Here is a 54,811-nt window from a genome sequence, read left to right as displayed (position 1 = left end):
CTGGCGAGTAGTTCGACACGCCGAAGTGCTTGACCTTGCCCGCCGCGCGCAAGTGCTCGAAGGCCTCGGCCACCTCGTCGGCCTCCAGCAGCGGGTCGGGGCGATGCAGCAGCAGGAGGTCCAGGTGATCGGTGCGCAGGGCCTTCAGCGAATGCTCCACGCTCGCCACGATGTGGCCGCGCGAGCTGTCGTAGGCCTTCACGCGGTGCTGCGGGCGCTGCGGCGACACGAGCTGGATGCCGCACTTGCTCACCAGTTGCAGGCGCGCGCGCAGGTGCGGCGCCAGTGCCAGGGCCTCGCCGAACAAGGCTTCGACGGTGTAGCTGCCGTAGATGTCGGCATGGTCGAAGCTGGTCACGCCCAGGTCCAGGCACTGCTCGATCCAGCGCAGGCGTTCCTGCGGCGTCCAGCCCCACTGGTGCAGGCGCCAGCAACCGGCCACGATGGGTGAGAGCAGGGTGGGGTGGGCAGGTTTCATGGCGGTTACCTCGGCTGGAAACGAACGAGGCGCCCGCAAGGGGCGCCTCGTCCAGTGGAGTGATGAGGGCTCAGACGTTGAACAGGAAGTGCATCACATCGCCGTCCTTGACGATGTAGTCCTTGCCCTCGGCGCGCATCTTGCCGGCATCCTTGGCGCCTTGCTCGCCCCGGTAGGCGATGAAGTCGTCGTAGGCGATGGTCTGGGCGCGGATGAAGCCGCGCTCGAAGTCGGTGTGGATCACGCCGGCGGCCTGGGGGGCCGTGGCGCCGATGGGCACGGTCCAGGCGCGCACTTCCTTCTCGCCGGCGGTGAAGTAGGTCTGCAGGCCCAGCAGCTTGAAGGCGGCGCGGATGAGGCGGTTCAGGCCGGGTTCGTCCTGGCCCATCTCTTGCAGGAACATCAGCCGGTCTTCGTCGCTCATGTCGGCCAGCTCGGCCTCGGTCTTGGCGCAGATGGCCACCACCGGAGCGTTTTGCTGCGCGGCGTAGGCCTTCAGGCGGTCCAGCAGGGGGTTGTTCTCGAAGCCGTCCTCGGCCACATTGCCCACGAACATCGCCGGCTTGGCGGTGATCAGGCACAGCGGCTTGAGCACGATCCGCTCTTCCTTGCTGAAGTCGATGGTGCGCACCGGCTGGCCCTCGTTCAGCGCGGCCTCGCATTTCTTCAGCACGTCCACCAGGCGCTGGGCCTCCTTGTCGCCGCCGGCCCGGGCCACCTTGGCGTAGCGCTGCAGGCTCTTTTCCACCGTGGCCAGGTCGGCCAGACACAGTTCAGTCTGGATGACCTCGATGTCGGCGATGGGGTCGACACGACCGGCCACGTGGACCACGTTGTCGTCCTCGAAGCAGCGCACCACATTGACGATGGCGTCTGTCTCGCGGATGTGGCTGAGGAACTGGTTGCCCAGGCCCTCGCCCTTGGATGCGCCCGCCACCAAGCCAGCGATGTCCACGAACTCGACGATGGCCGGCACCACCCGCTCGGGCTTGACGATCTCGGCGAGCTTGTGCAGGCGCGGGTCCGGCAGTTCCACGATGCCCACATTGGGCTCGATGGTGCAGAAGGGGTAGTTCTCGGCGGCGATGCCGGCCTTGGTGAGGGCGTTGAAGAGCGTGGACTTGCCCACGTTGGGCAGGCCCACGATGCCGCATTTCAGGCTCATGGCGGGCGTCTTTCGGGCAGGGGGAAACTTGCAATTTTAGCGGCGCGCCTCCAAGGCCCTAGAAGCGCAGGTTGGCCGTGCCTGCGGCGCCTACACGCAGCAGGCGCTCCACGCCCTCCAGCACGATGGCATTCATGCCGAAGGTCAGGCCGCCGTCCATGCGGGCGTCGGCCCGGTAGCCCGCCAACGCGTCGCCCACGGCATGGCCCGTCTCGGCCGTGGCCGGGTCCACGTCGGGGATGGAGCAGCGCACGCAAGGCTTCACGAGCTTCAGGCGCACGGGGCCCTCGTCGGTGGGGATGCTCAGCTCGTCGAGGTGATCCTCCCCATGGGCCACCAGCGTGTCGTCCACCGCCTCGAGCACGAGGTTGGGACGGAAGCGTTCCATCGTCACCGCTGGCTGTCCCCGGGCGGTCAGGCGCGTGTTGAGCTCGTCCAGCGCCGAACGGGTGACGACCAGCAGCGGGAAGCCGTCGGCGAACTGGTTTTCGGCTTCGAGGCCGCCGGTCCACTTCAGGCTGGACAGGCGTTTGTGCTCGGGATCGAAGCGCACCAGACGCACAGGCCGGCCCAGGAAGTCGCTGAACCATTGGGCGGCCAGGTCGCCCATGTCGTAGGCGGGCACGGTGTCGTTCCAGACCGTCACGCGCGTAGGGGCCTCCACGGTGTCGTAGGCGATGTGCAGGGCCAGCATGCCCGGGGCGCGCAGCACCATGTCGGCCGCGCGCAGGGTCGGTCGGATCAGGGCCATGCGCGGCAGTTCGCGCTGGCTGAGGAAGTCGCCGCGCTCATCGACCACCATCCAGGCGCGGTCGAACTCCAGGCCGGTCTCGACCACCAGGGCTTCGTGGACCGGCACGGCGGCACAGGACTTGATCGGGTGCACGTACAGCGCCCCCACGCGGAAGTTCACGTCGCTCACTTGAAAAGTCCTTTCAGCTTCTCTTTCAGTTGGTCCTTCGCCACGTCTTCCAAGCTGCGCGGGGCCGCTGGCTCGGACGCCGCAGCGTCGGCAGGCGCAGCCCGCCCGCCCAGTCGGCCCTTGAGCTCGTCCTCCAGTCGGCTGCGCAGGCGGGAGGTGGCGGCCTGGGCGGCCACGGCCGACCAGCGCACGTTCCACTCGATGGCCTCCAGCGGTCCGGTCAGCCGCACCGGCACGATCAGGCCGCGCAGGGCGTCCCGCTCGGGGCCGCCTTGCCCCTGGGCCGTGGAGGTGACGGCGGCGCGCACGGTGTAGTCGATGCGGTTGCGGCCGATGTCGATCAGCCCCTCACCTGCCACGCGCAGGAAGGGGCTCTTCATGTCGAGATCGTCGCTGCGCGCCACGCCCTCGGCGATCTGGAAGCTCACGCTCATCTCCGAGAAATCCGTCTGCTCGGTGGCACGGGCTTGCTGGAGCGCATCGCGGTTGAGCGTGAGGGCGGCCCGGGCTCCGCGCAGTGCACGGGCCAGGTTGAAGCCCTTGACCGCGCCGTCACGCACCTGCAGCGCAGCCTGGCCAGCCAGGGCCGAGCGCAGCGCCTCCACGGTGGGGCCCTGGGTGCTCACATCCACCTGCAGGTCGCCGCGTCCGGCGATCAGATCCTTGCCGGCCACATCGCGTACCGCAGCGCCCACGTCGATGCCCCGGGCCAGGCCGCGCAGGGCGAGCCGGCGGCTGCCGGCCTGCGCGCGCGCGCTGCCATCGATGCGGCCCCCCCAGAGGCGGCCGGCCAGGGTGGGCACGACCAGGGTGCCGTCCTGCACCTCGGCCTGCAGGTGCACGTCAGCCAGGCGGTAGTGCCGGTAGGCGAGTTCGCCGGCCTGCAATTCCAAGCGGCCCTGCACGGCCTGCAGGACGGACAGATCCACCGCCCTGGGGCCTGCGGGGGCGCTGGCAGGCTGTGGGGCGGGTGCGGCCGAGGGGGCCAGCACCTCGTTGAAGTCGAGCCGGTCGAAGCGGGCCTGGGCCTGCACCGTCGGCACGGCGGTGGACAGATCCAGGCGGCCGGACGTGGTGAAACGGTTGTTGCCGAGCCGGCCCTCGAGCTGCCATGGCGACGGCCCGGCCGAGCCCTGCGCCTGTCCCTGGAACTGCAGGGTCTGCGGTTGCAAGCCCGGGGTCTCCACGCGTGCGCTGCCGCGCAGGTGGAGCAAGGCGACCTGCAAAGGCTGGGGCTGCACCGTCAGCAGGGCCTGGGCCTGGCCGTCGAGCACATGAGCGCCGCTGCGGCCCTTCAAGCGCAGCAGCAGGTCGGGCAGCTCGACGCGGTCGAAGCGGCCGCGGGGCGCCGCGCAACGGAACTCGGCCTGCACGGTGGTGGGGCCGGAGGCCGCCATCCGACCCTGCAGCGGCCCTCCCTTGATCGCATCGCCGGCCACCTCCAGCGAGGGCCAGTCGAGATCGAGGGCCAGGGTCTGGGCGTCCATCCGGGCCTTCAGGCGCAGAGCCAGGGCATCGACGACGAGTGACCTGCGCTCGGGCTCGAAGCCGAAGCGGGTGATGCTCAGGCTGCTGTCGTGCCACTGCATCGCACCGCGGGTGGCGCTCCAGGCCAGGTGCAGGCCTTCGGCCTGCACCGCGTGCTGCGGGCCGTCATAGGCCAGCATGCCTTCGAGCCGTGCTGTGACGTCGGTCCAGCCCAAGGCCTGCCCCTGCACGCTCAGGGCCATCTCGCGCAGCGCCAGCGACGTGGTGTCGAGGTCGAACTGCACGCGCGCACGACCCTGGACATCCACCTGGGCGGCCGGTTCGTCCATGCGGGCTTGCAGATCGAATTCGATGTCGGTGGGCACCTGGTGGGCCAGGCGGCCGGCGCGCAGGCGGCGCCACAACACCTCGCCGCGCACGGCCGCGGGCCGGTCGTCGAGGTGCACCCGCAGGTTCTCGACCAGGACGCCCTGCACGTCCAAGCGCAGCGAGCCGGTGGCGGCCGACGGTGCCGCGGGCGCCGGGTTGTCCAGGGGCGGACGGGGCTGGAGCAGGTCGTCGATGTTGCGTCGGCCTTCGCTGTCGCGCGTGAGGCGGACGCTGGCATTGCGCAGTTCGACCCGGTCGACTTCCAGCGCACCGCGCAGCAACGGCCACAGGGCCACCGACAGCGAGGCCTGCTCGACGCTGGCAAACGTCTCGGGCCGCTGGCGTTCGCTCAGCGAGGCCCGCTCGATGCGCACGGCCAGCCGCGGCAGCAGACGCAGGCTCACCGGCCCTTCGAGCTTCAGTTCACGCTGGTGGTGTTCACGCACCCAATCGACCGCCAGGCCCTTGTAGCGTTCGGCGTCGAACTGCAGGACCAGCCAGGCGGCCGCGATCATGGCCAGGGTCGCCAGACCGGCGGCCAGCCATGCCGCACGTCGGGGCCACGGGGACGAGAAGGGGGGCATGGACAGGATCATAGAGCCCCGGCCCCTACAATGAGCCTTCATGACCCGTTACGACGTTTCCATCCTGGGCCACGGCATCGTCGGCAAGACGCTGGCGCTGGCCCTGGCGCGCGAAGGCCTGCGCGTGGCGATCAGCGCACCGCCGTCGGCGACACCCGTCGAAGACGTGCGCGCCTACGCGCTCAACGCCAGATCGGTGGCCCTGCTCGAAGGACTGAAGGTCTGGCCCCATCTGCCTGCAGGGGCGGCCACGCCCGTCTACGACATGCGTGTGGAGGGCGATGCCCCGGGCGCCGCGCTGGAGTTCTCGGCCTGGCAACAGGGGGTGCGCGAGCTGGCGTGGATCGTCGATGCGGCGGCCCTCGAGCAGGAACTCGCGCGGGCACTGCAGTTCCAACCGCATGTGACGGTGGTCGATCGGCCGGTCCAGGCCGAGCTCGAGGCCATCTGTGAAGGCCGCTACTCCGCGCGCCGCACGGCGCTGGGGGTGCAATGGACGCGGCACGACTATGGTCAGACGGCGCTGGCGGCCCGGCTGGTGGCCGATGCCCCGCACCGGGGCGTGGCTCGACAGTGGTTCCGCAGCCCCGATGTGCTGGCCCTGCTGCCTTTCGATCGTCCGCAGGCCGACTGCTCCTACGCCCTGGTGTGGTCGTTGCCCCAGGCCCAGGCGCAGGCCTGGCTGGAGGCGCCGCCGGGCGCACTGGACCGGGTCTTGAACGAGGCCACGGGCGGCGTGGTCGGCCGGCTCCAACTGCACGGCGCCTGCGTGGGCTGGCCGCTGGCGCTCGCCCGGGCCGACCGCGTGTGCGGCCCGGGCTGGGTGCTGCTGGGCGATGCAGCCCATGTGGTGCATCCGCTGGCCGGACAGGGGCTCAATCTGGGCCTGGCCGACGTGCAGGCCCTGGCCGGGGTGCTGGGCGCGCGCGAGTCCTGGCGTCGCCTGGGCGACGAGCGACTGCTGCGCCGCTATGCGCGAGAGCGCAGTGCCCCCACCTGGGCCATGGGGCAACTCACCGATGGCCTGCTGCACCTGTTCGCAGCCTCGTCCCCACCGGTGAAGGAACTCCGCAACCGTGGCCTGGGTCTGGTCAATGCCCTGTCTCCCCTGAAGCGCTGGCTCACAGCCCGTGCGCTCGATGCCTGAAGGAATCCGTGATGTCTTTGCGCTCCACCCTGGCCGCGCTGCTGCTGGCAGCCCTGGCCCTGCCCGCCGGGTCCAACGAGGCGGTGATCCGCAAGAAGTTCGAGGCCCGCGTGCCGCCGGATGCAAAGCTGGAGATCCTGCCCACGCCGGTGCCCGGCCTGTTCGAGTTGCAGGTCGGCCATGAGGTCTACTACACCGATGCCCAGGGCAACTATCTGATCCGCGGCGAGCTGATCGACCTGGAGGCGCAGCGCAACCTCACCCAGGAGCGCGTGGCCCGGCTTACGGCCATCGATTTCGCCAGCCTGCCGCTCAAGGACGCCATCGTGATGAAGAACGGCTCCGGCAAGCGCAGGATCGCCGTCTTCGCCGACCCGAACTGTGGCTACTGCAAGCGCTTCGAGCGCGACGTCCAGCAGGTCAAGGACGTGACCGTCTACACCTTCCTCTACCCGGTGCCCATCGGCCCCGATTCGCAAGCCAAGTCGCGCGACGTGTGGTGCGCCAAGGACCGCCTCAAGGCCTGGCAGGATCTGATGCTGCGCGGCATCGCTCCGCCGCCGGCGCCGGCCGGCTGCGATTGGAAAGCCGTGGAACGCTCCACCGAGCTGGCGCGCAAGCACCGCATCAATGGCACGCCGGCCCTGATCTTCGAGGACGGCACGCGCATCCCCGGCGCGCTCAACACCGCCCAGATCGAGCAGCAGCTCGCCCAGGTCAAGGCCCGCTGAGCGCATCGGATGATCCACTACCGCATCGAACCGCACAGCCTGCAGGCCCACCTCTACCGCGTGGTGCTGCGCATCGCCCGTCCCGAGGCCGATACCTCGGTGTCGCTGCCCGTGTGGATCCCCGGCAGCTATCTGGTGCGCGAGTTTGCCCGCCACCTCCAGCACCTCACGGCTCGGCAAGGGGCGCGCACCGTGCCGCTGGAGCAGCTCGACAAGTGCACTTGGCGGGCCCGCTGCACCGGCACGGCCGCGCTCGAGATCGAATACCAGGTCTACGCCTTCGACACCTCAGTGCGCGCTGCCTACCTCGACGCCCACCGCGGCTTCTTCAACGGCACAGGGGTCTTCCTGCGCGTGCATGGCCGCGAGGATGAGCCCCATCGTGTCGAGCTGCGTGGCCTGCCCTACGGCTGGCAGGCGGCCACGGCCTTGCCGGCGGTGCGCACCGATGCGCGGGGGCAGGGCGTGTACGAGGCGGCCGACTATGACGAACTGGTCGACCACCCGGTGGAACTGGGGCGTTTCTGGCGCGGGTGCTTCAAGGCCCAGGGTGTGGAACACGAGTTCGTCGTGGCCGGGGCGGCCCCGAGCTTCGACGGCGAGCGCCTGCTGCGCGATACCCAGCGCATCTGTGAGACGGCCATTGCTTTCTGGCATGGTCGGCGTAAGCCGCCCTTTGCGCGCTATGTCTTTCTGCTTAATGTTGTCGACGACGGCTACGGCGGCCTGGAACACCGCGCCAGCACTGCGCTGATCTGCAGCCGGCGCGACCTGCCGCGCCTGGGCGACGAGGGCCTGTCCGACGGCTACGTCACGCTGCTGGGCCTGATCAGCCACGAGTATTTCCACGCCTGGAACGTCAAGCGCCTGCGGCCGGCGGAATTCGCGCGCTACGACTACAGCCGCGAGAACTACACGCGGCTGCTGTGGTTCTTCGAAGGCTTCACGTCCTACTATGATGACCTGCTGCTGTGCCGCGCCGGCCTGATCGACGAGGCCCGCTACCTCAAGCTGCTGGCGCGCACGATCACCAACACCATCACGCTGCCGGGTCGCCAGGTGCAAAGTGTGGCCCAGGCCAGCTTCGATGCCTGGGTGAAGTACTACCGCCCCGACGAGAACACCGTCAACGCCACGATCAGCTACTACACCAAGGGCGCACTCGTCGCGCTGGCCCTGGATCTGCGGCTGCGCCTGGAAGGGCAGGGGACACTGGACGAGGTGATGGCCTGGCTGTGGCGCCACACCGATGGCGGCCCGATGGACGAGGCTCTGTTCGCACAGGCGCTGCAGGCCGTGAGCGGGCGCAGCTACCGCCGGGAGATCCAGTCCTGGGTGCACGGCACCCAGGATCTGCCTCTGGAAGAGCTGTTGCGTGCCCATGCGGTGCGCTGGCAGCGCGAGGCGCCGAGTTGGGCCCAGCGTCTGGGGGTGCGTGCGGGCGAGAACGGTGCGGTGACGGTGAAGACGGTGCTGCGTGGCAGCGCCGCCGAGCGCGCCGGGCTGGCCGCAGGCGACGAGCTGTTGGCCGTGGACGGTTGGCGCCTGCGCAAGCTCGACGATCTCTCGGTTTACCTGGCGCATGCCGGCAGGCCCGGCAAGGCGCTCCTGCTCGTCAGCCGCGACCAGCGCGTGCTCGAGCTGGCGGTGCAGTTCCCTGCGGGGCTCGGGTCCGTGGCGCTGGTGCCGGCCGATCCGGCCGAAGCCGCCGCACTGGAACGCCGGCGTGCCTGGTTGAAGGCCCGCTGACGAGGGCCCTGCCCCACGTGGGGCCCAAGCGGCTCAATACGGGTCGATGAAGCGGATACGGAAGGCCTCGGCCGTCGTCGGACCGCGGTTGTCCTGCAGCACCCGCTGGGCCATGGTCAGCACCGGCTTCATGTCCGCCCAGGCCTTGGACTTCTCCAAGCGCACGGCCAGGTCGTCGCCCATGGGCCCGAGCTGCTCGGAGACGAAGCGGGCGGCCTGTTGGCGCAAGGTGACGAATTCCGAGCCCGTGGGGCCCTGGCTGAAACCCGATTCGGCCGGCGCAGGCACGCTGTCGGGAGCTTTTGCCCCGTTCGACGCCGACCGCTGGGCGGTGACGGCGATCACCTCGATGTAACCCTGATCGCGCAACTGCTGGAGCAGGTCATGACCATCGCCGGGGATCATGCGCAGCAGCTCCTCGTCCGTGCGCTTGCCATCCACCATGATCAGCGCCGAACGCAGTTTCATCGCCAGCTGGTTCTGGCGGGTGGCGATCTCGGCCTGCCCTTTTTCTGTTTTGCGGTACACCGTAGCCATCGGTCACCCTGGTTGCGCGCGATGAACACAGCTTAGCGCGCCACGGGGCGCCACGCCACCAGGAAAGCACCGCCCCGGGGGCCGCGCCGGGGCTGCGGCCCGGTCGGATTTCACGCCGCGGGCGGGGCCGTATAGTGAGGGGCTTCGAAAGGAGAACCCCGTGAGCGAACCCCTCATCCTGACCCAGGTGCGCGGCCAGGCCGCGCTGAAGGTGGGTGTCATCACCCTGAACCGGCCCAAGCAGCTCAACGCCCTCAACGATGCGCTGATGGATCAGCTGGGCGAGGCCCTGCTGGCCTTCGATGCTGACGAGTCCATCGGCTGCATGGTCATCACCGGCAGCGAGAAGGCCTTTGCGGCCGGGGCCGACATCTCGGCCATGGCGAAGTGGACCTACATGGAGGTCTACAAATCCGACTTCATCACCCGCAACTGGGAAACCCTCAAGCGCGTGCGCAAGCCGGTGATCGCCGCGGTCTCCGGCTTCGCGCTGGGTGGGGGCTGCGAGTTGGCGATGATGTGCGACCTCATCATCGCCGCAGACACCGCGAAGTTCGGCCAGCCCGAGATCAAGCTGGGCATCATCCCCGGTGCGGGCGGCACGCAGCGCCTGCCGCGCGCGGTGGGCAAGGCCAAGGCGATGGACCTGACGCTCACCGGGCGCATGATGGATGCGGCCGAGGCCGAACGCGCCGGCCTGGTGTCGCGCGTGGTGCCGGCCGACAAGCTGCTGGACGAGGCCTTTGCTGCGGCTGATGCGATGTGCAGCTACTCGCTGCCCAGCCTGATTGCGGCCAAGGAGTGCGTCAACCGGGCCTATGAGGCGCCACTCAACGAAGGCTTGCTCTTCGAGCGCCGTGCTTTCCACGCCCTCTTTGCCACCGAGGACCAGAAGGAGGGCATGGAGGCTTTCCTGGCCAAGCGCCCCCCGGTGTTCAAGCACCGTTGACCCGTGCACGGCGGCTCAGCGCGCCGCCAGTGCCTCCAGCAGGCGGCCATGCAGGCCGCCGAAGCTGCCGTTGCTCATGCACAGCACGTGGTCGCCCGGGCGGGCTGCCGCCAGCACCTGCGCGATCACTGCGTCGATGCTGTCGGCCACCTGGGCTTTGGCGCCCATCGGGGCCAGGGCCTGGGCGGCGTCCCAGCCTAGACCGCCGCTGTGACAGAAGGCGAGATCGGCCTGCTCCAGCGACCACGGCAGTTGCGCCTTCATCGTACCCAGTTTCATCGTGTTCGAGCGCGGTTCGAAGACGGCCAGAATGCGCGCCGTCCCCACGCGCCGGCGCAGGCCGTCGATCGTGGTGCGGATGGCCGTGGGATGGTGGGCGAAGTCGTCATAGACCGTCACGCCGCCGGCCCGCCCGCGCACTTCGAGCCGCCGGCGCACGTTGCGGAAGGAGCCCAGGGCCTCGGTCGCCGCCTGCGGGGCCACCCCCAGGTGCTCGGCCGCGGCGATCGCAGCCAGCGCGTTCAACTGGTTGTGCTCGCCCAGCAGATCCCAGCGTACCCGGCCCACCGCCCGACCGTCGCGGCGCACCTCGAAGTCGTGCGGCTCCCCCAGGGCCTCGAAGCCCCCGGACCCGCCGAAGCGCACCACCTCGCTCCAGCAGCCCTTGTCGAGCACTCGCTGCAGGCTGGTCTCGCGGGCATTGACCACGAGGCGGCCGCTTGAGGGCACGGTGCGCACGAGGTGGTGGAACTGGCGTTCGATCGCCGCCAGGTCGTCGAAGATGTCGGCGTGGTCGAACTCCAGGTTGTTCAGCACGGCGGTGCGCGGCCGGTAGTGCACGAACTTGCTGCGCTTGTCGAAGAAGGCAGTGTCGTACTCGTCGGCCTCGATCACGAAGGCGGGCCCCGACCCCAGGCGGGCCGACACCCCGAAGTTGTGCGGCACGCCACCGACCAGGAAGCCCGGCTGATGTCCGGCGGCCTCCAGGATCCAGGCCAGCATGGACGTGGTGGTCGTCTTGCCGTGCGTGCCGGCCACGGCCAGCACATGGCGGCCGTGCAGGACGTTCTCGGCCAGCCACTGCGGGCCGCTGGTGTAGCGCAGGCCCGCATCGAGCACGGCCTCCATCAGCGGGTTGCCGCGGCTCACCACGTTACCCACCACCCAGACGTCGGGCCGCAGCGCGAGCTGGTCGGCGCCGTAGCCCTCGATCAGCTCGATGCCCAGCTCGCGCAACTGGTCGCTCATGGGCGGATAGACCCCGGCATCGCAGCCGGTGACGCGGTGGCCCGCCTCGCGGGCCAGGGCGGCCAGCCCGCCCATGAAGGTGCCGCAGATGCCGAGGATGTGAAGGTGCATGCGTGAAGCCCGGCGCGGACCGGGAATCAGGGAATCAGGCGGCGAAGGCGGCGCGGGCGGCCTCGACGGTGGCGGTGATGTCCTCGGCCGTGTGGGCGGCGCTGACGAAGCCGGCTTCGTACAAGGCGGGGGCGAGGTAGACCCCGCGCTCGAGCATGCCGTGGAAAAAGCGGTTGAAGGCGTCTTTGTCGGTGGCCATCACCTGCCCGTAATGCTGAGGCAGCTCGCGCGCCAGGAAGAAGCCGAACATGCCGCCTTCGCAGTCGACGGCGAGATCGACGCCGGCCTCACGCGCCGCGCCCTGCAGGCCGTCCACCAGCGAGCGGGTGCGCGCCGACAAGGCCTCGAAGAAACCGGGCCGGGCGATCTCGCGCAGCGTGGCCAGGCCGCAGGCGGTGGCCACCGGGTTGCCTGACAGGGTGCCGGCCTGGTAGACCGGACCCGTGGGCGAGAGGTGCTCCATGATGGCGCGCGGGCCGCCGAAGGCCGCCAGCGGCATGCCCCCGCCGATCACCTTGCCGAAGACGCTGAGGTCCGGCTGGAAGCCCGGGATGAGCCGGCCGTACAACCCCTGCGCGCCGTGCAGGCCCACGCGGAAGCCGGTCATGACCTCGTCGAAGACCAGCAGCGCGCCGTGCCGCGTGCACAGCTCGCGCAGCCGGGTCATGAACGGCACGCTGGCGCGCACGAAGTTCATGTTGCCGGCGATCGGCTCGATCATCACGCAGGCGAGCTGCGCGCCGTGTTCGGCAAAGGCGGCTTCGAGCTGATCGAGGTTGTTGTACTCCAGCACCAGGGTGTGCTGCACGGCCTCGGGCGGCACCCCGGCACTGGTGGGGTGGCCGAAGGTGGCCAGTCCGGAGCCGGCCTTCACCAGCAGCGCATCGGCATGGCCGTGGTAGCAACCTTCGAACTTGATGAGCCCGGGCCGGCCGGTGGCGCCGCGCGCCAGGCGGATCGCGCTCATCGCTGCCTCGGTGCCCGAGCTCACCAGACGCACCTGTTCCATCGAGGGCACCAGGGCCAGGATGGCCTCGGCCAGCTCGATCTCGCGCTCGGTGGGCGCGCCGAAGGACAAGCCCTCGGTCACGGCCCGCTGCACGGCCTCGACCACGGCGGGGTGGCCGTGACCCAGGATCATCGGGCCCCAGGAGCCGATGTAGTCGATGTAGCGGCGGCCCTCGGCGTCGTACAGATGGGCGCCTTGGGCTCGCGTGATGAAGCGCGGCGTGCCGCCCACGGCGCGGAAGGCGCGCACGGGCGAGTTGACGCCGCCAGGGATGACCTTGCGGGCGCGTTCGAAGAGTTGGTCGTTGGTGGCCATGCGATGCTCAGGCGGGCAGGGCCGTCGGGCCGGCCCGCGGCGGTTCAGTGGATGTGGCGAGAATCGGGGGTTTCGCCCTCGTCGGCCTCGTTGGAGCCCTCTTCGGCCCCCTCCGCCGGCGGCAGGGCCCAGAAGAAGCGGTCAGGAATCACCCCGCCCATGCCGGGCCGGAAGCCGGCATCCAAGGTCTGGTCGAGGAAGGCCAGCGCCTCGGCGGCGGCATCCGTGACCTCGGCCCCATTGGCCAGCATCGCCGCCAGCGCGGCCGACAGCGTCTCGCCGGCGCCGACGAAGCCGGTGTCGAAGCGCTCGAAGCGTTCACCGCTGACCGGCCCCTCGGCCGTGGCCAGCACGTTGTCGACGTAGTGATCGGGCAGCTGGATGCCGGTGACGAGCACGAAACGCGTGCCGTGCTCGGCGGCCGCCACGGCCAGCTCGCGTGGCGAGGCCGGCCGGTCGGCATCCCACTCGGGCAGGAGGAAGTCGGTGAGGGTCTTGTGGTTGCCCACCAGCACCGACGCTTGCGGCAGCACCAGTTCGCGAAATGCCTCGTGGTAGGCCTCGTGTGCGGATTCCTCCATCCAGGGCAGGCTGGGCAAATAGGCCACGAGCGGCACGTCCGGGTAGTCGGACAACACCTCGGCGACGGCGCCAATCGTTTCCGCACTGCCGAGGAAGCCCACCTTCCAGGCGGCGATGGGCGTGTCTTCGAGGATGGTGCGGGCCTGCTCGACCACTGCCTCGTCGTCGAGCACATGGTGGTCGAAGACCTCAGCGGTGTCGCGCAGCAAGATGGCCGTGACCACGGGCAGCGGGTGCGCTCCCATCGCGCACAGGGTGGCCACGTCGCCGCCCAGGCCGCCGGCCCCGCTGGGATCGTTGGCGTTGAAGCTCATCACGCACGGCGGGGCGCCGGCGTCCTCGGGGGCGCCGGGGGCCGGGGCCGGGTCTTGGGGGGTCTGGGACATGGGTGCGGGCCGGTGCGGTGGGCGAGGGCGGTTACAGCAGCACTTCACATGAACAATCACGTGTAAGTTCGCACAAACCCTCGCGGTTTTGTGTGTTCACAAGGCTACAATGCCTCGCATCATTGTAGTGAAACTGATACAAAGTGAGCGAGTCTCGAACCTGGATGTGCCTGATTTGCGGATGGATCTATGACGAGGCCGCTGGCGATCCTGAACACGGCATCCCGCCAGGCACTGCCTGGGCCGACGTGCCGATGAACTGGGTCTGCCCCGAATGCGGCGCTCGCAAAGAAGACTTCGAAATGGTGCAGATCTAGCGCAACAGACGCGAGAACAGCCAGTTCAAGTCGTTGAGGAGAGGGCTTCAGTGAGCGACACCGCTGCTTCGATCAGTCAGACCGCGTCCGAGGGGGCCACCAAGGTGCTCGTCATCGACGACAGCAACACCATCCGCCGCAGTGCCGAGATCTTCCTCAAGCAAGGCGGCTACGAGGTGGTGTTGGCCGAGGACGGCTTCGACGCGCTGGCGAAGGTCAACGACCACGAGCCGCACCTGATCTTCTGCGACATCCTGATGCCGCGGCTCGACGGCTACCAGACCTGCGCGATCATCAAGCGCAATCCCAAGTTCTCCGCGGTACCGGTGATCATGTTGTCCTCCAAGGACGGCCTGTTCGACAAGGCGCGCGGGCGCATGGTCGGCTCGCAGGACTACCTGACCAAGCCGTTCACCAAAGACCAGTTGCTACAGGCTGTGGAACAGCACCGCCGTATTGCATGAATCCTCGGGCGCCCCCCAGCAGGCGCCCTTTCTCATTGAGTACGTACGTTTGCACGGGGCACCCAAGTTGGGGCCCTGACCGAGTGAGGTAGAAAGCCATGCCAGTCAAGAAGATTCTGTTGGTCGACGACTCGAAGACCGAGCTGCATCATCTGTCCGAGCTGCTGACCAAGCGCGGCTACAGTGTTCGCACTGCCGAAAATGGAGAGGAAGCGTGGCGCCGTCTGGCCGAAGAAAAGCCCGATCTGATCCTGATGGACGTCGTCATGCCGGGTCAGAACGGTTTCCAGCTCACGCGCTCGATCACGCGCGACCCCAACTTCGCCGACGTGCCCGTGATCATGTGCACGAGCAAGAACCAAGAGACCGACAAGGTCTGGGGCATGCGCCAGGGCGCACGCGACTATGTGGTCAAGCCCGTGGATGCCGACGAGCTGATCAGCAAGATCCGCGCCTTCGATTGATGAGCCGTCGCGGCCCTCGCAGCGCGGATCTGCGAGGCTGCATTTTCCGCAACCACAGACACACACCATGGCGAACAAAGAAGCGCTGCGTGAGCTGCAAAGCCGGCTGGCCGAGCGTTTGCAGGCCGCGCGCACCGAGGCGCGCACGGCCAGCTGGCTGGCGGTGGAGTCCGCGGGTCGGCGTTTCCTGTTGCCGCTGCAGGATGCCGGCGAGATCTTTCCGTTCTCGTCGTGCGTGAGCGTGCCTCACACCTCGCCCTGGTTTCTGGGCGTGGCCAACCTGCGCGGTGGCCTGCACGGCGTGGTCGACCTGGCCGCCTTCCTGGGCCTGAAGGCTGCGAACGTGCCAGGCGCCGACGGCCTGCGGGAGCAGGCTCGGCTGATCGCGCTCAACCCGTCGCTGGACATCAATTGCGCCTTGCTGGTGGAAAGGCTGGCCGGCCTGCGCAGCCGCGACCAACTCCAACCGGCCGACGATGGCGTGGACGAGCGCACGGTGCGGCCCGGCTTCGTGGGCAAGCGCCTGAGAGATGCTCAGGGCCGCGTGTGGCAGGAGCTGCACCTGGCGGCGCTGGCGCATGACGAGGCATTCCTGAGGATCGTGGGCTGACGGGGCGCCTCGCGCGGCGACGACCGGCCTGGTATGACTGACGTTCGAGCAGAAAGCTAGAGGGGAATATGAGTTTCATCAGCAAGATCACCGGCAAGGGCAAAAAAGGGCCGGGCGAGGACTCGCTGGGCAAGCCGTACGACGATGCCTCCGACGACCTGCCCCTGCCGGGGCCGGACGCGACGATCAGCCTGGAAACCCGGCCCGCCGGGGCGTCCTCCGCGGACAAGGACTCGTCCATCATCTCCGAGGTGGCTCCGTCGGAGTTGCCGGGCGAGTTCGCGCACACGCGCATGCAAGCCGGCGACGCCGGCGAGTCCCGCTCGCGGCTGCCTCTGATCGGCCATTTGCCAGTGGCCCAGCAGCAGCGCATCCTGGGCGCCTTGACCGTGCTGGGTGTGGTGGGTCTGCTCGCGGTGGTGGGCATCTCGCAGAACAACGCCAACAACGTGGCTGCCCAGGTGCGAACCACCGGTGAAGCGCTGATGCAGTCGCAGCGCCTGGCGAAGTCGGTGTCCCAAGCCTTGGTGGGCAGCCCTCAGGCCTTCCCGGAGGTGCGCGAAAGCTCGAACGTGCTGGCGTCAGGCACGCGGGCCCTGCGCAACGGCAGCCCCGACGTTCCGCCCGTGTCGCCCGACGTGCAGCAGGCCCTCGAGCCCATCATGCCCCTGGTCGATCGCGCCGAGAAGAACGCCGGCATCGTGCTGGCTCAGCAGGACATCCTGACCCAGGTCGGGCAGGCCCTGCGCACCATCAACCGCCAGTCGGCCGACCTGCTGGAGATCGCCGAGACCATCTCCTCCCTGAAGCTGCAACAAAACGCCTCGCCGTCGGAGATTTCCGCAGCGGGCCAGCTCGTGATGCTGACGCAGCGCATCGGTAAGTCGGCCAACGAGTTCCTGACGATGGAAGGCGTGTCGCCCGAGGCCGTGTTCCTGCTGGGCAAGGACTTGAACTCCTTCCGCGAGATTGCGCAGGGCCTGCTGGAGGGCAGCGCCGAACTGCGCCTGCCGCCCACGCGCGACGAACAGACCAAGGAGCGCCTGCAGGCCCTGCAGGCGCTGTATGAGCAGACACGCTCGCAAGCCGGGGCCATTCTGGGCAACCTGCAGGGCCTGGTGTCGGCCCGAGAGGCCCAAGTGGCGATCATCGACGACTCCGAGGCGCTGCGCAAAGGCCTCCAAGACGTGCAAGAGCGGCTGTCCGAGAAAACCGGCTTCGGTGCCCTCAATGTCGTCGTGCTGCTGGTGTCCATCGCGCTGGCGCTGGCCGGCCTCCTCGGCCTGCTGTACGTGTACTTTCAGGCCGAGCGTGCGCGGGCGCAGCTGGCCGAACAGCAGCGCCTAGAAGCCGAACGGCAGGAACAAGAGGCCAAGCGCGTCAACGATGCGAACCAGGCCGCCATTCTGAGGCTGATGAACGAACTGCAGACGGTGGCCGAAGGCGACCTGACGCAGCAGGCGACCGTGACGGAGGACATCACCGGCGCCATCGCCGACTCGGTGAACTACACGGTGGAGGAATTGCGCACCCTGGTGTCGCAGGTGCAGGGCACGGTGTCGCGGGTGACCGAGACCACGCAGCAGGTGGAAGCCACGTCCACCGAACTGCTGGCCGCCTCCACCGAACAGCTGCGAGAGATTCGCGACACCGGCGAGTCGGTGCTCCAGATGGCCAGCCGAATCAACGATGTGTCGGCCCAAGCCCAACAGTCGGCCCAGGTGGCGCGCCAGTCGCTGAAGGCCGCGGAACAGGGCCTGCAGGCCGTGCAAAACGCCATCGGTGGCATGAACGCGATCCGCGAGCAAATCCAGGAGACCTCCAAGCGGATCAAGCGGCTGGGTGAGTCGTCGCAGGAGATCGGCGAGATCACCGAGCTGATTTCCGACATCACGGAGCAGACGAACGTGCTGGCGCTGAATGCCGCCATTCAGGCGGCCTCCGCGGGTGAAGCCGGCCGCGGCTTCTCGGTGGTGGCCGAGGAAGTGCAGCGACTGGCCGAGCGGTCCGCCGATGCGACCAAGCAGATCGCGGCCCTGGTGAAAACCATTCAGACCGACACGGCCGATGCCGTGGCGGCCATGGAGCGCTCCACCCAGGGCGTGGTGGAAGGGGCGAAGCTGTCGGACAACGCCGGCACTGCACTGGGCGAGATCGACCGCGTGTCGCGTCAGCTCGCCGAGCTGATCGAGCAGATCTCGGCGCAGGCCTCCCGCGAAGCCGAGTCGGCCAACATCGTGGCCGGCAACATTCAGCACATCTTTGCCGTGACCGAGCAGACCGGTGAAGGCACGCGATCGACGGCCCAGCTGGTGCGCGAACTGTCCAAGACCGCCGAGGAGCTGAAACAATCGGTGTCGCGGTTCAAGATCAGCTGAGCAGGGTGGGGCACTGGATGGACAGCAGCAACCGTGACAGCCTGACGGCCGACGACCTCAGCGCCTTGGCCTGGGTCCAGGACGAACTGCGCAAGTCGCTCGACAACGCCCACAAGGCCCTGCGGCGATTCCTCAAAGAGGCCGGCAGCGCGGCGGGCTCGGATGTCGATGCCGTCGACCCCTCCGTTCTGCGCACTGCGCGTCAGCAGATTCACCAGGGTGTCGGTGCGCTCGAACTCGTGGGGATGCCGGCGGCCGCCAGCGTGCTGCGCGCCAGCGAGGCGGCCATTCAACGCTACATCCAGAAGCCCCAGAAGCTCGACGCTGCAGCGGTCGAGACCCTCGAGAAGGCATCGTTCGGCCTGCTCGACTATCTCTCGCGTGTGCTGGCCGGCCGCAAGGTCTCCGCGGTGTCCCTCTTTCCCCAGTACCGTGCGGTGCAGGAGTTGGCGGGGGCTGATCGCATCCACCCCGCCGACCTGTGGAGCGCCGACTGGCACTGGACAGAGGTGGCCGACGCCGCGGCTGCGAGCCCGCGCAGCGCCGATGCGGCCACGCGCGGCGAACTCGAGGCCCTGCTGCTGGCGTTGATGCGCGGCCGCGCGACGGCCCGCACCGCGCAGCGCATGAGCGACCTGTGTGCGGGCCTGGGTGTCAGCGCCCCATCGATGCACGCCGCCACGTTCTGGAGGCTGGCAGCGGCCTTCTTCGAAGCCGTGGCCCAGGGTCTGCTGCCGCTGGACGTCTACAGCAAACGTGTGGCTTCGCGCATCCTGGCGCAGTTTGGCATGATCGAGCGCGGCGAGTCGGCCGTCTCGGAGCGCTTGGCTCAAGACCTGCTTTTCTTCTGCGCTCAGTGCCGCCCCGGGGACGCGCCAGCACCGCGTGTGCAGGCCGTGCGTCGGGCTTATGGCCTGGAAGACCATGAGCCCGTCAACTATGAAGTGTCTCAGCTCGGCCGCTTCGACCCGGCCTTGCTGGTGCAAGCGCGCAAGCGCGTGGCTGCCGCCAAGGATGCCTGGTCGGCCGTGGCTGGCGGCGAGATGCACCGCCTGACCGGGCTGAACGAGCAATTCAGCCTGGTGGGGGATTCCCTGCGCAAGATCTATCCGGCCGGCGAGGCCCTGGCCGAGGCCCTGATGCATTCGGTGGCCCAGACGGTGGAGTCGGCCAGTGCCCCCCCGGCCCCCCTGGCGATGGAAGTGGCCACCAGCGTGCTCTACCTGGAGGCCTCGCTCGAGGACGCGGATTTCGACGACCCGCAGCTCGCCGAGCGCAGCAACCGCCTGGCCGAACGCATCGAGTCGGTGCGCCGGGGTGAACCGGCCCAGCCTCTCGAATCCTGGATGGAGGATCTGTACCGCCGGGTCTCGGACCGCCAGACCATGGGCAGCGTGGTGCAGGAGCTGCGCGCCTCGCTGGCCGAGGCCGAGAAGCAGATCGACCAGTATTTCCGCAACCCGGCCGACCGCTCCGCGCTGGCGCCCGTGCCCGGCCAGCTGGCGGCCATGCGCGGCGTGCTCTCGGTGCTGGGCATGGACCAGGCCTCGCAGGCCGTGCTGCGCATGCGTGACGTGGTCGACGAGTTGCTGGCCACCGAGGTCGATCCGCAATCGCCGTCGGCTGCCGCCACCTTCGAGCGGCTGGCCGGCAATCTCGGCGCGCTGGGCTTCCTGATCGACATGCTCAGCTACCAGCCGCAGATGGCGAAGTCGCTGTTCACTTTCGACGCCCAGCGCGGTGAGCTACGCCCAGTCATGGGCCGTTCGACCGAGCCGCCGGCACCGCCGGTGACGCTGGTCGAGCCCCGGCTGATCGAGCAGGCCCAAGCCTTGGCTGCCCAGGTCGAGCGGGAGGATCTCTCCCTCGAAGACCTGTCCGCCCAACTGCGGAGCCTGTCTGACCAGGCCGTGGTGGCCGACCAGCCCGCGCTGGCCGAGCCGTTGAGTCAGGCCCAGTCTGCGGTCGAGCAGGCCGCACGGGGCGAGGCCGACCTCGAGACGGTGCGCGAGCAGGTCGTGCAGGCCGTGGCCGATTTCGTCTCCACGGCCTCCGATGCAGCCACCCTGGCGCCCGAACCGGCCGCCGCGCCGGTGGCTGCCCCGGCCACGCCGGGCCCGTCCGGCCTGGAAGACGATGACGAGATGCGCGCCATCTTCCTCGAGGAAGCCCAGGAGGTGATGGGCACGGCCGGTGCTGCGCTGGACCTGTTGACGCGCTCGCCCGACGACATCGAGCAGCTCACCACCGTGCGCCGCGCGTTCCACACGCTCAAAGGCAGCTCGCGCATGGTCGGACTCCACGACTTCGGCGAGGCGGCCTGGGCCTGTGAACAGCTCTACAACACCTGGCTGGCTGACCAGAAGCCGGCCAGTGAAGACCTGCTGTCCTTCACCGGCGAGGTGCTCGACTACCTGGCGGCGTGGATCGGCGAAATCGCCGCGCGCGTGGATCACCCGACCCACCACAGCGCCCCTGTGCGCGCCGCTGCCGATGCGATGCGGCTGGAAGGCCGGCGTCTGGCCGTGCATGCCCCGGGCGGCCCGACGGCCGTGTCGATGCCCGCCGAATTGCCAGCGGCCGAACCGCCGGTCCCGGCCGCACCGGGGGTGGAGTTGCCGGCCTTCACGCTGGACCTTTCCGCCTTCGAGGATGCCGCCGCTGCCGTGGCGAGCGCCGAACCCGTCTTTGCCGAGCCCCCCCTGGCCGGGTTGGAAGACCCGATGCCTGTCGCCGAGCCGGCCGCCCCTGCCGAGGTGAGCGTCGATTTCGGAGGGATCGACCTGGATCTGGGGGCCGCCGAGACCATCGAAGCGGCTGCGGCGCCGCCCGATGAAGTCCTTCCCCCTGCCTTCGCGCCGGCTGAACGGCAGGAGGCCCCGCCCGTTCCGCAGGCGTCGCCGTCCGAACCGGTGAACGATCAGGTCAAGGTGGTCGGTCATCTGCGCATCGGCATCCCGCTGTTCAACATCTACCTCACCGAGGCCGACGAGCTGTCGCGGCGCTTGAGCACCGAACTGGCCGAATGGGCGCTGGAACTCGACCGCCCGGTCGGCGAGGCGGCGATCGCCCACGCGCATTCGCTGGCCGGCTCGTCGTCGACCGTGGGCTTTACCGATCTGTCGCAACTGGCGCGTCGCCTAGAGCACGCGTTGATGCGCTCGCAGGCCATCGGACGCGGGGATGCCGACGAGGCGCGGCTCTTCGTCGATGTCGCCGACGAGATCCGCCGGTTGCTGCACCAGTTCGCCGCAGGCTTCCTGAAGGAACCCTCACCGGAACTGCTGGCGCGACTGGCCGAGTACGAACTGCACTCGGCGCATGCTCTGGAGTCCTTGCATGCAGGCAGCGACCTCGAAGATTCCGTGCCCGGGCAGTTGCCGACGACGCAGCCCGCCGCCGACGTCCGCGCCGCGGCCGGGTCTGAGGCCCAGGTGGCCTCGCCGGTCGAGGGGGAGCCGACCGAGCCGGCCCCGCTAGCCTCGCCCGCCTCCATGCTGGGCTCGCTGCCGGACTTGGGGCGCACCGAGCTGCGCGAGCTGCCGGCCCTGCAGGCCATAACCTCCGGGGCCACTCATGTGACGGGCCTGCCCGGTGAGGGCCTGGACATCGATGACGATATCGATGCGGTCGACGCAGTCGATGCCGACTTGTTCCCCATCTTCGAGGAAGAGGCCCAGGAACTGCTGCCCCAGCTCGCCAGCGAACTGCGCGAATGGCTGCGTCAGCCTGGCGACGCGCGTGCGGGCCAGGCCTGCATGCGCACCTTGCACACCTTCAAGGGGGGGGCACGCCTGGCCGGCGCCATGCGCCTGGGCGAACTCGCCCACCGCCTCGAAACCTCGATCGAACGCCTGCTGGCGCGCGGCGACGTGAGTGCAGAAGATGTCGAGCCGCTGGAAGGGCGCGTGGACGTGATCACGGCGGTGTTCGAAGCCCTGCGCCGCCAGGATGCGCAGGCCTATGCCGATGCCACGGCGGCAGTCCAGGCCCGTCCGCAGGAGGCGGCAGTGCTCGAGGCCCCGTCCTCCCCCCTGCCGCTGATGGAGCATGTGGATCTGCCGGTGGCCGATGGGCCGTCCGACCCGCCGGCTCAGCCGGACGTCGCGCCGGTGGCCGACTCGGATGCGCCGGCTGCGGATGCCACCGCGTCGGTGGACGAGCCGGACATCGATTGGTCCCGCTTCGTTCGCGCCGCCTCCGGCGCCGGGGCCGTCCAGACCTCGGTGGCGCGCGCGGCCGCACCCACAGGCCAGGCCGCTGTGCGGGTGCGTGCCCAGTTGCTCGACCGCCTGGTCAACCAGGCCGGCGAGGTGAGCATCACCCGGGCCAGGCTGGAGTCCGAGGTCAGCCAGATCAAGGGGTCGCTGTCCGACCTGACCGACAACCTGGAGCGGCTACGCCAGCAGTTGCGTGACATCGAACTGCAGGCCGAGACGCAGATGGCCTCGCGCATGGAGCAGGCCAAGGCCGAGGGCCTGGCCTTCGACCCGCTGGAGTTCGACCGCTTCACCCGCTTTCAGGAGATCACCCGCATGATGGCCGAGTCGGTCAACGACGTGGCCACGGTGCAGCGGGCTCTGCAGCGCACGTTGGAGACCACCGAAGACGAATTGGCCGCCCAGGCCCGCCTGACGCGCGAGCTGCAGGATGACCTGCTGCGCACCCGCATGGTGGAGTTCGAGGGCCTGTCCGAGCGCCTGTACCGTGTCGTGCGGCTGGCCGCCAAGGAAACCGGCAAGCAGGTGCGCCTGGACATCGTCGGCGGCGCGATCGAAGTCGACCGCGGTGTGCTCGACCGCATGACCGCTTCCTTCGAGCATCTGCTGCGCAACTGCGTCACGCATGGCATCGAACTGCCGCAGGAGCGTGCAGCGGCAGGCAAGGATCCGGTGGGCACCATCGTCGTGGCCTTGCACCAGGAAGGCAACGAAGTCGCCATCGAGTTCCGTGACGACGGTGCGGGCCTGAACCTTGCGCGCATCCGCGAGCGCGGCCTGGCCATGGGCCTGATCGCACCCGACGAGAACCCCAGCGACGCCGACCTCGCCAACCTCATCTTCACGCCAGGCTTTTCCACCGCCGAGACGGTCACCGAACTGGCCGGTCGCGGGGTGGGCATGGACGTGGTGCGCTCGGACGTGAACGCCATGGGTGGCCGCATCGAGACCGCCACGGCGCCGGGCCAGGGCACGAGCTTCAAGCTGGTGCTGCCGCTGACCACGGCGGTCACGCAGATCGTGATGCTGCGCTGCGGCGACGTGACGGTGGGCGTGCCGGCCAACCTGATCGAGATTGTGCGGCGCGCCTCGCCCGAGGAGGTCCGGCGTGCCTACGAGACCTCGGTCTACCTGCTGGGCGAGCAGATGCTGCCCTTCTTCTGGCTGGGCGCGCTGTTGCAATCCAGCGGGCGGGGCCAGGAAAGCGGGCGCACCCTGCCCGTCGTCGTGGTGCGAAGCGCGCAGCAGCGTGTGGCGCTGCACGTGGACGAAGTACTGGGCACCCAGGAAGTGGTGGTGAAGAACCTCGGGCCCCAGTTGTCGCGGCTGCCAGGTCTGGCCGGCATGACGCTGCTGGCCTCGGGCGCGGTGGCGCTGATCTACAACCCGGTGGCGCTGGCCACGGTGTACGGCGAGGCCGCACGCGCCCTCACGGCCGCAGCGATGCAACCGGCGGCCGAGGCCCAGCGCCAGGCCGAGGCGGCCGAACGCCGGCGTGCCGCTGCGCAAGAGCCTGCCACACCGCTGGTGCTGGTCGTCGACGACTCGCTCACGGTGCGCCGCGTGACACAGCGCCTGCTGGCGCGCGAGGGCTACCGTGTGGCTCTGGCCAAGGACGGCTTGGAGGCCCTGGAGCGGCTGGCCGAGGAGCGACCGGCGGTGGTGCTCAGCGACATCGAGATGCCTCGCATGGACGGCTTCGACCTGGTGCGCAACCTGCGGGCCGATGCCCGGCTGGCCGATCTGCCGGTCATCATGATCACCTCGCGCATCGCACAGAAGCACCGCGACTACGCCGTCGAGCTGGGGGTCAACCACTACCTGGGCAAACCCTATAGCGAGGAGGAGCTGCTGGCACTGATCGGCCGCTACGTCGCCCAAGCCGCAGCTGCCCAGCCGGTGCATTGAATCGAGACGGAGGTCGCGCCACATGCCCCACACCGTCCCGTCGGCCATCGACCACCTGGCAGCCCTCACGGGCTACCGGGACCGCGACTTGCTCGACGTGACCCTGGCGCATGCCCTCATGGACCTGCTCGCGCCCCTGGGCGTAGCGGTGTACAAGCTGGCAGGGGAGGAGCAGGGCGACCAGCGCTGGCTGCTGCGCGCGCGCATCGACGCGGGGCAACCCACGGCGGTGTCCGACCCGCCCTGGGTGGCCTTCGAGACCCTGCCGGCACGCGAAAGCCTGCCTCACCACGATGCCAGCCTGCGCCGGCAGGCGGTGGTCGAGCTCGGCCCCTCGCCGGATGGCCAGGCGCCGCAGACCACGACGGTGTTCCCGCTGGTGGCCGAAGGCGAGGGCCTGGGGGTGATCGAAGTGCGCAGCGCCCAGCGGCTGACCGCCGGGATGAAGCGCACCGTCTGCAGCATCCTGCGCATCTACCGCAATTTCCATGGCTTGCTCGACTACAGCGAGCGCGACACCCTGACCGGCCTGCTCAACCGCAAGACCTTCGACGAGGCCTTCCTCAAGACGGCGCACCAGGGCAGCGGGGTCGCTGCAACGGGCGACGGCGACCGCCGCCATGATGACGCGGGCCTGAGCAAGCACTGGCTGGGGGTCGTGGACATCGACCACTTCAAGCATGTGAACGACCGCTTCGGCCACCTCATCGGTGACGAGGTGCTCCTGCTGGTGGCGCGCATCCTGCGCAGCACTTTCCGTTTTCACGACCGGCTTTACCGGTTTGGTGGCGAGGAGTTCGTCGTGTTGCTGCGCTGTCCCCAGGAGGCCGACGCGGCCCTGGCCTTCGAGCGCCTGCGTGCCAACATGGAGGCCTATACCTTCCCCCAGGTGGGGCGTGTGACAGCCAGCATCGGCTTCACCGAGGTGCGGCCCGGCGATGCGCCCAGCGCTGCCTTCGAGCGGGCCGACCGTGCCGTCTACCATGCCAAGCAGAACGGCCGCAACCAGGTCTGCAACCACGAGGCCCTGGTGCGAAGCGGCGTGCTCGCCCCTGCCGGCAAGGTGGGCGACGTCGAGCTCTTCTAGGGCCTGTTCACGCGATGGAGAGCCTCACGCTCGGGGCCCCGGAGCCTCAGCGCCCCGCCTGCTTCACGACGGCATAGCGCGCCAGGGTGCGCTCGCGCGCCACCTCGTGCTGCACGAGCGGCTCGGGGTAGGTGGTGCCCAGCATCACGCCGGCGGCCGCCAGATCCACCGGCCGGGCTTTCCAGGGCGCATGCACCAGCGCATCGGGCAGCCGGGCCAGTTGCGGCAGGTAGCGGCGGATGAAGCGGCCGGCGGGGTCGAACTTCTCGCTTTGCGTGACCGGATTGAAGATGCGGAACCAGGGTTGCGCGTCGCAGCCGGTCGAGGCCGCCCATTGCCAGCCGCCGTTGTTGGAAGCAAGGTCGAAGTCGTTGAGCTTCTCGGCGAAGTAGCGCTCGCCCCAGCGCCAGTCGATGCCCAGATCCTTGACCAGGAAGCTGGCCGTCACCATGCGCAGGCGGTTGTGCATGTAGCCCGTCTGGTTCAGCTGGGCCATCGCGGCGTCCACCAGCGGGTAGCCGGTCCGCCCCTGACACCAGGCCTGAAACAAGGCCTCAGCGGTCTTGCCCTGCTCCCAACGGATGCGGTCGTATTCCGGGCGGAAGGCGCGATCCACCACGTGCGGGTGGTGGTGCAGGATTTGCTGGTAGAAGTCGCGCCAGATCAGCTCGCTGAGCCAGGCCTCGGCCCCCCGGGAGCCCGCCTGCATGCGCTCCCAGGCCAGGCGGGCCAGTTCGCGGATCGACACCGTGCCGAAGCGCAGGTGCACCGAGAGGTAGCTGGGCCCCTTGACGGCCGGGAAATCACGGGTGTCGTGATACTGGTCGATGCGCTCCAGGAAGTCCTCGAGCAGCGCGCGTGCGCCGCTGCTGCCGGTGGGGATGGGCAGCGCGTGCAGCCCGGTGCTCGCAAAGCCGAGGTCCGCCAGCGAAGGGGGGCCGTCGCGCAGCCCCTCGGGCCTCGGGGCCAGGGCAGCGGCATGGCGGGCCACCGGATAGGCCTGCACGTAAAAGGGCGTCAGCTTCTTCAGCCAGGCGGTCTTGTAGGGGGTGAACACTCCGTAGGGGGTTCCAGCGGCCGTCAGCAGTTCGTCGGCCTCGAACACCACCTGGTCCTTGCTGGTGTGCCAGGCAATCCCGGCTTCGGCCAGGGCCCCGCGCACGCGGGCGTCGCGCTCGCGCGCCGCGGGCTCATGGTCGTGGTTGGCATAAACCGCCTGCACGCCCAGACGCCGGGCTAGCGCGACGATCTCGTCGCGGGCGCGGCCATGCCGCACGATCAGCCCTCCTTGCTCGTGCCCGTGGGCTTGGGCCAGGGCGCGAAGCTGGGCGTCCAGGTCGACCAGGCTGTCGCGGATGAACTCGACCCGTCGGTCGGCCCGGGGCAAGGGGTCGAGGATCTCCGTGTCGAAGACAAACGCGCACCACACCCGTCGCGCCGAGCGCAGCGCGTGGTACAGAGCGGCATGGTCCTGCGAGCGTAGATCCCGGCGGAACCACACGAGTGCGGTGTCAAGGGACTTTTCCATGGGGCGCGATGTTGGCAGAGGAATAGAATTCCCGCCATGGCCGCAGACCATTGCATCGACCTCACCAACCAGTTCCTGATCGCCATGCCCGGCATGGCCGACGACACCTTTGCCGGCGCGGTGGTCTACCTGTGCGAGCACACCGACAAAGGGGCTCTCGGCTTGGTGATCAACAAGCCCATCGACATCAAGCTCAAGAACCTGTTCGAGAAGGTCGACCTCACGCTGGATCGGGACGACCTGGCCGAGGAGCCCGTTTATTTCGGCGGACCGGTGCAGACCGAGCGCGGCTTCGTGCTGCACGAACCCCTGGGAGAAGACGGCGGCCACTACAACTCCTCGCTGCGTATCCCGGGCGGGCTGGAGATGACCACCAGCAAGGACGTGCTCGAAGCCCTCTCCCACGGGGCCGGCCCCAAGAAGGTGCTCGTGACCCTGGGCTACAGCGGCTGGAGTGCCGGCCAGCTCGAGGATGAGATCGCCCGCAACGGCTGGCTCACCGTGCGGGCCGAGCCGTCCATCATCTTCGACACCCCCGTCCATCACCGCTACGAGCGTGCGCTGTCCCTGCTGGGCATCGACCCCGGCATGCTCACCGGCGAGGCCGGTCATGCCTGAGCCGGCCCAGCGGCTCCTGGCCTTCGATTTCGGCACGAAACGGGTGGGGGTGGCCAGCGGCAACACCCTGCTGGGCACGGCTCAGCCGCTGGGCACGGTGACCGCCCAGGGGCAGGCCCGCTTCGACGCCCTGGGCCGGCTGATCCGCGAATGGCAGCCGCAGGCGCTGGTGGTGGGGGTGCCCTTCCACCCGGATGGCGCCGAGCACGAGAACACCCGTCGCGCTCGGCGCTTTGCGCGCCAGCTCCATGGCCGCTTCGGCCTGCCGGTGCACGAGGTCGACGAGCGCTATACCACCACCGAGGCGCTGGCCGCCGGTGCGCGCGATGCCGATGCGGCGGCCGCCTGCCTCATCCTCGAGCAGTACCTGCGCGAGGCCACCCGGGAGACCCCTGCATGACCATGCTCCACCTCGATGCCGAGGCGCTCTACGTCGAACTGCGCCAAGGAGTACGCCCCCTGCTGCGCCCCGATGCCGTCTTGGTGGGCGTGTGGTCGGGCGGGGCCTGGCTGGCTGAGCGCCTGCAGCGCGACCTGGGCCTGCCCGGCGAGCACGGCGTGATCTCCAGCGCACTGCACCGCGACGACTTCGGCTCGCGCGGCCTGTCCGGCGCGGCCGACCACACCCGGCTGCCCTTCGAGGTGAAGGACCGTCACATCGTGCTGATCGACGACGTCCTCTACACCGGACGCACCACCCGGGCAGTGCTCAACGAACTCTTCGACTTCGGCCGCCCGGCCAGCGTGACGCTGGCGGTGCTGGTGGATCGGGGCGGGCGCGAACTGCCCATCCAGCCGGCCTTCTCCGCTGCTCGGGTGGTGCTGCCGGCCACCCAGCGGCTGCGCCTGGCCCGCAGCGAGGCCGGCCACTTCAGCTTCGACATCCAGACCGCCCAGCTCTGAGCACAGGAACGACGCCCCCATGCTCTACAAACGCAATCCGCAGCTCAACAAGAACGGCGAGCTCATCCACCTGTTGTCCATCGAGGGGTTGCCGCGCGACGTGATCCATCACATTCTGGATACCGCGGGCACCTTCCTCAGCGTGAACGAGCGCGAGGTCAAGAAGGTTCCGCTGCTGCGCGGCAAGAGCGTGTTCAACCTCTTCTTCGAAAACAGCACGCGCACGCGCACCACCTTCGAGATCGCGGCCAAGCGCCTGTCGGCCGACGTCATCAACCTCGATATCGCGCGTTCTTCCACGGCCAAGGGCGAAAGCCTGCTCGACACCATCGCCAACCTCAGCGCGATGCACGCCGACATGTTCGTCGTGCGCCACAGCGAGTCCGGTGCCCCCTATCTCATCGCCCAGCACTGTGCACCGCACGTCCATGTGGTCAATGCCGGCGATGGGCGCCACGCCCACCCCACGCAGGGCCTGCTGGACATGTACACCATCCGGCACTACAAAAAAGACTTCACGAAGCTCACGGTGGCCATCGTCGGCGACATCGTGCATTCGCGCGTGGCACGCTCGGACATCCATGCGCTGTCCATCCTGGGCGTACCCGAGATCCGCGCCGTGGGCCCCAAGACCCTGGTGCCTGGTGACTTGCGCGAGATGGGCGTGCGCGTGTGCCATGACCTCAAGGAAGGCCTCAAGGGCGCGGACGTCGTGATCATGCTGCGCCTGCAGAACGAACGCATGAGCGGAGCGATGCTGCCCAGCGCCGGCGAGTTCTTCAAGAGCTTCGGCCTCACGCCCGACAAGCTCGCCTGGGCTGCGCCCGATGCCATCGTGATGCACCCCGGGCCCATCAACCGCGGCGTCGAGATCGACTCCGCCGTGGCCGACGGCACCCAGAGCGTGATCCTGCCGCAGGTGACCTTCGGCATCGCCGTGCGCATGGCCGTGATGTCCATCATTGCCGGAAACGAAGCATGAAGATCCTGATCAAGAACGGCCGCCTGCTCGATCCGGCCAGCAACACCGACTGCCTGGGCGACGTGGCCATCGCAGCGGGCCGCATCGTCGCGCTGGGCGCCGTGAGTAGCGACTTTCATCCCAACCGCACCATCGATGCACGGGGCCTGGTCGTGGCGCCCGGCCTGGTCGACTTGGCGGCGCGGCTGCGCGAGCCCGGGCACGAACACGAAGGCATGCTCGAAAGCGAGATGGCCGCAGCCGTGGCCGGCGGCATCACCAGCCTGGTGTGTCCGCCCGACACCGACCCGCCGCTGGACGAGCCCGGCCTGGTCGAGATGCTCAAGTTCCGCGCCCGCAACCTCAACCAGGCGCGGGTCTATCCGCTGGGGGCACTCACGCGCCAATTGGCCGGTACCACACTGACCGAGATGGTCGAACTCACCGAAGCCGGCTGTGTGGGTTTCTCGCAGGCCGAGATGGCGCTGGCCGACACGCAGGTGCTGATGCGCGCGCTGCAGTATGCCTCTACCTTCGGGTACAGCGTGTGGCTGCGTCCCCAGGACGCTCACCTGGGCCGGGGCGTGGCTGCCAGCGGGCCGGTGGCCACGCGCCTGGGCTTGTCCGGCGTGCCGGTGATCGCCGAAACCATCGCCCTGCACACCATCTTCGAACTCGTGCGGGCCACCGGTGCTCGCGTGCACCTGTGCCGCCTGAGCAGTGCGGCCGGCCTGGCCCTCGTGCGCGCCGCCAAAGAAGACGGACTGCCGGTCACCTGCGACGTCAGCATCAACCAGTTGCACCTGACCGACGTGGACATCGGCTACTTCAATGCCGACATGCGCCTGACCCCCCCTTTGCGCCAGCAGCGTGACCGTGACGCCATCCGCGAGGCCCTGGCCGACGGTACCATCGATGCCCTGGTGAGCGACCACACCCCGGTCGACGACGACCAGAAGACCCTGCCCTTCGGCGAGGCCGAGCCCGGAGCCACCGGGCTGGAGCTGTTGCTGAGCCTGGCGCTCAAGTGGGGCCAGGAAAGCGGCGTGGGCCTCATGCGGCCGTTGGCGGTGCTCACCAGCGAGCCGGTGCGGGTGCTGGGCGAGGCCCTGGGCTCGCTGGCCTCCAGCACCGGCCGCCTGGTGGAGGGCGGCGTGGCCGACCTGTGCGTCTTCGATCCGCAGGCCCGTTGGCAGGTGCGGCCCGAAGCCCTGCGCAGCCAGGGCCGGCACACGCCGTTCAGCGGCTACGAACTGCCCGGGCGGGTGCTTTACACCGTGGTGGCCGGGCAGGTGGCCTTTGAGGCGGCCGAGCGGCTCGACCCGCACACTGTCTGAGAATGCTGCGTCCACTGCGCGCCGCTTGGCGCCTGCTCCGCGTGGCCGTGCATGTGCTGCATGGCCTGGCCATCGTCCGCTGGCGTTTTGGCGCTCTCGATGCCGCCGGCCGGCGCGAGCGGGTGCTGTGGTGGTCGCGTGCGTTACTGCGCCATCTGGGCATCACACTGGTGGTGCAGGGCACGCCGCGGACGGGGGCCAAGCTCTTCGTGGCCAACCACATTTCCTGGCTGGACATTGTGGCCATCAATGCCACGGCGCCAGCCCGATTCGTCTCGAAAGCCGAGGTGCGCCACTGGCCGGTGCTGCACCAGCTCGTGACGGCGGCCGGCACCCTCTATCTGGAGCGCGACAAGCGCCGCGATGCGCTGCGTGTGGTGCATCAGGTCGCGCAGGCCCTGCAAGACGGCGACACCGTGGCCGTCTTCCCGGAGGGTACCACCGGCACGGGCCATCAACTGCTGCCCTTCCATGCCAACCTGCTGCAGGCGGCCATCGCCACCAGCACGCCGGTGCAGCCCATTGCGCTGCGCTACAGCGACCACCGGGAGGCGGTCAGCTCGGCGGTCGCCTATGTGGGCGACACCACGATCGTGCAGTCGCTGTGGTGGGTGGCCTGCGCCGACGGCCTGCAAGTCACGGTGAGACTGCTCGAACCCCTGGGCTCGCGTCACGCAGACCGGCGTGCGTTGGCGCAGCATGCCCGAGACAGGATCGAGCACGCGCTGAACCCTGTGCAGCCGACGTGAGCAAGCGCCGAGCATCCAGTCAGGGCGAGTCAGGGCGAGCGGCGCTGACGAGCTGCATGGGCGAAGCAGCCCACCTCTGAGCGGCTGGCTCGTCAGGCCTTGCCCTGCCGGGCCACGGCTGCCGCCGCCTCGGCAGCGGCCTGGGCATCACCCAGGTAGTAGCTCCTGATCGGCTTCAGATCGACATCGAGCTCGTAGACCAGCGGGATGCCGTTGGGGATGTTCACGCCGACGATGTCGCTGTCGGAGATGTTGTCCAGATACTTCACCAGGGCACGGATGCTGTTGCCATGCGCCGCGATCACCAGACGCTGGCCTGCACGGATCGCCGGAGCGAGCGTCTCGTTCCAGTAGGGCAGCACACGCGCCACCGTGTCTTTCAGGCACTCCGTCAGCGGGATCTCCTCCGGGCGCAGCCGCGCATAGCGGATGTCGTTGCGCTGGCCGCGCGGATCGTTGGGGTCCAGCGCCGGCGGCGGCGTGTCGTAGCTGCGGCGCCAGATAAGCACCTGCTCGTCGCCGTACTGCCGGGCCATGTCGGCCTTGTTCAGGCCCTGCAACGCACCGTAGTGGCGCTCGTTGAGGCGCCATGAGTTCACCACCGGCAGCCAGGTGCGATCCATCTGGTCCAGCACGTGCCACAGCGTCCAGATGGCCCGCTTGAGCACCGAGGTGTAGGCGACGTCGAAGTCGTAGCCCGCCTCCTTGAGCAGCCGCCCGGCCTGTCGGGCCTGCTCCACGCCGGTGGGTGTGAGCTCCACGTCGGTCCAGCCTGTGAAGCGGTTCTCGAGGTTCCAGGTGGACTCGCCATGGCGGATGAGCACGAGCTTGTACATGCGGGCAATCTCCTCGAGATGGAAGCAATGAAGCGCACCGGCCGACCCGGCGGGAAAACCGCAAATTCTATAATCCGTCCCCGTTGCAACACCGCAGCGACCTGGCTGCGCCAAAGTCACCAAGGGTGTACGTTTCCGTGGACTTCTTCATCAACAACTGGATCCTCATTCTGGCTGCCTTCGTCTCCGGCGGCATGCTCGTGTGGCCGCTGGTCACGCGCGGCGCGGCCGGCAGTGCGGTCAGCCCCAGCGAGGCGGTGCGCCTCATCAACCGCGAGAAGGGCGTGGTCATCGACGTGTGCGAACCGGCCGAGTTCGCCCAGGGGCACATCAAGGATGCAAAGAACATCCCGTTCGGACAGTTGGAGTCGAGCACGCAATTGCCGTCGAACAAGGCCCTGCCCCTGATCGTGGTATGCGCCACCGGCGCACGTGCCTCACGCGCTGCCGCTACGCTTCGCAAAGCCGGTTACCAGAACACGCATGTTCTGGCCGGCGGCATGGCCGGCTGGCGGGAAGCCAATCTGCCGGTCGAGAAGTCCAGTTGAGGGAGAGCCCCGTGCCTACCGTGACGATGTACACCACCCAGGTGTGCCCCTACTGCATCCGCGCCAAGCAATTGCTGCAGCAGCGAGGCGTGCACGACCTGCACGAGATCCGCGTGGATCTACAGCCCGAGGAGCGATTGCGCATGATGGAGCGCACCGGACGGCGCACCGTGCCCCAGATCTTCATCGGCGAGGTGCACGTCGGCGGCTGCGACGATCTGTATGCGCTGGATCAACGCGGTGGCCTCGAGCCGCTGCTGCGAGGGCAAGCCGCGGCCTGACACGCTCCGCGGCGTCGCCAGCCTCGGCCATAATCGATGTTCTGCAGCCCGCACACCAACCGTCGGTTGCGGGCTTTTCACTTTCCGAGGACGATTCCATCATGGCCGAGCAAGACCAGACCCCCGTGTTCCAGATCCAGCGCGTCTACCTGAAGGACCTCTCGCTCGAGCAACCCAACTCGCCGCAGATCCTGCTGGAGCAGGAGCAGCCCCAAGTCGAGATCAACCTGGGCATCGAGGCCCAGCCCGTGGCCGACGGCATCTTCGAAGTGGCCGTGATCGCCACCGTGCACACCAAGATCAAGGACAAGACGCTCTTCCTCGTCGAAGCCAAGGAAGCCGGCATCTTCGAGATCCGCAACATTCCCGAGGAGCAGGTCAACCCGATCATCGGCATCGCCTGCCCGCAGATCGTCTATCCCTATTTGCGCGCCGTCGTGGCCGATGCGATCACCCGTGCCGGCTTCCCGCCCGTGCATCTGGCCGAGGTGAACTTCCAGGCCATGTACGAGGCCCAGCAGGCCCAGGCCCAGACCCAGGGCAACGGTGGCGGCTCGCCGATCATCACCAACGCTTGAGGGCCGGGGTGCGTCCATGCCCCTGAGCCTGAGCATCCTTGGCGCCGGCGCCTGGGGGACGGCGCTGGCCATCCGTGCGGCGGCTCGCCATCCCACCATGCTGTGGGCCCGTGATGCGGCCCAGATCGCGGCGATGTCGGTCGAGCGCCGCAACCAGCGCTACCTGCCCGAGGCATCGTTCCCCGAGGGTCTGCAGCTCACGGCGGATTTCGACACGGCCGTCGCCCATGCCGAGGGCGGCCTGCTGGTGATTGCCACGCCGATGGCGGCGTTGCGTGAGACGCTGGCACGTCTGCCGCGTACGGCGCGAGCCTGGTGGCTGTGCAAGGGCTTCGAGGCCGGCACCGGCCTGCTCGGTCACGAGGTGGCGCGCGAAGTGTGCCCCGAGGTGCCCGTGGGCGTGCTGTCCGGCCCGAGCTTTGCACAGGAGGTGGCCCGCGCCCAGCCCACCGCCCTGGTGGCGGCCAGCGTCGACGAGGCTCTGCGTGACGCGGCGGTCGAGGCCTTCCATGGCGAGGCCCTGCGCATCTACCCTTCGGCCGACCCGGTGGGCGTCGAGGTGGGCGCAGCGGTCAAGAACGTGCTGGCGATCGCCTCTGGCGTGTGCGACGGCCTGGGCCTGGGGCACAACGCCCGCGCGGCGCTCATCACCCGCGGCCTGGCCGAGATGACACGCCTGGGCCTGGCGCTGGGCGCTCGCGCCGAGACCTTCATGGGGCTGTCGGGGCTGGGCGACCTGGTCCTCACTGCCACCGGCGACCTGTCGCGCAACCGTCAAGTGGGCCTGCGCCTGGCCCGCGGGCGGGCCCTGCCAGACATCCTGCGCGAACTCGGTCATGTGGCCGAGGGGGTCTACAGCGCCCGCACGGTGGTCGACCGAGCCCGTCGGGCCGGCGTGGACATGCCCATCTCAGCTGCCGTGGTGGAGTTGCTGGACGCCCGACTGACGCCTGCGCAGGCCGTGCGACTGCTGATGTCGCGCGCCGTCACCGAAGAATTCAAACCCCCGGCCTGAGCTTGTGGGGCCGGCCGGCAATGAGCAGGAGACCCTGATGCAACGACGACACCTCTTGGCGGCGGTGGCCGCCACACTCGCCGGTGCGCTGCCCGCGCGCGCCCAGGACTGGCCAGCCCGCCCCATCCGCATGATCGTGCCTTTTCCGGCCGGCACCTCGCCCGACCTGGTCGCCCGCATGGTCAGCGAACCCCTCGGGGCGGCCCTGGGCCAGAGCGTGGTGATCGAGAACCGGCCGGGCGCCGGCGGCAACATCGGCACCGGGCTGGCCGCCAAGGCCGCCCCAGACGGCTACACCTTCCTGTTCACCATCCAGGGCCCGCTGGTCACCGCCCCGATGCTCAACAGAAGCCTGCCCTACGACCCCGTCCGGGATCTGGCGCCGGTCACCCTGGTGGCCACCAGTCCGAACGTGCTCGTCGTCGATCCGCGTCTGGGCGTGGACACCCTGAACGACTTCGTGCGCGTGGCTCGCTCGCGTCCAGGCCAGCTCAACTACGGCTCGGTGGGCAACGGCAGCGCATCGCACCTGGCGATGGAACTGTTCAAAACGCGCGCTGGCATCGACCTCGTGCACGTGCCCTATCAGGGCTTCCCGGCCGTGGTCAACGCCATCCTGGCCGGCCAGGTGCAGGCCGGCTTCATGGTGCCCGGGCTGGCGATGGGCCAGGTGCGTGCCGGCAAGCTCAAGGCCCTGGGCGTGACCACGCTGGGCCGCAGCAGCGCTTTGCCGGAGCTGCCCACCTTCGTTGAGCTGGGCTACCCCGACTTCGAGGCCATCTCCTGGCAGGCCGTGCTCGCTCCGGCCGGCACCCCCAAGCCCATCATCGACCGCGTGGCCTCGGAGCTGGTGCGCATCATCAAGAGCGATGAGGTGCGCACGAAGATGCTGGGTCAGTACTTCAGCGCCGTCGGCACGGCCCCGCAGGCCCTGGCCCATCTGATGCACAGCGAGCGCGAGCGTTGGGGTCGCGTGATCCGGGCGGCCGGCGTTCAGCCCGAGTGAAGCCAGCGGGCGTTTTCAGCTGCCGCCGGCATAACCCAGTTGCCGCCAGGCATCGAAGACGGCCACGGCCACTGCATTGCTGAGATTCAGGCTGCGCTGGCCCGGCCGCATCGGCAGGCGCACGCGCTGCGACGGCGCGAAGCGCTCGAGCAACGCGGCATCGAGCCCACGGGTCTCGCAACCGAAGACCAACCAGTCGCCCGCGCGCCACTGCATCGCTGCCAGCGACTGACTGGCGCGCGTCGTGAAAGCGAACAGCCGATCCGGCGGAGGCTCGGCATCGCGCAGCAGGGCCTCCCACGAAGCATGCCGCAGCACGTTGGCGTACTCGTGGTAGTCCAGTCCGGCGCGACGCATCAGGCGGTCTTCCATCGAAAAGCCCAGCGGCTCCACCAGATGCAGCGTGCACCCGGTGTTGGCCGCCAGCCGAATGACATTGCCCGTGTTCGGCGGGATCTCGGGCTCGACCAGGACGATGTGGAACATGGCGTGCATTGTCGGGCACGCCGGCACTCCCGGCGCCTCAGGCGCCTCAGGCGCTCGGCGTGCGCGTCAGCACCCAGGCGTGCACCGCCTGGGCGCCGGCATGACGCAGGGCCTTCGCCACCGCGGAGATCGTCGCGCCGGTGGTCATCACGTCATCCACCACGGCCACGCGCCGGCCCTTCAGATCGGCGCCGCGCGGCTGCGGCACGGTGAAGGCTCCCCGCAGGTTGCGCTGCCGCTCAGCCAGATCCAGCCCCACCTGCGTGGGTGTCTCGCGCCGGCGCAGCACCAGATCGCTGCGCGCCGGGCAGCCCAGGCGGACGCCGAGACGCCACGCCAGTTCCCAGGCCTGGTTGTAGCCGCGCTCGGCCAGTCGGCGCGCCGACAGCGGCACCGGCACGATGCAGTCGATCGCCGCTGGCGCGTCGTACCGCTCGACGGCAGCGAGCAGGTGTTGCGCCAAGGTGTCGGCCAAGTCCAAAGCGTCGTGGAACTTGAAGCGCTCGACCAGCAGATGCCAGGGATAGGCATGGTCCCAGACCGCGACCGCATGATCGAAGGCCGGCGGATGCGTGACGCAGCGCCCGCAGCGAGGCTGGCCCTGCGGCGCCGGCGCCGCGCAGCCGTTGCAGCGCCAGCGCGGCGGCGCATGCCGCTGCAGGCAGTCGCTGCACACCCGCCCGTCCTGCCAGCTGCGACAGATCGCGCACTGACTCGGCAGGCGGCGTCCCAGGCGTTCAGCGGCTTGGACCAAGCGTGAGAACATGGGCGCTCAATATACTGCGGGCCCATGCCCGATCCCTCCTCAACGATGGCAGCAGCGCCGACCTCGCCGAGCCAGCGCAACCTCGACCCCGTCGCGCTGGACGTGCTGTGCCGTCGCTTCGGCGGCCCAGTGCCGTGGCTTCACCAGGAGGTGGCCCAGCGCATGGCCGCTCGCCTTGCGATCGTGAAAGCACGGCCCTCGCGCATCCTGAACTGGTGGGCGCAACAGGGCGGCGGCCACGAGCTGCTGCGCCGGCATGCCCCGCGCGCGCAGATCCAGGCCGTCGAGACGCGCGCCGTGCTGCAACGCCAGGCCGACGAGTCGCCCTGGTGGCAGCGCTGGCGGCCCGGTCGCAGCGCGGCGCTGGCCGACGATGCGGTGCCGGCGCGTTCGGCGCAACTGCTTTGGTCGAACATGATGCTGCACTGGGCGGCCGACCCCGTCGAGGTGATGCGGCGATGGTACGAGGCCCTGGAGGTCGACGGCTTCGTGATGTTCTCCTGCTTCGGGCCGGACACATTGCGCGAAGTGCGCACCGTTTTTCAGCGCGACGCTTACGGACCCGCCGGGGTGGACTTCGTCGACATGCATGACCTGGGCGACATGCTGGTCCACGCCGGTTTTGCCGACCCGGTGGTCATGGACATGGAGACCCTCACCCTGACGTGGGACAGCAGCGAGCGCATGCTCGCCGAGCTGCGCAGCCTCGGGCGCAACATTCATCCCCAGCGATTTGCCGGGCTGCGCACCCCGCGCTGGCGCGAGCGCTGGCTGACCGGGCTGCCGCGTGGCGAGGACGGTCGCTGGGCGCTCAGTTTCGAGATCGTCTATGGACACGCCTTCAAGCCCGCTGCGCGCGTGAAGGTGGCGGCCCAGGCGCAAGTGTCCTTGGACGACATGCGCGCCATGGTGCGCAGGGCCCGCCCGCTGGGTCGCTGAGCAAGGAGGGCGGACGATGTGCACAGGTCTTGACCGGGCTCAAGCGGCATTGTGAGGGCTGTTTGCGGTAAGTTAAACTCTCGCAGTTTGGTTGGGTAGGTGCCACTGAGCTTCGTGCGCGGGCGCTTCCGAACCAGGTGAGTGGAGCAGTAGCACCCATGGTGGCGGCCACTTCGGCATGGACTCCTCGCGACGGCGCACCCGCACAAAACGGAGCGACGGCGGCGCATGGAGACGCGCCGCGGTGGATCCTCAAGCGCAACTGCTGCCTCACGCCGCGCCAACTGCTGAGGGTCTATGCGGTGATGTGCGCGGTGTCATTCGGCATTGCACTGGCGTTCTGGGCCATGGGGGCCCGGCTGGTGTTGCCGTTTGCCTGGATCGAGATGGTCGGCCTGGGGCTCGCCCTGTGGGTCTATGCACGCCACGCGCTCGATCGCGAAAGCATCGCCATCGAGCGAGGGCAGGTGCATGTCGAGCAGGAAGTGGCCGGACGTGTGACCCATGTCATCTTCGAGGCCTCTCGGGTGCGTGTCAGCCAAAGCGGCGGCGCGCAGGCGCTGGTCGAGCTGACCGGGCCGGGCCTGGAGGTGGCGGTGGGGCGGCACCTGCGGCCGGCATGCCGGGCCCGACTGGCCGACGAATTGCGCGCAGCCCTGCGCGGCCCGCACGGGCAGGGGTGAGCTGGGGTTTGGAAACTGAGATGACCACGATGAAGATCATGAAAGCTCTTTGGCAGCAGGCAGGGCGTCTGGGCCTCGGTCTGGGGGCCTGGCTGGCCTCCACCGCCGCGCTGGCGTCCGTCAACAGCCTGCCCGGCGGTCCAGCCGTCAACCAGCTCAACCTGCATCCGCCCGTCACGCGCATTGCCGAGGAGCAGCACTTCCTGCATTGGATGATGCTGATCATCTGCCTGGTGATCTTCGTGGGGGTGTTTTCGGTGATGTTCTATTCCATCCTGAAGCACCGCAAATCGCTGGGCGCCAAGTCCGCCAGCTTCCACGAGAGCACCACGGTCGAGGTGATCTGGACGGTCGTGCCGTTTCTGATCGTGATCGGCATGGCCCTGCCGGCCACCAAGGTGGTCGTCGCCATGAAAGACACCACCAACGCCGACATCACCGTCAAGGTCACGGGCTATCAGTGGAAGTGGGGCTACGACTACCTCAACGGTGAAGGCAGCGGTGTGTCCTTCCTGTCTACGCTGGACACCACCCACCGTCAGATGTCTGATGCCGGCCAACCTGCTGGTGACGACTACCTGCTCAAAGTCGACAACCCGCTGGTGGTGCCAGTCAACAAGAAGATCCGCATCATCACCACTGCCAACGACGTGATTCACGCCTGGATGGTGCCGGCCTTCGGCGTCAAGCAAGACGCCATTCCCGGTTTCGTGCGCGACACCTGGTTCCGCGCCGAGAAGACTGGCGACTACTACGGCCAGTGCGCCGAGCTGTGCGGTAAGGAGCATGCCTACATGCCCATCCACGTCAAGGTCGTGACCGACGACGAATACAGCAAGTGGGTGGAAGAGCAGCGCAAGCTCATGCAAGCCAAAGCCGATGACCCCACCAAGGTGTGGGAGCTGGCCGATCTCGTGGCCCGCGGCGAGAAGGTCTATGCGGCCAATTGTGCCGCCTGCCATAAGGCCGACGGGTCGGGGGCCGGCCCGATCAAGGCCCTAGACGGCTCGCCCATCGTGCTCGATGCCGACAAGAGCAAGCAGATCAACATCCTCCTCAACGGCGCAGGCAACGGTGCGATGCCGTCGTGGAAGCAGTTGAGCGATACCGAGATCGCCGCGGTGATCACCTACGTGAAGAACAGCTGGTCGAACAAGACCGGCGCGCTGGTGCAGCCGGCTGACATCACCGCCGCCCGCTGAGCAGTAGAAGAAAGGACCGACGAAACATGAGCGCCGTTCTCGACAACCACGGGCATGCAGCGGGCGGCCACGCCCATGACGACCACGCCCATGACCACCCGCATGGCTGGCGCCGCTGGGTGTTCGCCACCAACCACAAAGACATCGGCACCCTGTACCTGCTGTTCAGCTTCACGATGCTGATGATCGGCGGCGTGCTGGCCTTGCTCATCCGCGCCGAACTGTTCCAGCCGGGTTTGCAGGTGGTGAACCCCGAGCTCTTCAACCAGCTCACCACGATGCACGGCCTGATCATGGTGTTCGGTGCGATCATGCCGGCCTTCGTGGGCTTCGCGAACTGGATGATCCCGTTGCAGATCGGGGCCTCCGACATGGCTTTTGCGCGGATGAACAACTTCAGCTTCTGGCTGATGATCCCCGCGGCCATCATGCTCGTGGCGTCCTTCTTCATGCCCGGCGGCGCGCCCGCCGCGGGCTGGACCTTGTATGCCCCGCTGACGCTGCAGATGGGCCCGTCCATGGATGCCGGCATCTTCGCGATGCATATCCTCGGCGCCTCGTCGATCATGGGCTCGATCAACATCATCGTGACCATCCTCAACATGCGCGCCCCGGGCATGACGCTGATGAAGATGCCGATGTTCTGCTGGACGTGGCTGATCACCGCCTACCTGCTGATCGCGGTGATGCCCGTGCTGGCCGGCGCCATCACGATGACCCTGACCGACCGCCACTTTGGCACGGCCTTTTTCAACCCGGCCGGTGGCGGTGACCCCGTGATGTACCAGCACATCTTCTGGTTCTTCGGGCACCCCGAGGTCTACATCATGATCCTGCCGGCTTTCGGCATCATCAGCCACATCGTGCCGGCGTTTGCGCGCAAGAAGCTGTTCGGCTACACCTCGATGGTGTATGCCACGGCCTCGATCGCGATCCTGTCGTTCATCGTGTGGGCCCACCACATGTTCACGACGGGCATGCCCGTGACCGGCCAGCTCTTCTTCATGTACGCGACCATGCTGATCGCCGTGCCCACAGGCGTGAAGATCTTCAACTGGATCGCGACCATGTGGAAAGGCTCGATGACCTTCGAGACCCCGATGCTGTTCGCCGTGGGCTTCATCTTCGTGTTCACGATGGGCGGCTTTACCGGCCTGATTCTGTCGATGGCCCCCATCGATATTCAGCTGCAGGACACCTACTACGTGGTGGCCCACTTCCATTACGTGCTTGTCGCAGGCTCGTTGTATGCACTGTTTGCGGGCTTTTACTATTGGGGTCCGAAGTGGACGGGCGTCATGTATTCCGAGACGCGCGGCAAAATCCACTTCTGGGGTTCGCTGATCTTTTTCAACATCACCTTCTTCCCGATGCACTTCCTGGGCCTGGCCGGCATGCCGCGCCGCTATGCCGACTACCCGATGCAGTTCGCCGATTTCAACGCGATTGCCTCGGTCGGCGCCTTCGGCTTCGGGCTGATGCAGGTCTACTTCTTTGTCTTCATCGTGCTGCCCATGATGCGAGGCAAGGGTGAAAAGGCGCCCCAGCGTCCCTGGAACGACCCCGATGGGCAAGGCGCCGAAGGTCTGGAGTGGGAGGTGCCATCGCCCGCGCCCTTCCACACCTACGAAAACCCGCCCAAGCTGAATGCGGCCGCCAACAAGGTGGTGGGCTGAGACGCAGGGCGGAGGATCTGCACCATGACGCCTGAGCAGCGCAAGCGCAATGTCCGCCTCGGTCTGATCCTGGCGAGCATCGTGGCGGCATTCTTCGTCGGGTTCATCGTGCGGATGGCCTATTTCGGTGGTTGAAAGCATGTCCACGCAGCGCGAATCGGCACGCACCGCCATTCGTCGGGACAACCGACGCATGGTGGGTAAGCTGCTGGTCGTCGCGGTTGCGATGTTTGGCTTCGGCTACGCGCTGGTTCCCATGTACCGCGCCATCTGCGATGCATTGGGGATCAACGTGCTGTCGCTGAGCGAGCGGCTGGTGCCCGGAAGTGCCTCGCACCGGGCCACGGCCGTCAACACGCAAGTCGATACCTCGCGCACGATCACGGTCGAGTTCGACGCGAACGCTCGTGGACCTTGGGATTTCAAACCGGCGATGCGCTCCATCACCGTGCATCCTGGCGAGATGGCCACGGTCATGTACGAGTTCCGCAATGTGCAGAACCGCGCCATGGCAGCCCAGGCCATCCCGAGCTACGCCCCCAAACAGGCCACGGCCCACTTCAACAAGCTCGAGTGCTTCTGCTTCAACGAGTACACCTTGCAGCCGGGCGAGTCCAAGCAATGGCCGGTGGTCTTCGTGATCGACCCCAAGCTGCCGCGTGATGTGACGACGATCACGCTGTCCTACACCTTCTTCGAGGTGAAGGGCAAGGGAGTCACGGCACCGGCCAGCCTCCAGTCGGCGACCCCGGCTCAGGAGATGCGCCTGTGAACGCGCCCCATCAGCCGGGTGCCGGCCTGCGCGAGGCCGTCAGGCGTCGCGGTTCGCTGTGGCAGACGGTCAAGGCCGTGTCCTGGTCTTTCTTCGGGGTGCGCCGCTCGGTCGATCATGCCGAGGACGTGAGCAAGCTCAACCCGGTGCATGTGGTGGTCGTTGGCCTGGTCCTGGCGGGGCTGTTCGTGCTGGGGCTCGTGGGGCTGGTCAACTGGGTGATCGGCAGTGGGGTGGCTGCCGGGGTTTGATGACGATTGAACACGCCCCGTCGATGACGGGGCCAAGGATCGAGAAGAGTTCTTAGGAGAAAACATGTCGGCAGCGACACATCAGGGCCAGACGCCTTACTACTTCGTTCCCGGGCCTTCGCGGCACCCGGTCATGGCCGCCATTGGTCTGTTTTTCGTGATCTTGGGGGCCGGGCAGTGGATCAACGGACACGGCTGGGGCGCCTACTCGCTGCTCTTTGGCTTGCTGTGGTGGGCGGTGGTGCTGTTCCAATGGTTTGGCGACGCCATCCGGGAAAGCGAAAGCGGCCTGTATAGCGATCGCATCGACGTGTCCTACCGCTGGAGCATGAGTTGGTTCATCTTCTCGGAGGTCATGTTTTTCGCGGCGTTTTTTGGTGCGCTCTATTGGGCCCGTGCCCATGCGGTGCCGATGCTGGCCAATCTGGACCACCAAATCTTGTGGCCCGATTTCAAGGCCTTGTGGCCGAGCCAGCAGCCCGGCGTGACCGCCTCGCCTGCCGGCACGGTCGAGCCCTTCCAGACCATGGGGCCTTGGCCGCTGCCCACGATCAACACGGCGCTGCTGCTGGCCTCGGGCGTGACGCTGACCATCGCGCATCACGCGCTGCGCGAGAACCAGCGTGGCAAGACCATCGCCTTCATGTGGCTCACCGTCTTGCTGGGAGCCATCTTCCTGGTCGTGCAGGGCTATGAGTACATGCACGCCTACCGCGACCTGAACCTGAAGCTGTCCTCGGGGATCTACGGCTCGACCTTCTTCATGCTCACCGGCTTCCACGGCTTCCACGTGTTCGTGGGCATGCTGATGCTGCTGTTCATCACGCTGCGCCTGCACAAGGGGCATTTCACGCCGGAGCGGCATTTCGGCTTTGAAGGCGCCGCTTGGTACTGGCACTTCGTCGATGTGGTGTGGCTGGGCTTGTACGTCGTCGTCTACTGGATGTGATCGGCGTCCGCCTCGTGACCAGAGGCGGATCCACGCCGACGACAACGCCGCTGCGATGCAGCGGCGTTTGTTCTTCGAGCCCGACGATCGGGCTCGGAGCTACTTGATCACCGGCACCCCGGTGGGTTGGATCCAGCCCAGTTGGTGGGCCACCAGGATGCAGATGAACAGCAGGATGGACAGGCCCACGCGCAGACTGAGGGAGCGCACCATGTTGTTGGTCTTGGGCTTGCCGTCGCGTCCATCGCGCATCATGAACACCAGGGCGCTAGCAAGACTGGCCAGGATGAGCACGAAGGCGACGACAATGAAGATCTTCATGCACGGCATTATGCGCCGAGCGGCCGGCCATGGCTGAAACCCGGGCACAGGCCCGCTGGCGGGCTTGGGTGGTGCTGGGCGCCACGTTGGTGGGCATGGCCGTGACGGCCTCGCTCGGGCGTTGGCAGCTTAACCGGGCCGCTCAGAAAGAGGCCCTGCAGGCGATGATCAGTGCACGCGCCGGCCTGCCCCCGGTGCGGCCCGAGGAGCTCGCACCGGGCGCACCCGTGCCCGAGGACTGGTTGCACCGCCGAGCCCGTGTGCGAGGGCGCTGGCTGAGCGATCACACGGTCTTCCTCGACAACCGCCAGATGGCGGGCCCGCAGCCAGGCTTTTTCGTCTTGACGGCCCTGGAGCTCCAGGGGCGGGGGGACGTGCTGGTCGTGCAGCGCGGATGGATCCCCCGCGACGTGGTCGATCGGACGCGGATCCCGGCCGTCCCCACCCCCGAGGATGAAATAGTCGAGCTGACGGGCCGGATTGCCCCCCCGCCGGCCAAGCTCTATCAGTTCTCCGAGGAGCCGCCCGGTCCGATCCGGCAAAATCTAGACCTCCAGCGCTATGCTGAGGAAATCGGCCGGCCGGTGTGGCCGGTGTCTCTCGTCCAGACCGATTCGGCACCGCCCGTCGCGGACGGCTTGCTGCGCCAGTGGCCTGAGCCTTCGGTGGACGTTCACAAGCACTACGGCTATGCGTTCCAGTGGTTCGCGCTGTGTGCACTGATGGCAGGTTTGTATGTCTGGTTCCAAGTCCTCCGTCCCCGGCGTCAACGCGGCTGAGACCGTCGTGGCGGCGCGCGAGGTCGAGCCCTTGAGCTTCACGGTGCACAGCATGCCGCGCCCGAACCTGGACGAGCGCTCGCGCAAGCGCATGGGGCGGCTCAAGATGATCCTGGTGCTGCTGGTGTGCGCCGCCCCCGTGATCGCGTCGTACTTCACCTACTACGTGATCCGCCCGGAAGGCCGAACCAACTATGGCCAGTTGATCGATCCGCAGCGGCCCCTGCCAGCCCTGAACCTGCGCGACCTGCAAGGCCGGCCGGTGGCGGCCGAGAGTCTGCGCCACCAATGGCTCATCGTGGTGGTGGGCGCTGGTGCCTGCGACGCAGTGTGCGAGCGTAACTTGTACCTGCAGCGTCAGTTGCGCGAGATGACCGGCAAGGACCGCGACCGCATCGACAAGGTCTGGCTGGTCATCGACGAGGCACCGATCGCCCCGCCATTGCTGCAAGCCATTGCCGGAGCGCAGGTGCTGCGTGCCTCTCGCGAGGAAGTGGCCGCCTGGCTCGAACCCGAGGCGGGCCAGTCGCTGGAGGCTCACCTGTACATCGTCGATCCGCTGGGCCATTGGATGATGCGTTTTCCCGCGCAGGCCGATCCCGCCAGGGTCAAGCGTGACCTGAGCCGCCTGCTCAATGCCTCGCGGCATTGGGACCAGGCGGGCCGCTGAGCTGGCCATGGAAACGCAAGCGCTCTACGACCTGACACCGATCGCGCGCCTGGCGCTGCTGGGCATCGTGATCGCCCTGGGCCCGATGGCCTGGGTGTGGCTGCGCAACCGCCATGCCCCTGCGGCCGTGCGACTGGCTGCGCTCACGGCCTTGACCCTGTTCCTCACTTTCGACCTCGTCGTCTTCGGCGCCTTCACCCGGCTCACCGATTCCGGCCTGGGCTGTCCGGACTGGCCTGGTTGCTACGGTGCGGCCAGCCCCGTGGGCGCGCGCGCAGAGATCACTGCGGCCGAAACCGCCATGCCCACCGGGCCGGTCACGCACAAGAAGGCTTGGATCGAGATGATCCACCGCTACTTGGCCACGGGGGTGGGGGTGCTGATCCTGGTGATGGCCGTCACGAGTTGGCTGGAGCGTGCCCGCCTGGCACTGTCGCCCTGGTGGGCCACCGCGACCTTGGTGTGGGTGTGCGTCCAGGGGGCCTTCGGAGCCCTTACGGTGACCATGAAGCTCTACCCGGCCATCGTGACCGCGCATTTGCTGGGCGGCTTGCTGCTGTTGGCCCTGCTGACGGCCCAGCACCAGGTCTATCGCGCCCGTCCGCTCGCGCTGAGGCCGGGCCTGCGCTGGCTGGCCTGGGGGCTGTTCGCGCTGGTGTGGGTGCAGATCGCCCTGGGCGGCTGGGTCAGCACCAACTACGCCGTGCTCGCCTGCCCCGATTTCCCCACCTGCCATGGCCAATGGTGGCCGGCGATGGACTTCCAGCAGGGCTTCCAGATCGCCCGGCCGCTGGGCGAGCGTCGTGACGGCGGCTATCTGAGCTTCGATGCGCTGACTGCGATCCACTACACGCACCGGCTGGCGGCCTATGGGGTGCTGGCCGCGTTGATGGCCTATGCGGCGCTGCTGTGGCGCGAAGGCCGGCCGCATCGTCGCCAGGCCGGCTGGCTGCTGGCCGGCGCGGTGTGGCAGTTCGTGAGCGGCCTGAGCAATGTGGTGCTGGGCTGGCCGCTGGTGGCGGCGCTGGCCCACACCGCGGGGGCCGCGGGCCTGGTGATCGTGCTCACCGCCTTGCTGACCCGGGCGCATCTGGCCCGGCATGGTGAGGTCGCCCCGCGTGCGACCGCGGCCTCCTTGGCGCCGGCCGGCGGCCGGGTCGCCTCCTAGAACCCCCCAAGCCTTCGCTCATGTCTGGAACCCTCGCCACTCTTGCTGCACGGCCCTCGCGGGTCTCGCAGTTCTACGCGCTGACCAAGCCGCGCGTGGTGCAGCTCATCGTCTTTTGTGCCGTCATCGGCATGCTGCTGGCCGTGCCGGGCCTGCCCGACTGGCGTGTGGCCTTGGCCGCCACCACAGGCATCTGGCTGGTGGCCGGCGCGGCGGCAGCTTTCAACTGCCTGGTCGAGCAGCACATCGACGCACGCATGCAGCGCACTGCTTGGCGGCCCACGGCCAAGGGCGAGCTCACCACCCTCCAGACCCTGCTGTTCTCGGCGTTGCTGTGCGGCGCGGGCATGGCCCTGCTGTATCTGGCGGTGAACCCATTGACGATGTGGCTGACCTTCGGCACGTTCGTGGGCTATGCGGTGATCTACACCGTGGTGCTCAAGCCGCTGACTCCGCAGAACATCGTGATCGGCGGCGCATCGGGCGCGATGCCACCGGTGCTGGGCTGGGCTGCGATGCGTGGCGAGGTGGGACCCGAGGCGTTGATGCTGTGCCTCATCATTTTTCTGTGGACGCCGCCGCATTTCTGGGCGCTGGCCCTGTACCGTGCGGAGGACTACCGCAAGGCCGGGCTGCCGATGCTGCCGGTCACGCACGGCGCCGAGCTCACGCGCTTGCACATCTTCCTGTACACGCTGATGCTGTTTTCGGCCACCTTGCTGCCCTTCGTCTACGGCATGAGTGGCTGGCTGTATCTCGTGGCGGCTGTGGTGCTGGGGGCTCGGTTCATCGCGTATGGCTGGCGTCTATGGCGGGCCTATTCGGACCACCTGGCGCGGCGCACCTTCCGTTTCTCCATCGTGCACCTGTCGCTGCTGTTTGCCGCTTTGCTGCTCGACCACTACCTGAGGCCCTGGCTGTGATGCAACGTCGTTCCCTCGTGCTGCTGAGTGCAGCTTCTCTGGTGCTGGCCGGCTGCGACCGGGTCAAGGAATTGTTCGGCGCGGGCGCGCCCCGATTCCACGCCATCGACATCACCGGCGCCGAGTACGCACGCAATTTTGTGCTGAGCGATGTTCAGGGGCGCGAGCGCACGATGGCCGACTTCAAGGGCAAGGTGGTCGCGATCTTCTTCGGCTTCACCCAGTGCCCCGATGTGTGCCCCACGGCCCTGCACGAGCTGGCCCAGGTGAAGCAGGCCTTGGGAGCCGAGGGTGAGCGATTGCAGGGGGTGTTCATCACTGTCGATCCCGAACGCGACACACCCGAGCTGCTGGGGGCCTATGTGCAGGCGTTCGATCCGAGTTTTGTGGCTCTGCGTGGTTCACCCGAACAGACGGCCGCCGTGGCCCGCGAGTTCAAGGTCTACTACAACAAGGTGCCGGGCAAGACGCCCGACAGCTACACGATGGATCACACGGCCGGCCTGTATGTCTTCGATGCGCAGGGTCGGGTGCGTCTGTTCGCACGCCACGGTCTGGGGGCCGACGCGCTGACCCAAGACATCCGCCGTCTGCTGGCTTCGGGCTGAGTCGGCACGGGCCTTGACCGATGCCAAACCGCTCAGGGGCGTTTCCAGGAAGGTTCCGTCCCGCGTTTTGACCTGAGACAAGGATTCTTCCGGCCTCCCGTGGTGTCATTTCCTTGATCCCACCCGGTCCGTCACGGGCCTCGTCATCAAGGAGGACACCCCATGCTGCAAGGAAAAGTCTCGCTCGTGACCGGCGCCTCGTCCGGCATTGGCCGCGCCATCGCGCTGGCCTATGCTCGCGAGGGCGCCAAGGTCGTCGTTTCCGACGTGAACGTGGCGGGGGCAGAGGAAACCGTGTCGCTGGTGCGACAGCAAGGCGGCGACGCGATCTTCGTGCCGGCCGACGTGAGCCATGCTGACGATTGCCAGCGTCTCGTCGAGCGCACCGTGGCGCACTACGGTCGGCTGGATGCGGCGTGCAACAACGCCGGGATCGGTGGCGAGCTCGGCCCGACGGCTGACTATGCCGATGAAGCCTGGCAGCGGGTGATTGGCGTGAACCTCACCGGCGTCTTCTACTGCATGAAGCACCAGATCCCCGCGATGCTGCGCCAGGGGGGCGGGGCCATCGTGAACATGGCCTCGATCTTGGGGCAGGTGGGCTTTGCCGGGGCACCGGCTTATGTGGCCGCGAAACACGGGGTGGTGGGGCTCACCAAGACGGCGGCGCTGGAATACAGCGGCCAGGGCCTGCGCATCAATGCCGTGGGGCCGGCCTTCATCCACACGCCAATGATCGCGGGTTTGGAGTCCGACCCGGCCACCGCGCAACAGCTCGTCAGTCTGCACGCGGTGGGGCGCCTGGGCCAGCCCGAGGAGGTGGCCGAGCTGGTGGTGTGGCTCAGTTCGGACCGCGCATCCTTCGTGACGGGCGCTTACTACGCAGTCGATGGCGGCTACCTCGCACGCTGAGCCCATGGCTGCCGCGCCGTCGGGCGAGCCGGCGACCACGCCAGCCTGGCACGCCCAGCCGGCCGAAGCCGTTTTGCGGGCCCACGACACCCACCCCGACGGCCTGACGGTGGCAGAGGCGCGCCGCCGCTTGGCCCGACACGGCCCCAACCGTCTGGTCGTGGCACCGACGGTGCATCCGCTGTGGCGTTTGGCCCGCCAGTTTCACAACCTGCTGATCTACGTGCTGTTGGCGGCCGCCCTTGTGACGGCGCTGATGTCGCATTGGGTCGATACCGGCGTGATCCTGGCCGTGGTGATCATCAACGCCGGGATCGGCTTTCTCCAGGAAGGCAAGGCCGAGCGGGCGCTGCGGGCCATCCGACACATGCTGTCGCCGCGTGCGGTGGTGGTGCGCGAGGGGCATGCGCACGATGTCGATGCCGCCGAGCTCGTCCCCGGCGATGTGGTGCTGTTGGCCGCGGGCGACCGCCTGCCGGCCGACGTGCGGCTGCTTCATGCCCGCAACCTGCGCATCGACGAGGCCATGCTCACGGGCGAATCGGTGCCGGTGGACAAGCGGATCGACCCGGTGGAGCCGCGGGCAGCGGTGGGTGATCGCTTCAACATGGGCTATGCCGGCACCCTGGTGACCCAGGGCCAGGCACGCGCTGTCGTGGTGGCCACGGGCAGCCGCACCGAGATCGGCCGCATCGGGCGCATGCTCGAGACGGTGGAGACGACGACCACGCCGCTGCTGCGCAGGATGGCCGTATTCGGGCGCTGGCTCACGCTGGCGATCCTGGGCCTGGCGGGCCTGCTCTTCGTCTTCGGGATCGCTGTGCGCGGGGGATCGGCCGAGGACATGTTCATGGCCGCCGTGAGCCTGGCGGTGGCGGCCATCCCCGAGGGGTTGCCGGCGGTGATGACCATCACGCTGGCGCTGGGGGTGCAGCGCATGGCCGAGCGCCACGCGGTGATCCGGCGCCTCCCGGCGGTGGAGACCCTGGGCTCGGTCACGGTGATCTGCTCGGACAAGACCGGCACGCTCACGCGCAATGAGATGACGGTGCAGCGGGTGGTGCTGCGCGAGGCGGTGCTGACGGTGGAAGGCGCAGGCTATGCGCCCCAAGGACTTTGGTCGGCGCAGGGGCAGGGGATCGAGGCCGATGACCTTGCCAGCCGGTGGCCGGTCGCCCACCGGCTGGCGCAAGCCGGCGTCTTGTGCAACGACGCCGGCTTGCGGGAGGTCCAGGGTCAGTGGCAGCTCGCCGGGGATCCTACTGAGGGTGCCTTGCTGACCCTGGCCATGAAGGCCGGTGTGGATCCGGCGGTACTGCGTCGGCGGCACCCGCGGCTCGACGCGATCCCTTTCGAGTCCGAGCACCGCTACATGGCCACGCTGCATCCGGACGATGCCGGTGGGCGCTTCGCGGTGGTCAAAGGCGCACCGGAGCGGGTGCTGGCCATGTGCTCCCATGAGGCGGGAGCGCGGGGCGAGTCGCAGCCCTTGGATGCCGCCTGGTGGCAGGCTCGCATCGACGAGCAGGCCCGAGAAGGCCGCCGCGTGCTGGCCCTGGCCTGTAGGGCGCTGCCCGCAACGCAGGGCCGGCTGGACGTGGCCGATGTCGAGCAGGGCCTGACGCTGCTGGGTCTGGTGGCCATCATCGATCCACCGCGCGAGGAGGCGATGGCTGCCGTGGCGCAATGCCTGCAGGCCGGCATCCGAGTGAAGATGATCACCGGCGACCACGGCGTGACGGCCAGCGCCATCGCCGCCCAGCTCGGCCTGGGCCCCGGTCTGGTGGCGATGACCGGCCCCGAGATCGAGGCGCTGGATGACCAAGCCTTGCGTGAGGCGGTGCGCTCCACCGATATCTTTGCCCGTGCCAGCCCCGAACACAAGCTGCGCCTGGTGCGCGCGCTGCAGGCCAACGGCGAGATCGTGGCGATGACGGGCGACGGCGTGAACGACGCGCCCGCCCTGAAGCAGGCCGATGTGGGGGTGGCCATGGGCCGCAAGGGCACAGAGGTGGCCAAGCAGGCCGCCGCCATGGTCCTGGCTGACGACAACTTCGCCTCCATCGCGCACGCGGTGGAGGAGGGGCGCACCGTCTACGACAACCTGCGCAAGACAGTGACCTTCTTGCTGCCCATCAATGGCGGCGAGTCGCTCACGCTGCTGGTGGCGGTGCTGTTGGGCGTGTCCTTGCCCATCCTGCCGGCGCAGATCCTGTGGGTGAACATGGTGAGCTCGATTGCGCTGGCCATGGTGCTGGCCTTCGAGCCGCGCGAGGCCGACGTGATGCGCCGTCCGCCACGCGCGCCCGACGAGCCGCTGCTGTCGGGCTTTGTTCTTTGGCGCATTGCGCTGGTGTCCACGCTGTTCCTCACGGGCATCTTTGGCATGTATGAATGGTCGTTGGCCCAGGGGCACAGCGTGGAGACGGCCCGCACCGTGGCGGTGAACACGCTGGTGGTGATGGAAGTCTTCTACCTCTTCAGCGTGCGCTACCTGAAAGCCCCGTCCTTCACCTGGCAGGGAGTGCAGGGAACGCCGCGTGTGCTGATGGCTGTGGGCGGCGTGGTGCTGCTGCAGATGGCCTTCACCTACGCACCGTGGATGCAGGCGCTGTTCCAGACCGAGGGCCTGAGTGTGACCCAGGGTCTGCAGGTGATTGGCGTGGGGGTGGCTGTGCTCGTCCTGCTGGAACTGGAGAAACTCGCGGTGCGGCGCCTGAAGCTCGCCTAGAAGCTGCCGAACACGCTGCCCAGCGTCACCACCACTGCCAGCGACACCAGCGGCACCGCCACGGCCACGACGAAGATGTCCGCGTAGGACTGGCGGTGCGTGAGCCCGCAGATCGACAGCAGCGTGATCACCGCGCCGTTGTGGGGCAGGGCATCGAGCCCGCCGGTGGCGATGGCCGTGACCCGATGCAGCAGCTCGGGTGCGATGCCGGCCGCCTGACCCAGTTCCAGGTAGGTCTGTCCCAGTGTGCTCAGCGCGATGCTCATGCCGCCCGAGGCCGATCCGGTGATGCCGGCCAGCACGTTCACGGCCACCGACAGCGAGATGAGCGGATTGCCGGGCGACAGGCCCAGCACCGCGTCGCGGATCAGCGCGAAGCCGGCCAGGGAGGCGATCACCGCGCCGTAGCCCACCTGCGAGGCGGTGTTGAAGATGGGCAGCACGGCGGCCGACGCGCCGGCATCGACCGTCTCGCGCCACGAAGGCAGGCGCCGGCCCAGTGTGGCCAGCAGCCACACGATGGACACGGCCAGTGCCACGATGATGGCCCACACGCCGCGCACGGCTTCCAGCGAGGTGTTGCCATACATCGCCTCGGCGAGATAGGCGGTGTCCAGTCGCGGGAGCAGTTGTTCGGCCAGGATGTAGTTGAGCACCACGACCAGCACGATGGGCGACAGCGCCAGGGCCAGGCCGGGCGGGGCCGTCGCCGCAGCACTGGGCGCGGCTTCGGCGAGGTCATAGCCCTCGCCCTGGGCATGCTCGCGCAGCTTGCGGTCCACGGTGACCGGCGCCTGGGCGTCATCGCCGTAGTGCTCGCCCGCGGCACGGGCCCCCGCGGCGCGCCGCAGCAGCCAGGCCAGGCCCAGCCCCAGCATCACCGCGCCACCGATCACCCCCAGGCCGGGCGCCGCAAAGGGCGTGGTGCCGAAGTAGGGCATGGGAATCGCGTTCTGGATGGCCGGTGTGCCGGGCAGGGCCGTCATCGTGAAGGTGAAGGCGCCCAGCGCGATGGCCGCGGGAATGAGCCGCTTGGGGATGGACGCGGCGCGGAAGAGCTCGGCGGCGATGGGGTAGACCGCAAAGGCCACCACGAAGAGCGAGACACCCCCGTAGGTGAGCACCGCGCAGGCGAGCACCACGGCGATGAGGGCGCGCTCGCCGCCCAGGCGTGCCACGATGCCTTCGGCAATGGCCCGTGCCGCACCGGTGGCTTCCATGAGCTTGCCGAACAGGGCACCCAGCAGGAAGAGCGGGAAGTACAGCACGATGAAGCGGCCCAGGGCCGGCATGAAGACCTGGGTGTAGCTGGCCAGCAGCGGCGTGCCGGGGCTGAAGAGCACGGCCGCGAGCGCCGCCAGCGGCGCCAGCACCAGGATGCTCATGCCCCGGTAGGCCAGCGCCATCAGGAGGGCCAGTGACAGCAGGATCCCGGCGATGCTCAGCATGGTGTCTCCAGGAAAGCGGGTGTCCTCAGCGGTAGTCGGAGAGGTCCAGCGTCGAACGGCGGCCGATCTGCCCGAAGTGGCGCGCCAGCCAGGCGTCCGCCGTGTCGTGGCCCAGACGGTAGAGCTGCTGCAGGAAGCTCCAGCCGGTGCGCAGCTTGCTCGCAGCGCCGAAGTCGGCCAGTGCCTCGGTCGCGTCGATACGGTGCAGCTTCAGCGCGGCGATCTGGCGGAAGAGCGGGCGGCGCGTGTCCTCAGCATCGGGGCCTTCCTCGTCCAGCAGCTGCTGGAGCAGGGCGATGGAACGCAGTTCCTTCACCAGGCTGCTGTTGAAGGTGATCTCGTTGAGCCGGTCCAGGATCTGCTGCGAGGTGGTGGGTACGGCGTCGCGGCACGACGGGTTGATTTGCACCAGCACCAGGTCGTGCGCCGGGCTTTCGGTGATGAGCGGCAGCAGCGACGGGTTGCCGAGGTAGCCGCCATCCCAGTAGGGCTCACCGTCGATCTCCACGGCGCGAAAGAGCATGGGCAGGCAGGCCGAGGCCATCACCACATCGGGCGTGAGCTCGTGCTGGCGGAACTCGCGCAGCCGCCCCGTGCGCACGTGGGTGGCCGAGATGAACAGCTGCACCCGGTCGCAGCGGCGCACGCGCTCGAAGTCGACCTCGGAGGTGACGATGTCGCGCAGGGGGTTGATGTCCAGCGGGTTGAGCTGCTGGGGCGAGAACATGCGGCCCAGCCAGTCGAGATAGCCCTGCATGGGTGAGGCGGCCAGAGTCCAGCCGCCGAAGAAGGCGGCAAAGGGCTCGGCCAGCGCGCCACCCCCGGCGCGGCTCACGCGTGTCCAGAAACGCCGCAGGGCTTCGCGCGCGCCGGCCCGGCCGCCGGCCATCAGGCCGTCGGCCAGCACCACGGCGTTCATCGCGCCCGCGCTGGTGCCGCTGATGGCGTCGAATTCGATACGTTCTTCTTCGAGCAGTCGATCCAGCACGCCCCAGGTGAAGGCGCCGTGGGCGCCGCCTCCCTGCAGCGCCAGATCGATGCGTCGGATGCGTCGCCGGCTCATGCAGTTCAGTCTACGGGTTGGCCCCTGATCGACCAAACCAAAGACCGAGCGACTTCAACGACAACGGCCCCCGAAGGGGCCGTTGTGTGCGAAGGGCGGGGGTCGGGTCAGGCGTACTCGGCCAGGGCCTTGCGCATCTTCTTCATGGCCGCCGCCTCGATCTGGCGGATGCGCTCGGCGCTCACGCCGTACTCGGCCGCCAGTTCGTGCAACGTCATGCCGCCGGTGCCGTTGTCGTTCACCTTGAGCCAGCGTTCTTCGACGATGCGACGGCTGCGCTCGTCCAGAGTGTCCAGGGCCCGCGCGATGCCGTCGGTGGCCAGCACGTCGCGGCGCTGGGCCTCGATCACGCGGGTCGGTTCGCGGCTTTCGTCGGCCAGGTAGGCGATGGGGGCATAGCTTTCCTCGCCATCATCGATGGTGGGCTCCAGGGCCACGTCGCCACCGGACAGGCGGGTTTCCATCTCGATGACGTCCTCACGCTTGACCTTGAGCTCGCGGGCCACCGCGTCGATCTCGCGGTCTGTGAGCGTGCTGCGGTGGAGCTCGGCCTCCTCGGCATCGTCTTTGAGGCTTTGCTTCATCGAGCGCAGGTTGAAGAACAACTTGCGTTGGGCTTTGGTGGTGGCCACCTTGACCATGCGCCAGTTCTTCAGAATGAATTCATGGATCTCCGCCTTGATCCAGTGCAGGGCGTAGCTCACCAAGCGCACGCCTTGGTCCGGGTCGAAACGCTTGACGGCCTTCATCAGGCCCACATTGCCTTCCTGGATCAGATCGCCATGGGGCAGCCCGTAGCCGAGGTACTGGCGCGAAACGGACACCACCAGGCGCAGGTGCGACAGCACCAGCTTTCCCGCGGCTTCCAGGTCGCGGTGATCGCGCC

General features: G+C 68.3%; 53 protein-coding genes (2 of these 53 running past the window's edge). 37 read left to right on the top strand and 16 right to left on the bottom strand.

Going from position 1 to position 54,811, the window contains the following annotated elements; all coding sequences use genetic code 11:
* The 4 genes from ACK4ZD_RS00750 to ACK4ZD_RS00735 form a co-directional block, all read right to left on the bottom strand.
* Positions 1–478 carry the 5' portion of an aldo/keto reductase family oxidoreductase gene (locus ACK4ZD_RS00750; protein WP_409657306.1) on the bottom strand. 407 nt of this gene lie to the left of the window's left edge, so only the first 478 of its 885 coding nucleotides appear in the window; it begins with the start codon at positions 476–478; the stop codon falls past the left edge of the window.
* A gap of 70 nt (positions 479–548) precedes the next feature.
* Positions 549–1,643 carry a redox-regulated ATPase YchF gene (ychF, locus tag ACK4ZD_RS00745; protein ID WP_409657303.1) on the bottom strand — a complete coding sequence of 365 codons (1,095 nt, stop codon included), beginning with the start codon at positions 1,641–1,643 and terminating at the stop codon, positions 549–551.
* A gap of 58 nt (positions 1,644–1,701) precedes the next feature.
* Positions 1,702–2,565: an MOSC domain-containing protein gene (locus tag ACK4ZD_RS00740; protein WP_409657300.1), complete on the bottom strand. Its 864-nt coding sequence runs from the start codon at positions 2,563–2,565 to the stop codon at positions 1,702–1,704.
* Positions 2,562–5,006, bottom strand: coding sequence for an AsmA family protein (locus ACK4ZD_RS00735; RefSeq protein WP_409657297.1), 2,445 nt, complete (start codon positions 5,004–5,006; stop codon positions 2,562–2,564). Before ACK4ZD_RS00735 ends, ACK4ZD_RS00740 begins: the two co-directional genes overlap by 4 nt.
* Before the next feature lie 40 nt (positions 5,007–5,046).
* On the opposite strand from ACK4ZD_RS00735, the gene ACK4ZD_RS00730 reads away from it, so the two are divergent.
* Genes ACK4ZD_RS00730 through ACK4ZD_RS00720 form a run of 3 tightly spaced genes read left to right on the top strand, consistent with a single transcriptional unit; the run spans position 5,047 to position 8,633 of the window.
* Entirely contained in the window at positions 5,047–6,153 is a 1,107-nt protein-coding gene (locus ACK4ZD_RS00730) for an FAD-dependent monooxygenase (RefSeq protein WP_409657295.1), read from the top strand.
* A gap of 11 nt (positions 6,154–6,164) precedes the next feature.
* Positions 6,165–6,884 carry a DsbC family protein gene (locus tag ACK4ZD_RS00725; RefSeq protein ID WP_409657292.1) on the top strand — a complete coding sequence of 240 codons (720 nt, stop codon included), beginning with the start codon at positions 6,165–6,167 and terminating at the stop codon, positions 6,882–6,884.
* Between the two features lie 9 nt (positions 6,885–6,893).
* Positions 6,894–8,633: a M61 family metallopeptidase gene (locus tag ACK4ZD_RS00720; RefSeq protein ID WP_409657287.1), complete on the top strand. Its 1,740-nt coding sequence runs from the start codon at positions 6,894–6,896 to the stop codon at positions 8,631–8,633.
* A gap of 33 nt (positions 8,634–8,666) precedes the next feature.
* Here the strand turns inward: ACK4ZD_RS00720 and ACK4ZD_RS00715 are convergent, their stop codons facing one another.
* On the bottom strand, positions 8,667–9,101 hold the full coding sequence (locus ACK4ZD_RS00715; RefSeq protein ID WP_409657284.1) for a hypothetical protein: 435 nt from the start codon (positions 9,099–9,101) through the stop codon (positions 8,667–8,669).
* A 229-nt stretch (positions 9,102–9,330) separates the two neighbouring features.
* Between ACK4ZD_RS00715 and ACK4ZD_RS00710 the strand changes: the two genes are divergently transcribed.
* Positions 9,331–10,119: an enoyl-CoA hydratase gene (locus ACK4ZD_RS00710; protein ID WP_409657281.1), complete on the top strand. Its 789-nt coding sequence runs from the start codon at positions 9,331–9,333 to the stop codon at positions 10,117–10,119.
* A 15-nt stretch (positions 10,120–10,134) separates the two neighbouring features.
* Here ACK4ZD_RS00710 and mpl read toward each other — a convergent pair whose 3' ends face one another.
* From mpl to ACK4ZD_RS00695, 3 genes are read right to left on the bottom strand one after another with little or no spacing between them, the layout of a single operon-like run.
* Positions 10,135–11,478: a UDP-N-acetylmuramate:L-alanyl-gamma-D-glutamyl-meso-diaminopimelate ligase gene (mpl, locus tag ACK4ZD_RS00705; protein ID WP_409657278.1), complete on the bottom strand. Its 1,344-nt coding sequence runs from the start codon at positions 11,476–11,478 to the stop codon at positions 10,135–10,137.
* Between the two features lie 34 nt (positions 11,479–11,512).
* A complete protein-coding gene (gene hemL, locus ACK4ZD_RS00700; protein ID WP_409657275.1) occupies positions 11,513–12,802 on the bottom strand; it encodes a glutamate-1-semialdehyde 2,1-aminomutase in 1,290 nt (429 codons plus the stop codon).
* 44 nt (positions 12,803–12,846) lie between these two features.
* On the bottom strand, positions 12,847–13,770 hold the full coding sequence (locus ACK4ZD_RS00695) for a hydroxymethylpyrimidine/phosphomethylpyrimidine kinase (RefSeq protein WP_409657272.1): 924 nt from the start codon (positions 13,768–13,770) through the stop codon (positions 12,847–12,849).
* A 164-nt stretch (positions 13,771–13,934) separates the two neighbouring features.
* On the opposite strand from ACK4ZD_RS00695, the gene ACK4ZD_RS00690 reads away from it, so the two are divergent.
* The 7 genes from ACK4ZD_RS00690 to ACK4ZD_RS00660 all read left to right on the top strand — a co-directional run bounded on the left by ACK4ZD_RS00690 (position 13,935) and on the right by ACK4ZD_RS00660 (position 25,218).
* Positions 13,935–14,087 (top strand): rubredoxin, encoded by a 153-nt coding sequence (locus ACK4ZD_RS00690; RefSeq protein WP_409657270.1) that lies wholly within the window; start codon positions 13,935–13,937, stop codon positions 14,085–14,087.
* Positions 14,088–14,137: 50 nt separating this feature from the next.
* A complete protein-coding gene (locus tag ACK4ZD_RS00685; RefSeq protein WP_409657267.1) occupies positions 14,138–14,551 on the top strand; it encodes a PleD family two-component system response regulator in 414 nt (137 codons plus the stop codon).
* A gap of 98 nt (positions 14,552–14,649) precedes the next feature.
* Positions 14,650–15,015, top strand: a complete 366-nt coding sequence (locus tag ACK4ZD_RS00680) for a PleD family two-component system response regulator (protein ID WP_409657264.1) — start codon at positions 14,650–14,652, stop codon at positions 15,013–15,015.
* Between the two features lie 67 nt (positions 15,016–15,082).
* Positions 15,083–15,625: a chemotaxis protein CheW gene (locus tag ACK4ZD_RS00675; protein ID WP_409657260.1), complete on the top strand. Its 543-nt coding sequence runs from the start codon at positions 15,083–15,085 to the stop codon at positions 15,623–15,625.
* 68 nt (positions 15,626–15,693) lie between these two features.
* The gene (locus tag ACK4ZD_RS00670) at positions 15,694–18,003 is read left to right on the top strand and encodes a methyl-accepting chemotaxis protein (protein WP_409657257.1); all 2,310 of its coding nucleotides are present in this window, start codon (positions 15,694–15,696) and stop codon (positions 18,001–18,003) included.
* Positions 18,004–18,020: 17 nt separating this feature from the next.
* The gene (locus ACK4ZD_RS00665; protein ID WP_409657254.1) at positions 18,021–24,131 is read left to right on the top strand and encodes an Hpt domain-containing protein; all 6,111 of its coding nucleotides are present in this window, start codon (positions 18,021–18,023) and stop codon (positions 24,129–24,131) included.
* 22 nt (positions 24,132–24,153) lie between these two features.
* Positions 24,154–25,218 (top strand): GGDEF domain-containing protein, encoded by a 1,065-nt coding sequence (locus ACK4ZD_RS00660; protein WP_409657251.1) that lies wholly within the window; start codon positions 24,154–24,156, stop codon positions 25,216–25,218.
* Positions 25,219–25,264: 46 nt separating this feature from the next.
* Here the strand turns inward: ACK4ZD_RS00660 and ACK4ZD_RS00655 are convergent, their stop codons facing one another.
* A complete protein-coding gene (locus ACK4ZD_RS00655; protein WP_409657248.1) occupies positions 25,265–26,746 on the bottom strand; it encodes a cryptochrome/photolyase family protein in 1,482 nt (493 codons plus the stop codon).
* 36 nt (positions 26,747–26,782) lie between these two features.
* On the opposite strand from ACK4ZD_RS00655, the gene ACK4ZD_RS00650 reads away from it, so the two are divergent.
* The 6 genes from ACK4ZD_RS00650 to ACK4ZD_RS00625 are packed head-to-tail and all read left to right on the top strand — an operon-like array spanning position 26,783 to position 31,314.
* Entirely contained in the window at positions 26,783–27,364 is a 582-nt protein-coding gene (locus tag ACK4ZD_RS00650) for a YqgE/AlgH family protein (protein WP_409657245.1), read from the top strand.
* On the top strand, positions 27,357–27,764 hold the full coding sequence (gene ruvX / locus ACK4ZD_RS00645) for a Holliday junction resolvase RuvX (RefSeq protein WP_409657242.1): 408 nt from the start codon (positions 27,357–27,359) through the stop codon (positions 27,762–27,764). Before ACK4ZD_RS00650 ends, ruvX begins: the two co-directional genes overlap by 8 nt.
* Positions 27,761–28,267: a bifunctional pyr operon transcriptional regulator/uracil phosphoribosyltransferase PyrR gene (gene pyrR / locus ACK4ZD_RS00640; protein WP_409657239.1), complete on the top strand. Its 507-nt coding sequence runs from the start codon at positions 27,761–27,763 to the stop codon at positions 28,265–28,267. Before ruvX ends, pyrR begins: the two co-directional genes overlap by 4 nt.
* Before the next feature lie 19 nt (positions 28,268–28,286).
* Positions 28,287–29,249 (top strand): aspartate carbamoyltransferase catalytic subunit, encoded by a 963-nt coding sequence (locus ACK4ZD_RS00635; RefSeq protein ID WP_409657236.1) that lies wholly within the window; start codon positions 28,287–28,289, stop codon positions 29,247–29,249.
* Positions 29,246–30,565, top strand: coding sequence for a dihydroorotase (locus ACK4ZD_RS00630; RefSeq protein WP_409657233.1), 1,320 nt, complete (start codon positions 29,246–29,248; stop codon positions 30,563–30,565). The genes ACK4ZD_RS00635 and ACK4ZD_RS00630 overlap by 4 nt, the downstream gene beginning before the upstream one ends.
* 2 nt (positions 30,566–30,567) lie before the next feature.
* Positions 30,568–31,314, top strand: coding sequence for a lysophospholipid acyltransferase family protein (locus ACK4ZD_RS00625; protein ID WP_409657230.1), 747 nt, complete (start codon positions 30,568–30,570; stop codon positions 31,312–31,314).
* A gap of 92 nt (positions 31,315–31,406) precedes the next feature.
* Here ACK4ZD_RS00625 and gpmA read toward each other — a convergent pair whose 3' ends face one another.
* Positions 31,407–32,150, bottom strand: a complete 744-nt coding sequence (gpmA, locus tag ACK4ZD_RS00620; protein WP_409657227.1) for a 2,3-diphosphoglycerate-dependent phosphoglycerate mutase — start codon at positions 32,148–32,150, stop codon at positions 31,407–31,409.
* Between the two features lie 137 nt (positions 32,151–32,287).
* Between gpmA and ACK4ZD_RS00615 the strand changes: the two genes are divergently transcribed.
* The 5 genes from ACK4ZD_RS00615 to ACK4ZD_RS00595 all read left to right on the top strand — a co-directional run bounded on the left by ACK4ZD_RS00615 (position 32,288) and on the right by ACK4ZD_RS00595 (position 35,578).
* Positions 32,288–32,698, top strand: coding sequence for a rhodanese-like domain-containing protein (locus tag ACK4ZD_RS00615; RefSeq protein ID WP_409657450.1), 411 nt, complete (start codon positions 32,288–32,290; stop codon positions 32,696–32,698).
* An 11-nt stretch (positions 32,699–32,709) separates the two neighbouring features.
* Complete coding sequence (gene grxC, locus ACK4ZD_RS00610; RefSeq protein WP_409657224.1) at positions 32,710–32,979, top strand: glutaredoxin 3; 270 nt, start codon at positions 32,710–32,712, stop codon at positions 32,977–32,979.
* A 101-nt stretch (positions 32,980–33,080) separates the two neighbouring features.
* The gene (gene secB, locus ACK4ZD_RS00605; RefSeq protein WP_409657221.1) at positions 33,081–33,557 is read left to right on the top strand and encodes a protein-export chaperone SecB; all 477 of its coding nucleotides are present in this window, start codon (positions 33,081–33,083) and stop codon (positions 33,555–33,557) included.
* A 22-nt stretch (positions 33,558–33,579) separates the two neighbouring features.
* Positions 33,580–34,572 carry an NAD(P)H-dependent glycerol-3-phosphate dehydrogenase gene (locus tag ACK4ZD_RS00600; protein WP_409657447.1) on the top strand — a complete coding sequence of 331 codons (993 nt, stop codon included), beginning with the start codon at positions 33,580–33,582 and terminating at the stop codon, positions 34,570–34,572.
* A gap of 37 nt (positions 34,573–34,609) precedes the next feature.
* On the top strand, positions 34,610–35,578 hold the full coding sequence (locus ACK4ZD_RS00595; RefSeq protein WP_409657219.1) for a Bug family tripartite tricarboxylate transporter substrate binding protein: 969 nt from the start codon (positions 34,610–34,612) through the stop codon (positions 35,576–35,578).
* A 15-nt stretch (positions 35,579–35,593) separates the two neighbouring features.
* On the opposite strand, the gene ACK4ZD_RS00590 is transcribed toward ACK4ZD_RS00595, so the two are convergent.
* Together ACK4ZD_RS00590 and ACK4ZD_RS00585 are read right to left on the bottom strand one after the other, a co-directional pair.
* A complete protein-coding gene (locus ACK4ZD_RS00590; RefSeq protein ID WP_409657216.1) occupies positions 35,594–36,064 on the bottom strand; it encodes a tRNA (cytidine(34)-2'-O)-methyltransferase in 471 nt (156 codons plus the stop codon).
* 46 nt (positions 36,065–36,110) lie between these two features.
* On the bottom strand, positions 36,111–36,830 hold the full coding sequence (locus ACK4ZD_RS00585) for a ComF family protein (RefSeq protein WP_409657213.1): 720 nt from the start codon (positions 36,828–36,830) through the stop codon (positions 36,111–36,113).
* 24 nt (positions 36,831–36,854) lie between these two features.
* Between ACK4ZD_RS00585 and ACK4ZD_RS00580 the strand changes: the two genes are divergently transcribed.
* The 8 genes from ACK4ZD_RS00580 (at position 36,855) to ACK4ZD_RS00545 (ending at position 43,302) form a co-directional block, all read left to right on the top strand.
* Positions 36,855–37,769: a biotin synthase gene (locus ACK4ZD_RS00580; RefSeq protein WP_409657210.1), complete on the top strand. Its 915-nt coding sequence runs from the start codon at positions 36,855–36,857 to the stop codon at positions 37,767–37,769.
* A gap of 158 nt (positions 37,770–37,927) precedes the next feature.
* Positions 37,928–38,452, top strand: a complete 525-nt coding sequence (locus ACK4ZD_RS00575; RefSeq protein WP_409657206.1) for a DUF2244 domain-containing protein — start codon at positions 37,928–37,930, stop codon at positions 38,450–38,452.
* 29 nt (positions 38,453–38,481) lie between these two features.
* Positions 38,482–39,654: a cytochrome c oxidase subunit II gene (gene coxB, locus ACK4ZD_RS00570; RefSeq protein ID WP_409657444.1), complete on the top strand. Its 1,173-nt coding sequence runs from the start codon at positions 38,482–38,484 to the stop codon at positions 39,652–39,654.
* Positions 39,655–39,680: 26 nt separating this feature from the next.
* Entirely contained in the window at positions 39,681–41,330 is a 1,650-nt protein-coding gene (gene ctaD, locus ACK4ZD_RS00565) for a cytochrome c oxidase subunit I (RefSeq protein ID WP_409657203.1), read from the top strand.
* A 24-nt stretch (positions 41,331–41,354) separates the two neighbouring features.
* The gene (locus ACK4ZD_RS00560) at positions 41,355–41,465 is read left to right on the top strand and encodes a cytochrome oxidase small assembly protein (RefSeq protein WP_409657200.1); all 111 of its coding nucleotides are present in this window, start codon (positions 41,355–41,357) and stop codon (positions 41,463–41,465) included.
* Positions 41,466–41,469: 4 nt separating this feature from the next.
* Positions 41,470–42,102, top strand: coding sequence for a cytochrome c oxidase assembly protein (locus ACK4ZD_RS00555; protein WP_409657197.1), 633 nt, complete (start codon positions 41,470–41,472; stop codon positions 42,100–42,102).
* Entirely contained in the window at positions 42,099–42,353 is a 255-nt protein-coding gene (locus ACK4ZD_RS00550) for a DUF2970 domain-containing protein (RefSeq protein ID WP_409657194.1), read from the top strand. The genes ACK4ZD_RS00555 and ACK4ZD_RS00550 overlap by 4 nt, the downstream gene beginning before the upstream one ends.
* Before the next feature lie 64 nt (positions 42,354–42,417).
* A complete protein-coding gene (locus ACK4ZD_RS00545) occupies positions 42,418–43,302 on the top strand; it encodes a cytochrome c oxidase subunit 3 (RefSeq protein WP_409657191.1) in 885 nt (294 codons plus the stop codon).
* Between the two features lie 99 nt (positions 43,303–43,401).
* Here ACK4ZD_RS00545 and ACK4ZD_RS00540 read toward each other — a convergent pair whose 3' ends face one another.
* A complete protein-coding gene (locus ACK4ZD_RS00540; protein ID WP_409657188.1) occupies positions 43,402–43,623 on the bottom strand; it encodes a twin transmembrane helix small protein in 222 nt (73 codons plus the stop codon).
* A gap of 29 nt (positions 43,624–43,652) precedes the next feature.
* Here ACK4ZD_RS00540 and ACK4ZD_RS00535 point away from each other — a divergent pair, with 29 nt between their 5' ends.
* The 7 genes from ACK4ZD_RS00535 (at position 43,653) to ACK4ZD_RS00505 (ending at position 51,414) form a co-directional block, all read left to right on the top strand.
* Positions 43,653–44,402 carry an SURF1 family protein gene (locus ACK4ZD_RS00535; protein ID WP_409657185.1) on the top strand — a complete coding sequence of 250 codons (750 nt, stop codon included), beginning with the start codon at positions 43,653–43,655 and terminating at the stop codon, positions 44,400–44,402.
* Entirely contained in the window at positions 44,359–45,072 is a 714-nt protein-coding gene (locus ACK4ZD_RS00530; RefSeq protein WP_409657182.1) for an SCO family protein, read from the top strand. The genes ACK4ZD_RS00535 and ACK4ZD_RS00530 overlap by 44 nt, the downstream gene beginning before the upstream one ends.
* 7 nt (positions 45,073–45,079) lie before the next feature.
* A complete protein-coding gene (locus ACK4ZD_RS00525) occupies positions 45,080–46,240 on the top strand; it encodes a COX15/CtaA family protein (RefSeq protein WP_409657179.1) in 1,161 nt (386 codons plus the stop codon).
* 20 nt (positions 46,241–46,260) lie between these two features.
* Positions 46,261–47,163 (top strand): heme o synthase, encoded by a 903-nt coding sequence (cyoE, locus tag ACK4ZD_RS00520; RefSeq protein WP_409657176.1) that lies wholly within the window; start codon positions 46,261–46,263, stop codon positions 47,161–47,163.
* Positions 47,163–47,771: an SCO family protein gene (locus ACK4ZD_RS00515; protein ID WP_409657173.1), complete on the top strand. Its 609-nt coding sequence runs from the start codon at positions 47,163–47,165 to the stop codon at positions 47,769–47,771. Before cyoE ends, ACK4ZD_RS00515 begins: the two co-directional genes overlap by 1 nt.
* A gap of 162 nt (positions 47,772–47,933) precedes the next feature.
* Complete coding sequence (locus ACK4ZD_RS00510) at positions 47,934–48,683, top strand: SDR family oxidoreductase (protein WP_409657170.1); 750 nt, start codon at positions 47,934–47,936, stop codon at positions 48,681–48,683.
* A gap of 4 nt (positions 48,684–48,687) precedes the next feature.
* Complete coding sequence (locus ACK4ZD_RS00505; protein ID WP_409657167.1) at positions 48,688–51,414, top strand: cation-transporting P-type ATPase; 2,727 nt, start codon at positions 48,688–48,690, stop codon at positions 51,412–51,414.
* On the opposite strand, the gene ACK4ZD_RS00500 is transcribed toward ACK4ZD_RS00505, so the two are convergent.
* From ACK4ZD_RS00500 to rpoH, 3 genes are all read right to left on the bottom strand, one after another.
* Entirely contained in the window at positions 51,411–52,862 is a 1,452-nt protein-coding gene (locus ACK4ZD_RS00500) for a GntP family permease (RefSeq protein WP_409657164.1), read from the bottom strand. The two genes, ACK4ZD_RS00505 and ACK4ZD_RS00500, sit on opposite strands and share 4 nt — an antisense overlap.
* Positions 52,863–52,887: 25 nt before the next feature.
* Positions 52,888–53,925 (bottom strand): patatin-like phospholipase family protein, encoded by a 1,038-nt coding sequence (locus ACK4ZD_RS00495; RefSeq protein ID WP_409657161.1) that lies wholly within the window; start codon positions 53,923–53,925, stop codon positions 52,888–52,890.
* A gap of 107 nt (positions 53,926–54,032) precedes the next feature.
* Positions 54,033–54,811, bottom strand: the 3' portion of a protein-coding gene (gene rpoH, locus ACK4ZD_RS00490; protein ID WP_409657158.1) for an RNA polymerase sigma factor RpoH. The gene runs 142 nt beyond the window's last position; the window shows 779 of its 921 coding nt (coding positions 143–921); its start codon lies beyond the right edge, outside the window; it ends in the stop codon at positions 54,033–54,035.

Origin of the sequence: Caldimonas sp. (genome assembly GCF_046291045.1) — a bacterium.
Lineage (GTDB): Bacteria > Pseudomonadota > Gammaproteobacteria > Burkholderiales > Burkholderiaceae_C > Caldimonas.
This window is presented reverse-complemented; position numbering and strand designations above follow the sequence as displayed.

What these genes read in the sequence shown, in the direction of transcription:
- ychF (WP_409657303.1), bottom strand. Translation starts at nt 1,643, where the DNA reads ATGAGCCTGAAATGCGGCATCGTGGGCCTGCCCAACGTGGGCAAGTCC.
- ACK4ZD_RS00735 (WP_409657297.1), bottom strand. Translation starts at nt 5,006, where the DNA reads ATGCCCCCCTTCTCGTCCCCGTGGCCCCGACGTGCGGCATGGCTGGCC.
- ACK4ZD_RS00730 (WP_409657295.1), top strand. Translation starts at nt 5,047, where the DNA reads ATGACCCGTTACGACGTTTCCATCCTGGGCCACGGCATCGTCGGCAAG.
- ACK4ZD_RS00725 (WP_409657292.1), top strand. Translation starts at nt 6,165, where the DNA reads ATGTCTTTGCGCTCCACCCTGGCCGCGCTGCTGCTGGCAGCCCTGGCC.
- ACK4ZD_RS00720 (WP_409657287.1), top strand. Translation starts at nt 6,894, where the DNA reads ATGATCCACTACCGCATCGAACCGCACAGCCTGCAGGCCCACCTCTAC.
- ACK4ZD_RS00715 (WP_409657284.1), bottom strand. Translation starts at nt 9,101, where the DNA reads ATGAAACTGCGTTCGGCGCTGATCATGGTGGATGGCAAGCGCACGGAC.
- mpl (WP_409657278.1), bottom strand. Translation starts at nt 11,478, where the DNA reads ATGCACCTTCACATCCTCGGCATCTGCGGCACCTTCATGGGCGGGCTG.
- hemL (WP_409657275.1), bottom strand. Translation starts at nt 12,802, where the DNA reads ATGGCCACCAACGACCAACTCTTCGAACGCGCCCGCAAGGTCATCCCT.
- ACK4ZD_RS00695 (WP_409657272.1), bottom strand. Translation starts at nt 13,770, where the DNA reads ATGTCCCAGACCCCCCAAGACCCGGCCCCGGCCCCCGGCGCCCCCGAG.
- ACK4ZD_RS00690 (WP_409657270.1), top strand. Translation starts at nt 13,935, where the DNA reads ATGTGCCTGATTTGCGGATGGATCTATGACGAGGCCGCTGGCGATCCT.
- ACK4ZD_RS00680 (WP_409657264.1), top strand. Translation starts at nt 14,650, where the DNA reads ATGCCAGTCAAGAAGATTCTGTTGGTCGACGACTCGAAGACCGAGCTG.
- ACK4ZD_RS00675 (WP_409657260.1), top strand. Translation starts at nt 15,083, where the DNA reads ATGGCGAACAAAGAAGCGCTGCGTGAGCTGCAAAGCCGGCTGGCCGAG.
- ACK4ZD_RS00670 (WP_409657257.1), top strand. Translation starts at nt 15,694, where the DNA reads ATGAGTTTCATCAGCAAGATCACCGGCAAGGGCAAAAAAGGGCCGGGC.
- ACK4ZD_RS00665 (WP_409657254.1), top strand. Translation starts at nt 18,021, where the DNA reads ATGGACAGCAGCAACCGTGACAGCCTGACGGCCGACGACCTCAGCGCC.
- ACK4ZD_RS00660 (WP_409657251.1), top strand. Translation starts at nt 24,154, where the DNA reads ATGCCCCACACCGTCCCGTCGGCCATCGACCACCTGGCAGCCCTCACG.
- ACK4ZD_RS00655 (WP_409657248.1), bottom strand. Translation starts at nt 26,746, where the DNA reads ATGGAAAAGTCCCTTGACACCGCACTCGTGTGGTTCCGCCGGGATCTA.
- ACK4ZD_RS00650 (WP_409657245.1), top strand. Translation starts at nt 26,783, where the DNA reads ATGGCCGCAGACCATTGCATCGACCTCACCAACCAGTTCCTGATCGCC.
- ruvX (WP_409657242.1), top strand. Translation starts at nt 27,357, where the DNA reads ATGCCTGAGCCGGCCCAGCGGCTCCTGGCCTTCGATTTCGGCACGAAA.
- pyrR (WP_409657239.1), top strand. Translation starts at nt 27,761, where the DNA reads ATGACCATGCTCCACCTCGATGCCGAGGCGCTCTACGTCGAACTGCGC.
- ACK4ZD_RS00635 (WP_409657236.1), top strand. Translation starts at nt 28,287, where the DNA reads ATGCTCTACAAACGCAATCCGCAGCTCAACAAGAACGGCGAGCTCATC.
- ACK4ZD_RS00630 (WP_409657233.1), top strand. Translation starts at nt 29,246, where the DNA reads ATGAAGATCCTGATCAAGAACGGCCGCCTGCTCGATCCGGCCAGCAAC.
- ACK4ZD_RS00625 (WP_409657230.1), top strand. Translation starts at nt 30,568, where the DNA reads ATGCTGCGTCCACTGCGCGCCGCTTGGCGCCTGCTCCGCGTGGCCGTG.
- gpmA (WP_409657227.1), bottom strand. Translation starts at nt 32,150, where the DNA reads ATGTACAAGCTCGTGCTCATCCGCCATGGCGAGTCCACCTGGAACCTC.
- secB (WP_409657221.1), top strand. Translation starts at nt 33,081, where the DNA reads ATGGCCGAGCAAGACCAGACCCCCGTGTTCCAGATCCAGCGCGTCTAC.
- ACK4ZD_RS00595 (WP_409657219.1), top strand. Translation starts at nt 34,610, where the DNA reads ATGCAACGACGACACCTCTTGGCGGCGGTGGCCGCCACACTCGCCGGT.
- ACK4ZD_RS00590 (WP_409657216.1), bottom strand. Translation starts at nt 36,064, where the DNA reads ATGTTCCACATCGTCCTGGTCGAGCCCGAGATCCCGCCGAACACGGGC.
- ACK4ZD_RS00585 (WP_409657213.1), bottom strand. Translation starts at nt 36,830, where the DNA reads ATGTTCTCACGCTTGGTCCAAGCCGCTGAACGCCTGGGACGCCGCCTG.
- ACK4ZD_RS00580 (WP_409657210.1), top strand. Translation starts at nt 36,855, where the DNA reads ATGCCCGATCCCTCCTCAACGATGGCAGCAGCGCCGACCTCGCCGAGC.
- ACK4ZD_RS00575 (WP_409657206.1), top strand. Translation starts at nt 37,928, where the DNA reads ATGGTGGCGGCCACTTCGGCATGGACTCCTCGCGACGGCGCACCCGCA.
- coxB (WP_409657444.1), top strand. Translation starts at nt 38,482, where the DNA reads ATGAAGATCATGAAAGCTCTTTGGCAGCAGGCAGGGCGTCTGGGCCTC.
- ctaD (WP_409657203.1), top strand. Translation starts at nt 39,681, where the DNA reads ATGAGCGCCGTTCTCGACAACCACGGGCATGCAGCGGGCGGCCACGCC.
- ACK4ZD_RS00560 (WP_409657200.1), top strand. Translation starts at nt 41,355, where the DNA reads ATGACGCCTGAGCAGCGCAAGCGCAATGTCCGCCTCGGTCTGATCCTG.
- ACK4ZD_RS00555 (WP_409657197.1), top strand. Translation starts at nt 41,470, where the DNA reads ATGTCCACGCAGCGCGAATCGGCACGCACCGCCATTCGTCGGGACAAC.
- ACK4ZD_RS00545 (WP_409657191.1), top strand. Translation starts at nt 42,418, where the DNA reads ATGTCGGCAGCGACACATCAGGGCCAGACGCCTTACTACTTCGTTCCC.
- ACK4ZD_RS00540 (WP_409657188.1), bottom strand. Translation starts at nt 43,623, where the DNA reads ATGAAGATCTTCATTGTCGTCGCCTTCGTGCTCATCCTGGCCAGTCTT.
- ACK4ZD_RS00535 (WP_409657185.1), top strand. Translation starts at nt 43,653, where the DNA reads ATGGCTGAAACCCGGGCACAGGCCCGCTGGCGGGCTTGGGTGGTGCTG.
- ACK4ZD_RS00530 (WP_409657182.1), top strand. Translation starts at nt 44,359, where the DNA reads ATGTCTGGTTCCAAGTCCTCCGTCCCCGGCGTCAACGCGGCTGAGACC.
- ACK4ZD_RS00525 (WP_409657179.1), top strand. Translation starts at nt 45,080, where the DNA reads ATGGAAACGCAAGCGCTCTACGACCTGACACCGATCGCGCGCCTGGCG.
- cyoE (WP_409657176.1), top strand. Translation starts at nt 46,261, where the DNA reads ATGTCTGGAACCCTCGCCACTCTTGCTGCACGGCCCTCGCGGGTCTCG.
- ACK4ZD_RS00515 (WP_409657173.1), top strand. Translation starts at nt 47,163, where the DNA reads ATGCAACGTCGTTCCCTCGTGCTGCTGAGTGCAGCTTCTCTGGTGCTG.
- ACK4ZD_RS00510 (WP_409657170.1), top strand. Translation starts at nt 47,934, where the DNA reads ATGCTGCAAGGAAAAGTCTCGCTCGTGACCGGCGCCTCGTCCGGCATT.
- ACK4ZD_RS00505 (WP_409657167.1), top strand. Translation starts at nt 48,688, where the DNA reads ATGGCTGCCGCGCCGTCGGGCGAGCCGGCGACCACGCCAGCCTGGCAC.
- ACK4ZD_RS00500 (WP_409657164.1), bottom strand. Translation starts at nt 52,862, where the DNA reads ATGCTGAGCATCGCCGGGATCCTGCTGTCACTGGCCCTCCTGATGGCG.
- ACK4ZD_RS00495 (WP_409657161.1), bottom strand. Translation starts at nt 53,925, where the DNA reads ATGAGCCGGCGACGCATCCGACGCATCGATCTGGCGCTGCAGGGAGGC.